The following is a 56,560-nucleotide window of genomic DNA, read 5'->3' on the forward strand; positions in this document are numbered from 1 at the left end:
GGTAGTGCCCCGCGGCGTGGTGTAAGAGGGCCGGCCTTCGGAGAGGCTCGAGTTGGTCAGGTCGCCACGGCGGGCAGTCTGACGTTGTGAGTATCGGTGATGCGGGCCAGCGACTCCAGCCCCATGTAACGGCGCGCGACGGCCCACTCGTCGTTGGTTTCGATCATCAGCGCGCCGACCAGACGGATGATGGCCGCGTCGTTCGGAAAGATCCCGACGACATTGGAACGGCGCTTGATCTCCTTGTTGACGCGCTCAAGCGGGTTGGTCGAGCTGATCTGCGCCCAGTGCTCCCTGGGGAAGTCCATGTAGGCGAGCACGTCGTCGCGGGAGGCGTCCATCATGGCGCCGAGCCGGTCATTCTTCTCACGGAGGGCGTCGGCGATGGCGTCCCACTGGGTCTCCGCCTCGGCCTTGGTCTCCTGGGCGAAGATCGTCTTGAGCATTGCGGCCACGGCGGTGCGGCTCTTGGCCGGGGCATGGGCGAGCGCGTTTCTGAGCCAGTGCACGCGACACCGTTGGTGGGTCGCATCGAACACTCGGCGGGCTGCGGCCCTGAGCCCCTTGTGATCGTCGGCCACGACGAGCTTCACGCCGCGCAGGCCGCGATCGGCGAGAGAGCGCAGGAAGCCAGTCCAGAACGTCTCCGCCTCGGAGGGGCCGGTGGCGACGCCGAGCACCTCGCGTCGGCCGTCCCCGTTGACCGCCACCGCGATTATTACGGCACGGCTGATGATCCGGCCGTTCTCGCGCACCCGGATGTAGGTTGCATCGAGCCAGAGATAGGGCCAGGCGCCCTCGAGAGGCCGGGTGAGGAATGCCAGCACGCGCTCGTCGATCTCGGCGCAGAGCCGACTCACCTGGCTCTTAGACACGCCACTCCCGCCCATGGCACGCACCAGATCGTCCACGGCGCGCGTCGAGACGCCGTGCACATAGGCTTCCTGGATGACGGCCACGAGGGCCTTCTCCGCCGTCCTGCGCGGTTCGAGAAAGCTCGGGAAGTAGCTGCCCTTGCGCAGCTTCGGGATCGCCAGGTCGATCCGGCCGGCGCGGGTCTCCCAGCCTCTCTCGCGGTATCCATTGCGCTGCGTGGTGCGCGCCGGTGTGCGCGTTCCTTTTGGCGCGCCCGTCGCAGCCTCGACCTCCATCTCCATCAGCCGCTCGGCGGCATAGGCGAGCATGTCGCGGACGAGATCCTCGTCGGCGGACTTCTCCACCAGCTCCATCAGGGTCATTCTATCGTCGGTCATCGTCGTCTCCGGTTCGGTTCCAGGTTTCGCAACCCGAACCTTCTCCGAAGACCGGCGATGGCCGCCAGCGTCACCGCCGGCCGCGCGCTGCGCTNCGCCGGAGGCTCCGCGCGCGGCCTCCTCCTACACCACGTCCGGGGGCACTGCTGGGTGCGCCGCTATTGCGAAACAGGCCATGAGGGCGGCATAAGCCAGTGCCACCATACGCCGGATCCCCAAGCAAACATGACCCTACGCGCCAAAGCGATTACATCGGCGCCTACGTTCGTTTGCAGTTTCTTCCGACGCAAGCAGTCCGGGCCCGGCTTCGATGCCTTTGTGTTCCACAGACCTGGAACCTTCCTGCGCACAGCGATGTGCCGGATCTTTGGCAAGGGGTCCTTGAGCGGTCAGATCGAGGCTTGGTTCACCCGCGCCGAAAGCTGCGCTGCCGTTTCCACCCGTTCGCTGTAGCGGTCGGTGAGATGGGGGGCGAGGTCGCGGGTAAGCAGGGTGAACTTCACCAGTTCCTCCATCACGTCCACCATCCGCATGTAGAGCGGCGAAGGTTTCATGCGCCCGCCCTCGTCGAATTCAAGGAACGCCTTGGGGACCGAGGACTGGTTGGGGATCGTCAGCATCCGCATCCAGCGGCCCAGCACGCGCATCTGGTTGACCGCGTTGAAACTTTGCGAGCCGCCCGAGACCTGCATCACCGCCAGCGTCTTGCCCTGCGTCGGGCGCACGCCGCCCAGCTCCAGCGGCATCCAGTCGACCTGCGCCTTCAAGATGCCGGTCATCGCCCCGTGCCGTTCGGGCGAACACCAGACCATCCCCTCGCACCAAGTCACGGCGGCACGCAGTTCGGCCACCTTTGGGTGCTCGGCGGGTTCGGCGTCGGGAAGCGGCAGGCCCGCGGGATCGAAGGCGCGCGGTTCGGCCCCCAGCGCGGTCAGTACGCGGGCGGCTTCTTCGTTCAGCAGGCGCGAATAGGAGCGCGCGCGAAGGCTGCCGTGGAGCAGCAGGATGCGCGGCGGATGGGTGCTGCGCGGCGGCGCAGCCAGCGCGTCGGGGTCCGACGGCCGGAAGGCGTCGGCTGAGATGTTAGGAAGGTCGGCAAGGCGGGGCTGGTCGGGCATGTCCGGCTGGTCAGGCAACGCGGTTTCCTTCGGTGTTCAGGATCATCTGCCCGTCCTCCTTGTGGAATGGGCCGGGAGGCCAGCGATCCATGAGGTCGAGCACGGTTTCGGACGGACGGCACAGGCGCGTGCCGCGCGGAGTGCAGACGATGGGCCGTTCAACGAGGATCGGATGGATCAGCATGGCGTCCAGCAAGGCGTCCTCGCCGATGGCGGGGTCCGTAAGGCCCAACGCCTCCGCTGGCGAGCGGCGGATGCGCAGGGCCGTGCGCGGGGTCAGTCCGGCTGCCGCGAACAGCCCAAGAAGCTGCGGGCGGGTCCAGCCGGTGTCGAGATAGCGGATCACCACCGGCGCCGCACCGCCCGCGCGAAGCAGCGCCAGCACGTTACGGGACGTCCCGCAGTCGGGATTATGGTGGATGACCGCAGTCAATTCGCGGGAAACCAGTGACGGGTGCGGTTGGCGAAAGCCACGAGCGACAGCATCACCGGCACTTCCACCAGCACGCCGACCACCGTTGCCAGCGCGGCACCGGAACCGAGACCGAACAGGCTGATCGCCACCGCTACGGCGAGTTCGAAGAAGTTGGACGTGCCGATCAGCGCGCAGGGGGCGGCCACCTCGAACGGCACTCGCCAAGCGCGCGCGGCGAGGTAGGCAAGGAAGAACATGCCATAGGATTGAAGAAGCAGCGGTACGGCGATCAGCCCGATTACCAGAGGCCGGTCGAGGATCACGTTGCCCTGGAACCCGAACAGCAGCACGACGGTCACCAGCAGGCCCGCAACGGTCAGCGGTTTGATCCGGGCGCGGAAGCGATCCACCGCCGCCTCGCCACCCCATTCAATCAACTTCTGGCGGACCGTCACACCGGCTGCAAGCGGGATCAGGATGTAAAGGATCACCGACATCACAAGCGTTTCGTAGGGCACGATGATGTTGCCCACGCCCAGCAGGAAAGCGACGATGGGCGCGAAGGCGAAGACCATCACCACGTCGTTCACGCTGACCTGCACAAGTGTGTAGGTGGGATCGCCCCGCGTGAGTTGCGACCATACGAAGACCATCGCCGTGCAGGGCGCCGCGCCCAGCAGGATCACGCCGGCAAGATAGGCCTGCGCGTCGTCCGGCGGGATCAGTCCGGCGAAGACATGTTCAAAGAACAGAACGCCGAGCGCGGCCATGGTGAAGGGCTTGATCAGCCAGTTCACCGCCAGCGTTATGATCAGCCCTTTGGACCGGTCACCGATCCGGCGCAGCGCGCCGAAATCCACGCCGACCATCATCGGGAACACCATCGCCCATATCAGCAGCGCGACCGGTAGGTTGACGCTGGCCGCCTCCAGCCCTGCGAGGGCGCTGAACAGGTCTGGCACCAGCGCGCCAAGCCCGAGACCGACCGCGATCGCCATTGCCACCCAGAGCGACAGCCAGCGTTCGAACGGTCCGAGGCCGGCGGCCCGGGCATCGGGGATTTCCGTCATGCTTCTTTGTCCTTGTCGCAAGGGGCTGCCTCCGCGGTGGTTCGGGCCGAGAACGGTGCGCAGAGGTCCGGATTGCCGCCGCAGCAATCCTCCATGAGGAAGGTCAGCAATTCGCGCATCTGGTCCGTTTCGGGAAAATACCGGATTGACCGTCCGTTCCGCCGTTTTCGCACAAGCCCGGCCGCCAGCAGCACCGACAGATTCGCCGATAGCGTGTTGGCACGGATGCCGAGCGCGGAGGAAATATCCCCCGCTGCCATCCCGGTGGCGGGTCCGGCCTGCATCAGCAGTCGAAACACGTCGAGTCGGGTGGGCTGCGCCAGTGCGGAGAGCGAATCGAGAGCCGCTGTCTTTTCCATAATTCAAGAAATATGGAAATGATGGTACCGGGTCAAGATGGCGGTGACCGTTGCGGGTGCGCCGCTGGCCGGGCCGGGCCCGGCCGTGCTGCACCTATGTGGTCGGAATCACCCAGTCCGGCACGATCCTTGACCGATCGATGAACGGCTGCACGTCATGCCCGGCGAACAGGCCCAGCCCGCCGACAAGCACGGTGCCGAGGCCGGCCGCCGCGCCGCCAAGGATATCGGTGTGCAGCGTGTCTCCCACCATCGCCGCGCGCGCCACGTCGATCCGCTGCGCCACGGCGCTGTAAGCGGTGCCGAAAGGCTTGCCGTGAAACACTGGGGCCTGCCCGGTCCGGTCCCACAGATCGTGCGCAAACCAGCCGGGTTCGATGCTCAGGCCGTCGATCTGCGGCGCCACAAGGTCGGGGTTGGCAATCAGAAGCGGCCGCGGTCTGCGTTCCAGCGCGGCGACCAGCCTGTCCTGCAACGCGCCTGTCCATCGATCCGAGGCGAGGAACACGAACGCTTCTGCCTCGTGCCAGAGCCGGTCATCGGCCAGCAGGTGTTCCACCCGCGCGGGCAGGTCGCTGAAATCGTCGCCGTCCACCGCGATGGCGGCCCAGAGGGCACCGGGGGCGATCGCCTCCATCTGTGCGCCTGCCACGTCGCGGCTGCTGACAACTTCGTGCGCTGCGAAGTCGAAGCCGAGGCCGCGATACTTTTCCAGCGCACGGGCGCGCGGATAGCTGGCGGCGTTGGTCAGAACGCACACTGCCTTGCCGCCCGCGCGCAGCTGTGCAATCCGCGCCACCGCGCCGGGCACTGGGGCTTCGCCGACCACCAGAACGCCGTAAGCATCCAGAACGTAGGCGTCATAGGTTTCCATCGTGTCGGCCAATGTCGCGCCGTGCCGGGACCGTTCCGGAAAGGCGGGGGGAGCGGGCAGGCGCGCGGCTATGGCATGGTAGCGGGCAAAGGCGGCGATGGCGGTGTGCGGCGGTGCGGTGCGGGTCAGGGTCATGGGTCCGCCCATAAGGCGCTGCGCACCGGCGCGCCAGTGCAGATGCGTCTACCAGACCACATGCAGCCCGTTCCAGCCCGCGAAGGCCGCGTCGCGGCTGACCAGCGGCAGGCCCAGCACGTTCGCGCTTGCCGCCAGAAGGCGGTCGAACGGGTCGCGATGCGCCCAGTCGCGCAGCGCCGCGCGCAGGCAGATGTCCGGGGTGAAGGGCGCCGCCACACCACCCTGTGCTGTAAGGATCTCGGCCAGCCCGGCGACATGGGCCTCCATTTCGGGCCATTTGCCAAGCCGCACCTTCTGGCCGATCTCGAAGAAGCTGATCGGGCTGACATAGACTGTATCGGCGCCGGTAATGGCTGCGCTTGCGCGGGCGGACAGAAGTGCGGGGCTGGCGAACGACCACACCCACGCATGGGTGTCGAGCAGCACAGCCCGCATCAGTCGCCTTCCCAGGCGGCCAGGTCGTCATCGGCCATCGGGGCGGTGAAGTCGGGCGGGGTGCCGAGTTGCCCGGCCAGAAGCCCCAGCCGGAACCCGGTCTGCGGGATCGCCACCAGCCGCACCACGGGGCGCGAGCCCTTGGCGATTACGACCTCCTCGCCGGCGAGGGCGGCTTCGATCAGCTTGGAAAGCTGGCTTTTCGCTGTGTGAACGGGAACCTGCATCGGGCGCCTCCTGATATGGCCAAGTTAGCCAAGCCAAGAGCGAAATTCAAGTCTGGCATGTCGCAGGCAATGGGCAGGCGCGGCATGCCGTGCGGCCCGGCCGCACCCGATCACGGGCGGGCCGGTGCGAGCGCCTTACTTGAAGCGGGCGCGGGCCTGTTCGAACGCGCTGGACATGCTGTCCCACGCTTTGCGCATGCCGTCTTGCATGTCGTCCCATGCGGCGTCACCGGCCTTCTTCGCCTCTTCCATCTTGGCCTGCGCTGTATCGCGCTGGTCGCGCATCTTCTTCAGTTCTTCATCGTATTTCGCCTGCTGGTCAGCCTGCGCGCCGCGCGCCTGCGCTTCCAGCTTGTCGATCTCGGCGTTCCACTCGTCGATCTGAGCCTTCATCTTTTGAACGAATGCGTCACGATCTGTCATGGTGTCTCCTTTTCTATTGCGAAGCGCACAACCCAACATGCCTGCTGCATGATTGCAACAGCGCGGCCCGGGATCGGCCGGATTGTGACGAAACCGTGATCGCGGCCGGGTGGGGGATCGAAAAGGGGCGTGTCACCGTTGCGTTACATCTATCGTGTTGAAGGCAGCCACCTGCCGCAGCGCAGCGAAACGATGAAGGGAAAGGAGACGTCATGAAGGTTATCGTTCTGGGAGGCGACGGATTTTGCGGCTGGCCCACGGCCCTGCACCTGTCGAACCGGGGGCATGACGTTATCATCGTGGACAACCTGTCGCGCCGGAAGATCGACGTGGAACTGGAAGTCACGTCGCTGACGCCGATCCGCCCGCTGGGCGAACGCATCCGCGCCTGGCACGAATTGACCAACCGCCGCATCCATGTGGAAAGTTTCACCGTGGGCGAGCATTACCACCGCCTGCTGACGCTCCTGCGCGAAGAACGGCCCGACGCCATCGTGCATTTCGCCGAACAGCGCGCCGCGCCCTATTCGATGAAATCGTCGGCGCACAAGCGCTACACGGTTTCCAACAACCTGAACGCGACGAACGACGTGCTGGCCGCGATTGTCGAAAGCGGTCAGGACATTCACCTTGTGCATCTGGGAACGATGGGCGTCTACGGCTACGGAACGGCGGGCATGAAGATCCCCGAAGGCTACCTTTCTGTGCAGGTCGCCACCGAGCACGGGCCCCACACGCAGGACATCCTTTACCCGGCCAATCCGGGGTCGATCTATCACATGACCAAGACGCAGGATCAGCTGTTCTTCTTTTTTTACAACAAGAACGACGGCGTGCGGATCACTGACCTGCACCAGGGCATCGTCTGGGGCACGCAGACCGAAGAGACGCAGATGGACGAGCGTCTGATCAACCGCTTCGACTATGACGGTGACTACGGCACCGTGCTTAATCGTTTCCTGATGCAGGCCGCCGTGGGCTACCCGCTGACGGTGCATGGCACGGGCGGTCAGACGCGGGCCTTCATCCACATTCAGGACACCTGCCGTTGTGTGGAACTCGCGCTGGAAAACCCGCCTGCGAAGGGCGACCGGGTGAACATCCTCAACCAGATGACCGAAACCCATCGCGTGCGCGACCTTGCCGCGATGATCGCCGAGCAGACCGGGGCCGAGGTCGCGATGGTGGACAACCCGCGCAACGAGGCGGCTGAGAACGATCTGCATGTCAGCAATGACACGTTCCTGAAACTGGGGTTGGAGCCGATCACGCTGGAACGGGGCCTGCTGTCCGAGGTGACCGAGATCGCCCGCAAGTACGCGGACAACTGCGACCGTGACAAGATTCCCTGCGTGTCCCTCTGGCGCTGAGGCGCGTGGCCATGTCCGATCTGTCCTTCGGCCATTTCGTGATCGCGCAGGAGGCGTGCTGGTCGGAGGTTCTGGCCGAACTGAGGGCGGGCCGGAAGACCAGCCACTGGATGTGGTTCGTCTTCCCTCAGCATGTCGAGCTTGGCCGGTCGGCCACCGCGCGGCGCTTCGGCCTGGCGGGCCGCGCCGAGGCGCGGGCCTATGCCGCCGATCCGGTTGTCGGTGTTCGGCTGCGCGCCGCGCTGGACGCGGCGATGCAGAGCGGCGAACGCGATCCGGTCCGAGTGTTCGGACACGTCGATGCGATGAAGCTGCGGTCCTGCCTGACGCTTTTCGCTGCCTGTGCGGACGACCCCGCGCCGTTCCGGGCGGGGCTGACGCATTTCTTTGGCGGAGAGGACGACCCCGCGACGCGCGACCTGCTGGCCCGCGCGCCTGGAGTTTCGGGCTAAAGGCCGGTGGACAGCGACGCCGCCTGGTTGAACAGGCTCGGCACGAATTGCGACACGACGCGGTTCCATTTCGTGATCGGCTGTTCCTCGATGAAGATGAAGTCGTTCGGGCGCAACTGCATCTGTGTGGCGAGGATCAGGTTGCCCGGATTGCGCGCATCGAGGTGATAGGCACGCACCCCGCCGGTCGTGCCGAAGCCGCGCAGCAGGTAGATCTGCGACGGGTTCCCGCGGGCGTTGTCGAAGCCGCCCTCGGCATAGATCGCATCGGCGAGGTTGGCCATGCGGCCGTAAGGCAGCGCGAGGCGGCTTTGGCGCACCAGTTCGCCCGCACGATAGACATAGTCGCGCTCCAGCGCGTCAAGCTCCGTCAGCGCGACAAAGTTCTGCCGCTCTTCCTCAAGCTGGGCACGGCGGATGGTGAACTCGGTCTCGAGCTGGTCCAGCACGTTGGCGCGCGCGGCTGTGTCGGCCTGCACCAGCGCCAGCTGGTCGGCGAAATACTGCTGCGCGCGGTCCAGTTCGTAGGACGTGTCGACATAGACCGCGTCGCCATCAGTCAGCGCGATGCGTTGCAGACGGGCGCTCGTGAAGAAGTCGGTCAGCGGGATCTGGTAGAGCGTGCCGTCCCGGAACAACCGGATCGAGGCGTAATCCTGGTCGGGCGCGACCACCCCGCCGGCCAGTTGCAGCGCCTCGCCCAGCCGCAGTGGCTGAAGCGTGATTGGAACCAGCGCGGGGCGGCCCACGGCGCCTCCGACCGACACGCGCTTCGAATTGAACTCGGCGATCTCGAGGCTGAAGGTCGGGTCCATCTCGGACGCGACCAGCGCCTGGAAGACCGCTGCTTCGGCATCTTCGACCGTAAGCCCGGCGACCCGCACGCGGCCGGTGTTCGGGATCGCGATGGTCCCATCATCCTGCACTGTATAGCCCTGACGGCGGTTCTGTGCGGCGAGGATGCCGCTCAGCGCCTCGGCCTCCGTTACCGGGGCCGTCGTCGCCAGCAGCAGCACATCGGCAATGCCGATGCGGTAGGGTCCGGGCGTGATTTCCGGCGGCACCCGCAATTCGACCGCGGCGGGGCGGTCCTCCGGGCGGCCGGGGGTTTGCGGCATATCCAGCATTCCGGCCTGATCGGGCGCGGTCGCAGTCTGCCCGAAGGCGCGCGGCACGCGGCGCGGCTGGTAGGGCGATGCATTGGCCGCCGAAATCGCTTGCGGGGTCATGGTCACGACGACGACGTCGACCGGTGCATCGGCGTTGCGCGAGGCCGGTTCGACGGAAGGGGCGATATAGGCCGCGCCGCAACCGGTCAGAAACAGCGCCAGGCACATGGTCAATCTGGTCATCGGTCCACTCTACTCAGGGCTATCGGTGTGGAAGGCGGTAGACCACATCCCCGCCTTCCCTTGCAACAGGTCAGCCATGCGGCGGGCGTATCGGGGTCAGGGGCGTGCGCAGGGGCCACACTTCCGCCACGACAGATGGTGCCCATGCCGCGCGTCCGCGCGCCAAACCGGGGCGCAGGGTGCGGTCATTCCCCGCGCCCCTGCGGCGTGCCGTGCTGTGGCCTTCGCCGCGATTGTGTACTATGGCATGCGAAAATTCTCCAAGGGTGGACCCATGACTGCGACCGACACTCCCGACATCATCTACACCGTGGTGGACGAAGCGCCCGAGCTTGCCTCGGCATCGCTGCTGCCGATCATCCAGAGCTTCGGCAAGGCCGCCGGTGTCAGCGTCGGCACACGCGACATTTCGCTGGCGGCGCGCATCCTCGCGGCGTTTTCGGACCACCTGACCGACGCGCAGCGCCAGTCGGACGATCTGGCCGAACTGGGTGCGTTGGTAAAGACGCCGCAGGCCAACGTCATCAAGCTGCCGAATATCTCGGCCTCGGTTCCCCAGCTTGTCGCCGCGATCCGCGAATTGCAGGGCCAAGGCTATGCGCTGCCCGACTATCCCGAAGCGCCGGCGACGGATGCCGAGAAGGATGCGCGCGCGCGCTACGACGCGATCAAGGGCTCGGCCGTCAACCCCGTCCTGCGTGAGGGCAATTCGGACCGCCGGGCAGCGGCCGCTGTGAAGAAATTCGCGCAGGCCAATCCGCACCGCATGGGCGCCTGGAGCGCCGACAGCAAGACCCGCGTCGCATCGATGTCGGGCGGCGATTTCCGCAGCAACGAGGTTTCCGCGACGCTGGACCGCGACGCCACGGCGAAGATCGTGCTGACCACCGCAGACGGGACGGAGCACGTGCTGAAGGACGGCGTGAGCTATCCCGCGGGCACCGTGGTGGATGCCACCTACATGAGCGCGGCCGCGCTGGATGCATTCCTCGAAAGCGAGATCGAGAAAACCAAGGCCGAGGGCACTCTTTTTTCGCTGCACATGAAGGCCACGATGATGAAGGTCAGCGACCCGATCATCTTCGGCCACGCGGTCAAGACGTATCTGAAGCCGGTGTTCGAGGCGCATGGCGACCAGATGGCCGCGCTGGGGGTCGATCCGAATTCCGGCCTCGGAGACCTTCTGGCCCGGGTCAAGGACGCCCCCGAGATCGTGGCGGCCATCGATTCCTGCATGGCAGACCGGCCGCCGATGTACATGGTCGACAGCGATCGCGGCATCACCAACCTGCATGTTCCGTCCGATGTGATCATCGATGCATCCATGCCCGCGCTGATCCGGGCGGGCGGCAAGGGCTGGGGCCCGGACGGCAAGGAACATGATGCCAACTGCGTGATCCCCGACGACAGCTATGCGCCGGTCTATGACGAGACGATCAAGTATTTCAAGGAAACCGGCGCACTTGATCCGGCGACCGCAGGCACGGTGCAGAACATCGGCCTGATGGCCCAGAAGGCTGAGGAATACGGTTCCCATCCCACCACTTTCGAGATCCCGGCGGCGGGCACCGTGCGCATGATTCTCGACGACGGCACCGTGCTGCATGTCCACAACGTCGAAGCTGGCGACATCTGGCGATCGGCTTCGGCGCGCAAGGCTCCGATCGAGGACTGGGTTATGCTGGCCATCGACCGGCAGAAGGCCGAGGGCTGCGAGGCGATCTTCTGGCTGGACGAGACCCGCGCGCATGATGCCGAACTGATCAAGTACGTCACACCGATCCTGCAGGCGCAGGGCGTGGCCGACAAGTTCCGCATCCTTGCCCCGCGCGAGGCGACCCGCGCCACGCTTGAGACGATCCGCGCGGGGAAGACTTCCATCGCGATCACCGGCAACGTGCTGCGCGACTACCTCACCGACCTGTTCCCGATCCTTGAACTGGCGACCTCGGCCAAGATGCTGTCCATCGTCAAGCTGATGCAGGGCGGCGGGCTGTTCGAGACCGGGGCCGGCGGCTCAGCGCCCAAGCACGTGCAACAACTGATGGCCGAAAACCACCTGCGCTGGGACAGCCTCGGAGAGTTCTGCGCGCTTGGTGAAAGCTTCAAGTTCCTCGCGGACGTGACCGACAACGCCTCGGCGCGCGTACTGGGCGAGGCGGTGGAGCTTGCCACGCAAGGCATCCTCGACAACGGCCGGTCGCCGGGTCGCAAGGTCGGCCAGCCCGACAACCGCGACAGCCACTACTGGTTCGCCCGCTACTGGGCCGATGCCCTGGCCGCGCAGACCGCCGACGCAGCGCTTGCGGCGCATTTCGCGCCGATCGCGCAGGCACTCGCGGAGAGCGAGGAAAAGATCATTGCCGAACTCCATGCCGGGCGCGGGCAGGCAGTTGATCTGGGCGGCTATTATCACGGCGACGCGGCCAAGACCGCGGCGGTGATGCGCCCTTCGGCGACGCTGAACGCCATCATCGGCTGATCGGGTTCCGGTCTCGGGCCGGTTTCGGTCCCGCGCGGCGCCGGTTCCCTTCGAGGACCGGCGCCGTTTTTGTGGCCGCATCGCGGGCGTCGCTGTCAGGCGGCGTCTTTCTCCTGGTCCTGCTGCACCTCTAGCGCCATTGCGGCGGTTTCCGGCGTGACCGGGCGGCCCGGCGTTGCGGCGACGAATCCCGACTTGTCCTTCTCGGCCACTGCGGCGCGCAGGGCGATGCGTGACAGCGTGAACAGGATCAGCAGGGCGTGGGCCACGACCGAGGTCAGGAACAGACCCTGTTCGCCCAGTTTCGACATCGCGATCCCCGCCGCCAGCGGACCGATGATCGATCCCAGCCCGAACACCATCAGCAGCCCGCCGCTGGTCTGGATGAAGCTGCCCTCGGCCGCGTGGTCGTTGGCATGGGCAAGGATGACCGGATACATCGCGAAAACGGATGCCCCGAACAGGGCCGCCAGTGCAAGGTTCATCGCGCGGCCCTCGGGGGCAAGCAGGATGAAGGCCGCATCGGCGACCATCGCCAGAAGGGCAAGCAGGATCAGCACCTTGCGCCGGTCCACCCGGTCCGACATCCAGCCGACAGGGATCTGGCTGGCCGCGCCGGCGAGGATCGGGATGCTGGTAAACAGCGCGATCGTGGTCAGTACCAGCCCGACCCGATCGGCATAGACCGCGGCCAGCGTGCCAAAGGCGCTGTTGGATATGCCGACGAGGAAAACCCCGACCACGGCGACGGGTGAATTGCGCCACAGACCGCGCAGGTCAAGCTTCACGCTGACCAGCGGGTTCGGCGCGGCGCTGGACGAGATCGCGGTCGGCACCAGAGCGAGGCAGTAGAACACCGCGCCGATCACGAAGAAAGTGTAGCCCGCCGTGCTGCCCAGCGTCAGCGCCATCTGTCCTGCCGTCGTCGCTGCGAGGTTGACCATCGTGTAGATCCCGAACACTCGCCCCCGCGAGCCTGGATCGGTCCGTTCGCTCAGCCAACTTTCGACGATCATCGCCGCCCCAGCGAAGCAGAAGCCCGAAATCGCGCGCAGCGGCAGCCACGCGGCGGGGTCGATCAGCACAAGAGACATCAGGATGGCCACCGCAGCCAGCGCGCACATCACGCTGAAGGACCTGATGTGGCCGACCCGACCCACAAGGCGCGGCGTCAGCAGGCAACCCGACACATAGCCGATCGCCCAGGCCGTGCCCAGAAGGCCCAGTGCGGTCGCGCTGAAGCCTTCGGCCGACCCTCGAACGGGCAGCAGAAGCGCATTGATGCCGCCAGCGAAGAGCAGCAACGCGGAGCCGAGCAGCAGGGCCGCGACGGGAAGGAAATGCCGTATCATGCTGCCATCCCTACACAAGCTCTGCGGGCATTGGAACCGCCGCCAAAGGGGGCGCAGCGCAATGCCTGCCGCAAGTCGCTGAAACGGGTGGCAGCGAAGGCAAAGCGACGGCCGGTGGCCGCCAGAAACTCGTTAAGAACACTCGGGCACTCGGCAAGGTACATGATCCGTTGCGCGGTGGCGGCCTGCCCGCGCGACGGAACCGGGACCGGCTGCGCGGCACTGGTGGCCGGCTTCCGGAGAAGGAGGCCCCGGCGCCAAATGGGCGCCGGGGGTGTCCGGCAGGACGACCATCGGGACAGGGGGTCGTCGTTCTGCCGTATGAGTTGCTTAACGGCGCGATGCGGCGCGATTTCATACCCGCAAAACGGGAATTGGCCGTCTCTTTCGTGTGGCCGGGGCGCCTTTGGTAGAGGTGTCTGTGCCCGTTCGACAGATGCGCTCGGACCGGGCCGCGACTTGCGTTTCGCAGCGCAGCGGGTAAGCCCGGGGGACTGGCCACGCGCGCCGCCGACAAGCGGGCCGGGGTGAGCGGCCAGGCGGATCGAGGAGACAGAGATGAGCACAGCTCGGGGCGGAACGATGCCGAATACCGTGACGGAGGCCGCGCTGGCCGACCGCATCGCGGCGCTGGATGACGGAAGCACGCGGCGCATCATCGCGATTGTCGGTGCGCCGGGATCCGGCAAATCGACCCTGGCCGAGGGGCTGGAGAAGGCACTGAACGCGCAGGCGCCGGGGCGTGCAACTGTGCTGCCGATGGACGGTTTCCATTTCGACGATGCAGTGCTGCGTCAGATGGACCGGCTGCCGTGGAAAGGTGCGCCGGACACGTATGACGTGGGCGGTCTGCGTTCCGCACTGCTCCGGCTCAGGGCCAATGAGGAAGACGCCATCGCCGTGCCGGTGTTCGACCGCGCGCTGGAAATCTCGCGCGGAAGCGCGCGGCTGGTCCCGCCCGAAGCGCGGCTGATCCTTGCCGAAGGCAATTGGTTGCTGCTGGACGAGGCACCCTGGTCCACGCTTGCAGGCCTGTTCGACCTGACCGTCATGCTCGACGTGCCCGAGGCCGAACTGCGCCGCCGGCTGACCGCCCGTTGGGAGCACTACGGCCTAGAACCGACGCAGATCGCGCACAAGCTGGATGGCAACGATCTTCCGAACGGCCGCCGGATGCGCGACAACAGCCGCCCCGCAGACTTGACCGTGCTTCAGGGCGACGCCCCGGCCTGACCGCGGTTCGACTGCCCGAAAACACCCTCAACCCGCCGCGCGCAGCGCTGGCGGGTCTTTTTCGGTGGGTGCTTGCCCCGGCTTGCCCCGCGCCATGGGCACAACCTTGCCGCGGCGCGGCGGAAGAATTCGTTGACAGTCCAGCGCTAACGGTGAAAGAAATTACGCAAGGTGTAAAAAACTACAAAATCGACGCCGGGGGAGGAAGGACCACATGCCGCGCAACGGTCTTGCGATCGACAGCGAAGACAGCCTCGCGATCCGTGCGGCCTGGCTTCACTATGCGGGCGGTCTGACCCAGGCGGCGGTCGCCAAGCGGCTGGGCATCGCCAACGTCAAGGCGCACAGGCTGATCACGCGGGCCACGCAGAATGGCGCGATAAAGGTCACCATCGACGGTGACATCGCCGAATGCGTCGCGCTGGAAACCGAACTCGCCGATCGCTTCGGGCTGGAATATTGCGAGGTCACGCCAGATCTCGGCGAGGAAGGGCTGCCGATCCGCACGCTGGGCGTCGCGGGGGCGGCTTTCCTTCGGCGCGAGATTTCGGGTGGGCAGAACCGCACCATCGGGTTGGGGCACGGGCGCACGCTGTCAGCCGCTGTCAACGAGATGCCACGCTTCGATGCGCGCGGCGTGCAGTTCGTGTCGCTGCTGGGCGGACTGACGCGGAACTACGCCGCCAACCCGCATGACGTGATGCACCGCATCGCCGAGAAGACCGGCGCGGCGGCTTATGTCATGCCGGTGCCGTTCTTCGCCAACACACTTGAAGACCGGTCGGTGCTGCTGTCGCAGCGCGGGGTCAGTGACGTGTTCGGCCTTGCGGCAAGCGCCGATCTCAAGGTCGTCGGTATCGGAACGTCGCGGCCAGAAGCCTCGCTGGTTTCGAGCGGCATGATCGAGGGGACCGAGATCCGCGACGTGCAGCAGAAGGGCGGCGTGGGCGAGATGCTGGGTCATTTCTTCGATGCGCAGGGCGCCCCGATCGAAACCATGCTGACCGAACGGACGCTGTCGATCGGCCTCGATGACATCCGCGATGCGCGGATCGTCGCGCTGGCCGGCGGCGACGAGAAGACCGGCGCGATCCGGTCTGTGCTGATGAGCGGCTGCCTGAGCGGGCTCATCACCGACGAGCGCACGGCAATGGCGCTGGTCAAGAACGAACCGTCCTGAAAGCAGGACATCACTGGGGAGGAGAACCCGATGTACGACAAGGAAAAGACGCTGGTCGACGCCTACATGAGCGGCTCGCTAAGCCGACGCGGCCTGATCAAGAGCCTCGGTGCGATGGGCGTGACCGCCGCCACCGCCGGCGTTCTGGTCAACGCGGCGGCGACGCGAGCGCTGGCACAGAACGGCTTCGACTGGAAGAAGCACGCCGGAACCACGGTGAAGCTGCTGCTGAACAAGCACCCCTATACCGACGCGATGATCGCCAACCTTGAGAACTTCAAGGAGCTGACAGGGATGGACGTGCAGTATGACGTCTTCCCCGAGGACGTGTATTTCGACAAGGTCACCGCCGCGCTGTCGTCGGGTTCGAGCGAATACGACGCCTTCATGACCGGCGCTTACATGACCTGGACCTATGGCCCGGCAGGCTGGGTCGAAGACCTGAACGAATGGATCACCGACGCGTCCAAGACGAACCCGGACTACAACTGGGACGACATGCTGGAAGGCGTGCGCGCCTCCTGCGCCTGGAACGGCCGTCCGGGCGGGCAGCTCGGGTCCGACGATGCCAAGCAGTGGTGCATCCCGTGGGGCTATGAGCAGAACAACCTGACCTACAATGCCGCGATGCTGGACAAGGCGGGCGTGGGCGTGCCCGGCAACCTCGACGAATTGATCGACGCCGCCGCGGCAGCGCAGGCCGCCAATGACGGCATCTATGGCGTCGGCGTGCGCGGCTCGCGCAGCTGGGCGACGATCCATCCCGGCTTCCTGTCCGGCTATGCCAACTTCGGCCAGAAGGACCTTAACGTCAGCGATGACGGGATGCTGTCGGCCGCCATGAACACCGATGTCTCGAAGGACTATCACGCCAAGTGGGTGAAGATGATCCAGGACAGCGGCGCGCCTGACTGGTCCACCCATACCTGGTACCAGGTCGGCACCGATCTGGGCGCGGGCAAGTCGGCGATGATCTTCGACGCCGACATCCTGGGCTACTTCATGAACGGGGCGGGCAACGCGATGGAAGGCCAGCTGGCCTATGCGCCCTTCGCGCCGAACCCGGCCGCCGACGCGCCGACGCCGAACATCTGGATCTGGTCGCTGGCCATGTCCACCTTTTCGCAGCAGAAGGACGCGGCGTGGTACTTCCTGCAGTGGGCGTCCGGCCCCGAGCACGCGCTGTTCGGTGCGACGCAGATGGACTTCGTCAACCCCGTCCGCAAGTCGGTCTGGGCCGACAGCGGGTTCCGCGACCGCCTGTCCGGCAGCTATCCGGGCTATGTGGACATGCACGACAAGTCGGCACCGGGCGCGAAGATTCACTTCACCGCACAGCCGCTGTTCTTCGATCTGACGACCGAATGGGCCGCCTCGCTGCAGAAGATGGTCGCCGGCGAGGTGCCGGTTGACGAGGGACTGGACCAACTGGCCGAAAGCGTGAACCGGCAGCTCAAGGAAGCCGGACTGGGCTGACCGCCCGCATTGGAAGGGGCGCCCGCACAGCCGGGCGTCCCGACCCCGATCGACCTACCCTGACCACCCGAGCACCGCATCCGGGGGCGCGCCGTCGCCCCCGGACCACGGGAGAGATGTGCCATGACCCAGACCGCCCCGGCCGCGCTGCCGCGCCGCCGCTTCCGCGTAGGCCGCCGTGCCTTGCCCTATCTGCTGAGCCTGCCGGCCCTGCTGACCTGCATCGGCATCCTGATCCCGTTCTTCACCGCGGTCGTCTATTCGCTGCAGCGCTACCGTTTGTCCCAGCCCTGGGCGCGCAAGTTCAACTGGGGGGAAAACTATCTCAACTTCATGTCCGACCCGGCGTTCTGGAACACCTTCAAGGTGTCGATGTCCTACGCCATCCTGACCGTCGGCATCGAATTGCTGCTGGGCCTCGGGATCGCGCTGCTTTTGCAGAAACGCACGCGGTTCAACAACTTCGTGTCGATCATGCTGCTGATGCCGCTGATGACCGCGCCCGCGCTGGCCTCTCTCATGTGGAAGCTGATGACCAATCCCGGCTTCGGCATCCTGAGCTATTTCGCCGAGCTTCTCGGGTTCGAGGATTTCCGCTGGGCTTCTGATCCGTCCACCGCGCTGCTGACAGTGGTGATCGTTGATGTGTGGGTCTACACGCCCTTCATCATGATCCTGCTGTTGGCCGGTCTGCGGTCGCTGCCGACCCAACCGTTCGAGGCCGCGTCGCTGGACGGGGTGCCGCGCCTGTTCGTGTTCTGGCGCATCACGCTGCCGATGCTGACGCCGTTCCTTCTGACCGCGACGCTGTTCCGCGTGATCGAAAGCATCCAGCAGTTCGACATCATCTATGCCATGACCCAGGGCGGCCCCGGCGACAAGCTGACCGTGTTCCAGGTCGAGGCGTATCTCAACTTCTTCCAGTTCACCAATGTGGGCCGGTCGGCGGCGCTGCTGATGATCCTTTGGGCGATCACCTACTTCCTGTCGAACGTCTTCATCAAGAACTGGCTGCGGCTGCGTGAAAAGCAGCGCGGCGAAGCGTAACGGAGCCTTCCATGGACACTGTCTCTCCCCTCGAACGGGTGTTGCGCGGCCTCGCCATCACGGTCGTCATCCTGTTCTTCATGTTCCCCATCGTCTGGATCTTTCTGATGAGCTTCCAGACCAACGAAACCATCCTGCGGGTGCCGCCTTCCGTCGTCTTCGAACCGACGCTGACCAACTACACCGCGCTGATCACCGGCAAGCTGGAAACCGCTGCGGGGACGCTGGAAATCGCCTTCATGCGGAATTTGTGGAATTCGCTTTTCCTGTCCACGGCGTCGGTCGCGGTCGGCCTGCTGCTGGGTGTACCCGCCGCCTATGCCTTCGGCCGACTGAAATTCCGCGGGTCCGAGGACATCGCCTTCACGCTGCTCAGTTTCCGCTTCGCGCCGCCGCTGCTGGTGCTGCTGCCGCTGACCATCTACTTCCAGAAGATCGGTCTGGCCGATACCTATGTCGGGCTGATCTGGGTGTACCAGCTGATCGTGCTGCCGCTGATCCTGTGGATCGTGCGTGGCTATTTCGAAGATATTCCCGCCGACATCGAGTACGCCTACCGGATCGCGGGTCACAGCTGGTTCTCCACGTTCCGCAAGATCGCGCTGCCGTTGGCCGGACCCGGCATCGCGGCGGCTGGGCTTCTCGCTTTCATCTTCGCCTGGAACAACTTTATCTTCGCGCTGGTGCTGGCATCGGCCGACAAGCAGCCGGTGACGGTGGGCGCGCTGGCTTTCGTGACGGCGTCGGGCATCCAGTACGGGCAGGTCGCGGCCGGCATCGTGCTGTCCATCGCGCCAACCTTCGCGCTCGCCCTTTATGCCCAGCGGTACCTTGTCGAAGGCCTGTCGCTCGGCGCGGTGAAAGGATAACGCATGTCACTGAAACTCACCGACATCGTCAAACGCTTCAAGACCGAGACCGTGCTCGACGGGGTGTCCCTGTCGGTCGGGCGCGGTGAGACGCTGGTCCTGTTCGGCCCATCCGGGGCGGGCAAGACGGTGCTGCTGCGGCTGATCGCGGGCGTGGTGGACCCCGACGGTGGCACCATCGAGATCGAGGGGCGCGACATGGACGGGGTCGAGCCGGAGGATCGCGGCATCGGGATGGCGTTTCAGAACTTCGCGCTGTTCCCGCACATGGACGCGATGGCCAACATCGCCAGCCCGCTGACCGCGCGGCGCACGGGCCGCGAGGCGATAGCCGAAACCGTGGGTAAAGTGGCGCGGATGCTCAAGATCGACCACGTGCTGCACCACAAACCCAAAGAGCTGTCGAACGGGCAGAAGCAGCGCACCGCGCTGGCCCGCGCGCTGGCGGGTGCGCCGCAGATCCTGCTGCTGGACGACCCGCTGCGCAACGTGGACGCCAAGCTGCGGTTCGAGATGCGGCTGGAACTGCCGCGCCTGTTGCGCAGCCAGGACGCCACCGTGATCTACGTCACGCAGGACTACAAGGAGGCGATGGCGCTTGGCGACCGGATCGCGGTGATGAACGGCCATGGCATCCAGCAGATCGGCACGCCCGAAGACATTTACCTGCGCCCCGCAAATATCGAGATCGCACGCCTGTTCGGCGATCCGGTGATCAACCTGCTGGACGTGGTGCCCGAGGCCGCCGACGGCAGTGGAGGCGTGCAGGTCCGCCTTTCGGACCAGCCGGTCGCGCTGGTCGGCGGCTATGCGGGCACGGTGGGCACCGACTGCGTGCTCGGCCTGCGACCCGAGGCGATGCGCTTCGTCGATCCCGGCACCCCCGGCGCCATCCCGGTGGAGGTAGAGGCTGAAACCCCGCTGAACGAGAAGACCGTGACGCTGACGCTGACCCAGCGAGGCCGCGAGATCATGGTCTCGCGCCCCAGCGGTATGCCGGGCCCGGATCAAGGCACCGCATATGTGGCGGTCGATGCCAAGGACGCGCTGCTGTTCGATCGCGCCACCGGCCAGCGCATCGCGCCGGGCGCGCACAGCCCCGCGCTGCAGGAGGACGTCGCATGACAGACATCATGCTGAACATCGAGAACGTGGACAAGTTCTATGGCCCGGTCGGCGTGGGCGTGCACGCGGTCAAGGGGATCGACATGCAGGTCGCCCGCGGCGAGATCATCGCGCTGCTGGGTTCGTCCGGCTGCGGAAAGACCTCGACCCTGCGCATGGTCGCCGGGTTCGAGGCCGTGAGCCGCGGCCGGATCCACCTTGCCGGGCGCGAGGTGCACATGCTGCCGCCGGTCAAGCGCAACGTGGCGATGGCGTTCGAGGGCTATTCGCTCTATCCCACGGTGACGGTACGCGACAACATCGCCTTCGCGCTGAAAGCCGCCCGCCTGCCGCAATCCGAGGTGGAGAGCCGCGTGCGCGACGTCGCGCAGATGCTCGAGATCACGGACATCCTCGATCGGTTCCCGACCTCGGTGTCGGGCGGCCAGCAGCAGCGCGCGTCGCTGGCGCGGGCGCTTATCCGCGATGCCGACCTGCATCTTCTGGACGAACCGATGGGTCAGCTCGAGCCGCAGTTGCGCACGCTGCTGCGCGGCCGGATCAAGCACTTCATCAAGGAACGCGGGCTGACCGCGATCCTCGTGACCCATGACCAGACCGAAGCGAACGCGCTGGCCGACCGGATCGCGGTGATGGAGGACGGCGTGCTCCAGCAATACGCGAGCCCGGCCGAGATCAAGGAACGCCCGGCGAACCTGTTCACCGGCACCTTCGTGGGCGAGCCGCCGATGAACGTCTTTCCCGCCAGTGCCAGCGTGAGCGCGGGCGAGATCCTGCTGAACCTCGCGGGTGGGCTCGTGCTGCGCTATCCCGAGGCGGAGTTCGCCCCGGAGGTGCGCCAGTCGATCCTGTCGCGTGGCGATGTGGTGATCGGTGTGCGGCCCTACGCGGTGCATCGCGGCGAGGGCGGTGCCGAGGCGCAGGTCGTGGCGAACCAGTGGCTTGGCGACCAGACACACATCGCGGCCGCCTTTGCAGAAAGCACCGTGGTGCTGGTGGAGCACGACCGCGCCCGCCTGTCGGAAGGCGACCGCATCCGCATCGCGCTGAAGCCGGACGACCTGCACGTCTTCGACCCGGACAGCGGCATGGCGATCAGCCACGGGCGGGGCCTGGCCTGATGACGGGTGCGGGGCGCGATCTTCTCGTCGGCATCGACGCGGGCACGTCGGTCATCAAGTCGGTGGCTTTCGATCTGGCGGGGCGGCAGATCGCCGTCGCCGCGCGCCCGAACCTTTACACCACGCGGCCCGACGGCGCGGCTGTGCAGCCGATGGACCGGACCTGGGCAGACACTGCTGCGACCTTGGCCGACCTTGCAGCGCAGGTGCCGGACCTGAAAAGCCGGGTGGCGGCCCTGGCGGTCACGGGGCAGGGTGACGGAACCTGGCTCGTGGACGCGGACAATCGGCCTGTGACCGACGGCTGGCTGTGGCTCGATGCCCGGGCGGCCCCCACGGTGGACCGGCTGCGCGTCGCGCCCGGCGATCGCGCCCGGTTCGAGACGACGGGTACCGGCCTCAATGCCTGCCAGATGGGTAGCCAGCTGGCGCATATGCAGGCCACCGCGCCCGAGCTTCTGACCGAAGCGGACTGCGCGCTGCATTGCAAGGACTGGCTCTATCTCAACCTGACCGGAATGCGCGCCACGGACCCGTCCGAGGCCAGCTTCACCTTCGGGGATTTCCGCACGCGGGCCTATGACGAAGCCGTTATCGATGCGCTTGGTCTGACCGCCCGACGCGGTCTGCTGCCGCCGGTCGTGGACGGCGCGCGCACCACGCACCCGCTGACAGCCGAGGCCGCTGCGCTTACCGGGCTGGCCGAAGGCACGCCGGTCACTCTGGGCTATGTCGACGTGGTCTGCACAGCGATGGGATCGGGCATCTACGCCCGCGGGGCGGCGGCCGGGTGCACGATCATCGGCTCGACCGGAATGCACATGCGCGCCACCCCGCTGGACGGGGTACATCTGAACGATGCCGCAACCGGTTATGTGATGGTGCTGCCGGTCCCCGGGCAGGTGGCCCAGATTCAGTCAAACATGGCGGCGACGCTGAACATCGACTGGATCCTGAAGGTGGCGGCCGACCTGATGGCGGACATGGGGCACCCGGTGCGCCATTCAGACCTGATCGGGCATCTGGACGGCTGGATCGGCGCCGCCGCGCCGGGCAAGATCCTGTATCATCCCTACATTTCCGAAGCGGGCGAACGCGGCCCGTTTGTCGATGCCTCCGCGCGGGCGGGCTTTGCCGGGCTCGGCTCCGCGCACCGCTTTCCCGATCTCGTGCGGGCGGTGGTCGAGGGGCTGGGGATGGCGGCGCGTGACTGCTACGGCGCGATGGGCGCGATGCCGGACGAGGTCCGTCTGACCGGCGGCGCGGCACGCTCCGCGGCGCTGCGCGCCATTCTCGCGGCCGCGCTCGGCACGCCGGTGCGCCCCTCGGGCCGCGACGAGGCTGGGGCGGCGGGGGCGGCGATGATGGCGGCGATGGCAGTGGGCGTCTACGGCGACTGGGACGCCTGTATCGCCGATTGGGTCTCCCCGCTGCTGGGCGGCGCCGAGCCGCCGGACCCGGCGCTGGCCGCGATCTACGACACGGCCTTCCCGGCCTACACGGCCCTGCGCGACGCGCTGCCGCCGGTCTGGGGCTGCCTGAAACAACTGCAGGAGACGTCACGTGCCTAGGGAAATCGCGATCATCGGGGACCGGTTCATGCTGCCCGAAGTGTTCGAGGCAAAGCTGTTCGAAGCCTGCGGCGACGCCGTAACCGCGCGCCTGCGCAAGGATGCCTGGCCGGACGTGCCGATGGAACACGGCTATGCCGTCGCGGGCATGGACGGGCTGAAGGAATATCTTGGCACCGCGGACGATGTGGTGGAGTTCGTCGGCGAGGCCGAGATCCTTGTCACGCAGCTTGCGCCGATGTCGCGGGCGATGCTGGAACGGCTGCCGAGCCTGCGTATGATCGCCGTTTCGCGCGGCGGGCCCGTCAATATCGACATGGCGGCGGCGCGCGAGCATGGCGTGCTCGTGGTCAACACTCCCGGGCGCAACGCCAGCGCTGTGGCCGAGTTCACCATCGGCGCGATCCTCGCCGAGACGCGCAAGATCCGCGAGGGACACGAGGCGCTTCGCGCGGGCACCTGGCGCGGCGACCTCTACCGCGCTGACGTGACCGGGCGAGAGTTGTGCGAAATGACGGTCGGTGTCATCGGCTACGGCAATATCGGCACGAAGGTCGTGCGCCTGCTGCGCGCCTTCGGCTGCCGTGTGCTTGTGCATGACCCCTATGTGCAACTCGATCCCGACGATGACGCCGCAGGCGTCGCGTTGGTCCCGCTCGACACGCTGCTGGAAGGCGCCGATGTGGTCACGCTGCACCCGCGCGTGACTGACGAGACGCGGCACATGATGAATGCGGACAGCTTCGCGAAGATGAAACCCGGCAGCCTTTTCGTGAACACCGCGCGTGGCCCGCTGTGCGACTACGACGCGCTGCTGACCGCCCTGACCGAAGGACCGCTGGGCAGTGCGATGCTGGAGACCTTCGCGGTGGAACCGGTGCCTCCGGAATGGCCGCTGCTGCAGTTGCCGAACGTGACCCTGACGCCACATATCGCGGGCGCTTCCGTTCGCACGGTTACCTATGCTGCCGAGCAGGCGGCCGAGGAAGTCCGCCGCTATCTCGCCGGGGAGCCGCCCCGCAACCCTTGCTGAGGCCAGAGCCATGACCGACATCCACACAGACCATCGCTCCGCCATCGTGGCGGCCTGCCGACAGCTGGAACGCGACGGGCTCAACCGCGGCGCGTCCGGAAATGTCTCGGTGCGGGCGGGTCAGGACATGCTGATCACCCCGTCCGCTGTGGGCTATGACGCGCTTCTGCCCGAGATGATCGCGCGGATGCCGCTGGCTGACCCGAACGGAGCGTGGCACGGGCCGCGCAAGCCGTCGTCTGAATGGCGTTTTCACCGCGACATTCTGCGCGCCAGACCAGATATCGGTGCGGTGGTCCACACCCACGCGCCTTTCAGCACGATCCTTGCCGTGGCGCGGCGGCCGATCCCGGCGATCCACTACATGATCGCGGCCTTTGGCGGACCCGAGATCCGCGTTGCCGGCTACGCCCGCTATGGCACCGCCGCGCTGTCCGAGAACGTGGTCGCCGCGATGGACGGGCGCAACGGCTGCCTGATGGCCAATCACGGCATGGTTGTGGGTGGCCCGGACCTTACCCGAGCGCTGTGGCTGGCGGGCGAGCTGGAGGCGCTGGCGCACCAATACTACCACGCGCTCGCGATCGGCGGCGGCCATGTGCTGACCGATGCCGAGATCGCCGAGACTGCGGAAGGCTTCGCCAGCTACGGGGTCCAGTCCGCGGATGCGGAATCGCAGGAGGAACAGGCATGACCGACCCTGTGGACCTGTTCGTGATCGGCGGCGGCGTGAACGGCGCCGGCATCGCCCGCGACGCCGCGGGGCGCGGCCTGTCCGTGATCCTGTGCGAAAAGGACGATCTGGCGCAAGGCACGTCCTCGCGGTCGGGCAAGCTGGTGCATGGCGGGCTGCGTTATCTTGAGTACTACGAATTCCGACTGGTGCGCGAGGCGCTGATCGAACGCGAGGTGCTCCTGAACGCGGCGCCGCACATCATCTGGCCGATGCGCTTCGTGCTGCCGCACAGCCCCGATGATCGCCCGGCCTGGCTGGTGCGGCTGGGGCTGTTCTTCTACGACCATCTCGGGGGGCGAAGGAAGCTGCCCGGAACCCGCACGCTGGATTTGCGGCGTGATCCGGAAGGCGCGCCGATCAAGGACGCCTATTCCAAGGGCTTCGAATACTCCGACTGCTGGGTGGATGATGCCCGGCTGGTGGTGCTGAACGCCGTCGATGCCGCCGCGCGCGGTGCCGAGGTGCTGACCCGGACCGCGTGCGTGTCGGCCCGGCGCGACGGGGGGCTTTGGCGGATCGAAATGCGTGACGGCGCGACCGGGGCCATGCGCACCGTGACGGCGCGCGCACTGGTTAATGCGGCGGGGCCGTGGGTGACCGACATCATCGGGCGCGTGACAGGCACCAACAGCGCGCGCAATGTGCGCCTGGTGAAGGGCAGCCACCTGATCGTGCAGAAATTCTGGGACGGCCCGCAGGCTTATCTCGTGCAGAACACCGACAAGCGCGTGATCTTCATCAACCCCTACGAGGACGACAAGGCGTTGATCGGAACCACCGACATTCCCTATGACGGCGCGCCCGAGAAGGTGGTCGCCGACGAGGACGAGATCGCCTACCTGCTGGCCGCGGTGAACCGCTACTTCAAGGTGCAGTTGCGGAGCGACGACGTGCTGGAAAGCTTCTCGGGGGTGCGTCCGCTCTACGATGACGGGCAGGGCAACCCGTCGGCGGTGACGCGCGACTACGTGTTCGATCTCGATACCGGGGGCGGCGGCGAGGGCGGCGACGGAGCGCCTTTGCTGAACGTGTTCGGCGGCAAGATCACGACGTTCCGCAAGCTTGCCGAACACGCGCTGGACCGGCTGGGCGGGCGGTTCCCGGCAATGGGCAATGCCTGGACATCGGGCGCGCCGCTGCCGGGCGGCGATCTGCCGGGCGCGGACGTGCCGGCCTTTCTCAATACGCTGCGGACGGAATACCCTTGGCTGCCGCGCAAACTGGCCGGGCACTACACCCGCCTTTACGGCACGCGCACCCGCGAGATTCTGGGCAATGCTGCGGACCTCGGCGATCTGGGCCGACAGTTCGGCCCGCTGCTGTTCGAGGCGGAGGCGAAGTTTCTGCGCCGGACCGAATGGGCCACCTGCGCCGAGGACGTGCTGCGCCGCCGCACCAAACATGCGCTGCACATGACAAAGGCAGAGCGCGCTGCCTTCGCCGACTGGTTCGACAACGCCGCAGCGTCACATCGCCGGGAGGCCGCGTCGTGACCGCTCCGTCCGCGAATACACCGCCGCAGCCGCCAAAGGCGCTGTCCGATCTTGCCACCCTGTCGGCGCGGGTCGGGGCCGACCCGCTGCTGATCCAGGCGGCGGGGGGCAACACGTCGGTAAAGGACGGTGCCGTGATGTGGATCAAGGCGTCCGGCACACGGCTGTCCGACGCGCTGTCGCGCGACGTGTTCGTGCCGACGGACCTGCCAGCGATGCGCGAGGCGCTGGTGCGCGCTCTGCCCGAGGCCGACCAGCCCGCCCATTTCGCGCTGGGGGACAGCGGCCTGCGACCGTCGATCGAAACCAGCCTCCATGCGGTGTTTCCGCAGGCGGTCGTGGTTCATGTGCATTGCGTGAACACGATCGCGCTTGCGATCCGCGCTGATGCAGAAGCGGCGCTGTCCGCCCGTTTGGGGGCGTTCGACTGGGCCTTCGTGCCCTACGTCAAGCCCGGCGCGCGGCTTGCTCTGTCGGTGCGCGACCGCATCGGGCCGCGTACCGATGTGATCGTGCTCGGCAATCATGGGCTGATCGTCGCCGCCGAAACGGTGGACGATGCCGAACGGCTGCTGGACCGCGTCACCGGGGCGCTGGCCGAACCGCCCGGCGCGGCGCCCGCGCCGGACCTGGCCGCGCTGGCCGGGCTGGCCGAGGGCAGCGCCTATGCTGTTCCGCCCGCGCAGTCCCCGCTGCACCGGCTGGCCGGGCCACCCGAACGGCTCGATCAGGCGGTTGGCGGATCGCTCTATCCCGACCACGTGATCTTCTGCGGCGTCGGTGCGACCGCGCTCGATGCGGTTGCCCCCCGCGTGCCCGGACCTGACGGGCCGGTCTTCGTGATCGCTCCCGGCCGGGGCGCGCTGATCCGCAAGGATGCGAGCAGCGGGGCGCAGGCGCTGGCCGACTGCCTTGGAAACGTGCTGTGCCGTGTGCCGCCGGGGGCCGAGTTGACCTACCTGAGTGCGGCCCAGAACGCCGAATTGCTAGACTGGGATGCGGAGAAATACCGTAAGGCGCTCGATGCAGGATGAGGCGCTGTTCCTCGGGCTCGACCTCGGCACATCGGGGGCACGCGCGGTCGTGATCGATGCTGAAGGCCTGGCCGTGGCCTCGGGCAGCGCGGCGATGGCGGATTTCGGTCCAGACCCGCGATCTCCGGCCGTTTGGTGGGCCGCGGCCGACCATGCGCTGCGCGCCGCGCTGGCGGGCTGCGACGCGAAGCGCGTCGCCGCGTTCGCAGTGGACGGAACCTCGGGCACGATGCTGCCGGTGGATGACGCAGGCGCACCGCTGTCTGGCGGATTGATGTACAACGACGCCTGCGGCGACGCCGGCGTGCTGGCCTGCATCGCCGAGACCGCGCCGCCGACGAGCGCGGCGCATGGCAGCAGCAGCGGACTGGCCCGGGCTGTGTTGCTGGCGCGCGCGGTGCGTCCGCATCTCGTGCTGCACCAGGCCGATTGGATCGCATTTCACCTGTCGAGCCGCTTTGTTACCGACGCGAACAACGCGCTCAAGACCGGCTATGATCCCGTGGCGGGGCAGTGGCCGGACTGGATCGGCGATGCCGGATTGGAGGTGAGGCTGCTGCCGCGCGTGGTCGCCCCCGGAACGCCGGTCGGGCCGGTCACTGCAAAGGCTGCTGCGGAATACGGTCTGCGCCCCGACGCGCTGGTCGTCGCCGGCACGACCGATGGGTGCGCGTCCTTCCTTGCCACCGGCGCGTCCGAGGCGGGCGACGGCGTCACCGCGCTCGGCACCACGCTGACACTGAAGATCCTGTCGGACCGCCCCATCTTCGCCCCGCAAAGCGGGATCTACTCGCACCGCATCCTGGGAAAGTGGCTGGCCGGGGGCGCATCGAACACCGGCGGCAACGTGCTGCTGGCCCATTTCACACCGGAGCGGATCGCAGAGCTGTCGGCGCGGATCGACCCGGCGAAGGACAGCGGGCTGGATTACTACCCGCTGCTGCGTCCGGGCGAACGGTTTCCGGTGGCGGACCCGGACCTTGCGCCGCGCCTGACGCCGCGCCCGGACGACGACGCAGCCTTCCTTCATGGACTGCTGGACGGGATCGCCGGGATCGAGGCGATGGGCTATGCCCGACTGACCGAGCTGGGCGCGCCGCCGCTGGCACGACTGCGCAGCGTTGGCGGCGGGGCAGGGAACACGGTCTGGTCGGCGCTGCGGCAGCGACGGCTGGGCGTGCCCTTCGCTGCGCCCGACAGCATGCAGGCCGCCTACGGCACCGCGCGGCTGGCCCGCGCGGGCGCGGCACGGGCATGAGCGGGCCCGGTCCGGCAGACCCGCGCGAAGTGCCCGGGCTGGAGGGGCTGGCGGAGCGGTTCGATGCGTTCCTCGTGGATCAATTCGGCGTCCTGATCGGCGGGAACGGTGCCTACCCTTGGGCGCCCGAAGCGCTGTCGCGGCTGTCTGCGGGGGGCGCGCCGGTTGTGTTGCTGTCGAACTCGGGTCGCCGCGCAGGGCCGAATGTGGAGCGGCTCCTTCGACTCGGTTTCGCGCGAGACAGTTTCATCACCGTGCTGAGTTCGGGCGAGGCCGCCCATGCCGACCTGTCCCGCCGGATCGGGCCGCAGATCGCGCCGGGCGCGCCTGTGCTGGTGCTTGCGCGCGAGAACGACGTGTCGGCGGTGGAGGGGCTGGATCTGCGCGTCACGACCGACCCGGACCGCGCGGCGCTGGTCGTGCTGGCCGGCAGCGAAGGCGACCGGCACAGCCTCGATCACTACCGCGCGCTGCTTGAAGGACCTGCCGCGCGCGGCGTGCCTTGCCTTTGCACGAACCCCGATGTCACCATGCTGACCCCTGAGGGGACAAGTTTCGGCGCTGGACGGATCGCGCAGCTTTACGCGCATATGGGCGGGCCGGTGGACTGGGTCGGCAAGCCCCACCCGCTGATCTACGACGTGGCGCGCCGGATGCTGCCCGCGATCGCTTCGGAACGCGTGCTGTGCATCGGTGACAGCCCGGCGCATGACGTGCGTGGCGGGCAGGCGGCCGGTCACGCCACCGCGCTGGTGCGCAGCGGCATTCACGCCGATCTCGACAAGCCCGCCCTGCGCGCCCTTTGCGTCGCAGAGGGTGCCGTGCCCGACTACCTTCTGGACCGTTTCGCCTTTTCATCCTGATCGGAGGCCGGATGCCGTTTTCGCTGTCGCTCAACACAAACCCGCTGGTCAACCGCTTCGCAGACCCGGAGGACCTGATCGAAACCGTCGCGCGGGACATCCGCATCCGCGACCTGCAACTCACCCATGAATTCATCAACCCGTCCTGGCCTGTGCCCGTACAACGCCGCCTCGTACGGCAGATGCGCGCCGTGCTGGAGCGCACCGGGGTGCGCGTGACCAGCGGAATGACCGGGCCCTACGGGCGGTTGAACCATTTCGGCCATCCCGATCGCGACGTGCGGCGCTACTACGTGAACTGGTTCAAGGCGTTCGCGGACATCACCGCGGATCTGGGCGGGCGCGCGGTCGGCACGCAGTTCGCGATCTTCACCTATCGTGACTTCGACGACCCGATGCGGCGCGAGGCGCTGATCGACATTGCGATCGATTGCTGGGCCGAGGTGGCCGAACATGCGCGCACTGCCGGGCTGGACCATGTGTTCTGGGAGCCGATGAGCGTGGACCGCGAATTCGGTGCGACGATCGCGTCGGCGCTGGCGCTGCAGGAGAGGATCGCGGAGGCAGGGCTGACGCTACCGATGTGGATGATGGCCGATATCGACCACGGCGACGTCACGAGCGCGGACCCGGACGACCATGACCCGTTCGCCTGGGCAAGGGCGGTGCCGCGCGTGTCGCCGATCATTCACATCAAGCAGTCGCTGGCAGACAAGGGCGGGCACCGCCCATTCACGGCGGACTTCAATGCGGTCGGCCGCATCCAGCCTGAACCTCTGCTGGCTGCGTTCCGCGATGGCGGCGGGAGCGACAACGAGATCTGCCTGGAGTTGTCCTTCAAGGAGCGCGAACCGGACGATCGCGCCGTGGTCGCGCAGATCGCCGAATCCGTGGCTTTCTGGGCACCGCATATCGACACCGGCGCCACGGACCTTGCGGTGTGATTGCCGCGCCCGGCCGGTTCGGTGCCCACTGCGGCCGGGCGAGTCGGCGGGGCAGGCCTACGGCGCGGCGCGCCCGACCCTGCCGCCGCTTGATCTCCCACCAGAGATCAAAGGATCGACTGGCCGGTCGCTGCCCAGTCGGCGGTGAACTGTTCCAGTCCGCGGTCTGTCAGCGGGTGGCGGGCAAGCCCCTTGATCACCGCGGCTGGCAGCGTTGCTACGTCGGCGCCGGCCAGCGCCGCATCCTTCACGTGATTGGGGCTGCGGATCGACGCCGCGAGGATCTGGGTGTCGAAAGCGTAGTTGTCGAAAATCTGGCGGATCTCGCGGATCAGTTCCATCCCGTCGAGATGAATGTCGTCCATCCGTCCAACGAACGGCGACACATAGGTCGCCCCGGCCTTTGCCGCCAGCAGCGCCTGGTTCGGCGAGAAGCACAGCGTCACGTTCGTGGCGATGCCCTGAGCGCTGAAATGGCGGCACGCCTTCAGCCCGTCCAGCGTGAGCGGCAGCTTGATCACCACGTTGTCCGCGATCTGCGCGAGGCGCTCGCCCTCGGCCATCATCGTATCGTGCGCGCTGGAGGCGACTTCGGCCGACACAGGCCCGTCCACCAGTGTGCAGATCTCTGCGATGACTTCCTTGAAATCGCGGCCCGACTTGGCGATCAGCGACGGGTTCGTCGTCACGCCGTCCAGCAGGCCGAACTCGTGCAGGTCACGGATTTCGTCGATTACAGCGGTATCTGCGAAGAATTTCATGCGGACTCTCCCTTTTTTGCAGGCGCGGCGCGGCGCGTCGTGCGGCGGCGGCCCTGCGGTCCGGGGACGGACGCGCAGACCGGCTCAGCGGTCCGGCATCCTTTGCCCCGCGCCGGTGATACCGCAAACATGGCGAATGAAACAATCCAAAATCACAAAATCACAAAAATGATGTTGTTTACGCTACAATTGCTGTTACAAGCGGGCGGGGGAGGCCGTGATGAAACGCGATACGCGCAGGCAGCAGATCATCGATCTTCTGGTCGACCGGGGCGCGGTCGACGTGGAGGATCTTGCGCGCCGCTTTGCGGTCTCGAAGATGACGGTGCATCGCGACCTTGATGAGCTGGAGGGCATGGGCCTTCTGCGCAAGGTGCGCGGCGGCGCCTCGATGGAAGCCAGCGCGCAGTTCGAAAGTGACTTTCGCTATCGCGAACGCCAGGGGCTGGACACCAAGCAGCGCTTGGCCCGTGCGGCGATGGAGCTTGTTGCGCCGGGCATGAGCGTGATCGTCAACGACGGATCCACCGCCGCCGTGCTGGGTGCAATGCTGGCCGAGATTCGTCCCCTGACCGTCATCACCAACAATCAGGCGGTGATAGACGCGCTGCGCAACGCGCCTGGCATCACGCTGGTCGCGCTTGGCGGCGTCTATTCGGCCAAGTTCAACGGCTATTTCGGGCTGATGACGGAAGACAGCCTTGCGCGGCTGCGCGCCGACATCGCCTTTGTGTCGAGCCCGGCGCTGGACCTCGCAGGCGTTCATCACATGGACGCGCAGGTGATCCGGTCCAAGCGCGGGATGATGGCAGCGGCGACGCGCCGCTGCCTGATGGTCAACCACGGCCGCTTCGGGCACGGCGCGCTTTACCGGCTGTCGGGGCTCGATGCGTTCGACACACTGATCACCGATGCCGCGCCGCCGCCGGACCTGCGCGCGGCGCTGGACGGTGCGGGGGTCGCGCTGACCGTCGCCCCGCCCCTTGCGCCATCCGCCCCCACCGAGGAGAACACCCCATGACCGACCCCATGCCGCAAGCCTGGATCGGCACCAGCTGGAAGATGAACAAGACGCTGGACGAGGCGCTGGCCTTCGCCGGGGCGCTCGCTGCCACGGACGGCGACCGCGACCCGCGGATCCAGCGCTTCGTGATCCCGCCCTTCACGGCGGTGCGCGAGGTCGCGGCGGCGCTGGCAGACAGTTCCGTAAGGGTCGGCGCACAGAACATGCACTGGGACGATGCCGGGGCCTGGACCGGGGAGGTGTCACCGCTCATGCTGCGCGACTGCGGCCTCGACCTTGTGGAACTGGGTCATTCCGAACGCCGCGCCCATTTCGGCGAGACGGACGAGACCGTGGGCCGCAAGGTCGCCGCGGCGGTGCGGCACGGGTTGGTTCCGCTGATCTGCATCGGCGAGACGCTGGCGGAGCGCGAGGCCGGGCAGGCGGCCGACGTTCTGGCGGCGCAGACACGCGCGGCGCTGGCAAGGCTGGATGCAGCGAGCCGCGCGGCGCCGCTTCTGTTCGCCTATGAGCCTGTCTGGGCGATCGGCGATGCCGGTATCCCGGCCACGGCCGACTACGCCGATGCCCGTCAGGCCGAGATCGCCGAGGTCGCCTTCGCGGTCACAGGACGGCAGGTGCCCTGCCTTTATGGCGGGTCGGTCAATGCGGACAACTGCGCGGAACTTGTGTCATCGGCCCATATCGACGGGCTGTTCATCGGGCGCGCCGCCTGGACGGTCGAGGGGTATCTCGACATCCTCGCGCGCTGCGCCGCAACACTGGAAGGGAAAACGGCATGAAACTGGCCATTGCAGGCGACAGCGCGGGCGAAGGTCTGGCGCGGATCCTCGCCGAACATTTCAGCGGCCGCTTCGAGGTGTCGGAAGTGAGCCGCACCGACGCCGGGCCTGACGCGTTCTATGCCGATCTTGCCGACCGGGTCGCCTCGGGCGTGCTGGACGGCACCTATGACCGGGCGATCCTGGTCTGCGGCACCGGGATCGGCGTGTGCATCTCGGCGAACAAGGTGCCGGGCATCCGCGCCGCGCTGACGCACGACACATATTCCGCCGAACGTGCGGCGCTGTCGAACAATGCGCAGATCATCACGTTTGGCGCGCGGGTGATCGGTGCCGAACTGGCCAAGACTGTCGCATCGGCGTTTCTTGCGCACAGCTTCGATCCGGAGGGGCGGTCGGCCGGCAACGTGCGCGCGATCGATGCCGTGGACGCGAAATACAACAAGGTGTGACCGGTCGGGCGCCCGGCCCGGTGGCCGGTCAGCGGGCTTGCTGTCCCACGTCCCAGCGCGCTACGGACATCGACTTGATCAGCGCGTGGCAATGCATCCCCGGCGCCAGTGCCAGCGCGTCCGCCGAGCGGCGGGTGATCCGCGCCAGAAGCCGGTCCGTGCCCGACCCCAGTTGCACGACCACGCCCGGCCCGCCGCCGCCGCGCAGCGCCAGCACCTCCACCGGCAGGATGTTGAGTGCCGAGATCTGATTTGGCACTTCGCGCGCAAGCATCACGTCCTGCGCGGCGATCCGCACCCGGATCGCGCTGCCGATCGGCGCATCGACCCGCGGAAGAATCACCTGTCCGGCGCTGACGGTGATACTGGTCAGCCCGTCGTCGTGATGTTCGGCGACGCGGCCGGTCAGGATCGCGCCCGCCTCGCGCACGCCAAGCGCTCGCACCGCCGACGGGTCCGACAGCACGTCTGCCACCGGGCCGCATCGAACAAGCCGCCCGTCGCTTAGCACCGCCACGCTGGTGGCCAGGCGCGCGACCTCGGCCACGGAATGGCTGACATAGATGACAGGAATGTCGGCGGCGTCGCGCAGCCGCTCGAGATAGGGCAGGATCTCGGCCTTGCGGGCGTCGTCCAGCGCCGCGAGCGGTTCATCCATCAGCAGCAGGCGGGGGGCCGACAGCAGGGCCCGCCCGATGGCGACGCGCTGCTTCTCGCCGCCCGACAGCGTCGCGGGGCGCCGTGCAAGAAGCCCGCCAAGGCCGAGCATCCCGACCACGCGGTCAAACTCGCCCCCGGCGGCGCCCTTGCCCGTCACACGCCGCGCATATAGCAGGTTGCCGCGCACGCTGAGATGCGGAAACAACCGCCCCTCTTGGAAGACGTAGCCAAGTCGGCGGCGATGCGGCGGCACGAACACGCGCCGGGCGGTGTCGGTCAGAACCTCGCCGTTCACGGCGATGCGTCCGGCGTCGGGTCGCAGAAGGCCTGCCACGGCGTGCACAACCGTGGTCTTTCCTGCGCCGGAGCGCCCGAAGAGCGCGGTCACCCCGCGCGGGGCGGTCATGTCCACCGCGAGGCGAAAATCGCCGTGGGTATGGCGCAGGGCGATTTCCACGCCGTCGTTCATGCGCCCGCCGCCCGCCGGGCCATACGCGCCGCCAGCAGTTCCGAGGCCAACAGCGCACCCATCGCGATGCCGACCGAAACCGCCACGAGGCGCAATGCCGCGTCCTCGCCGCCGGGCACCTGCAGGAAGGTATAGATCGCCGAGGGCAGAGTGCGTGTCTCGCCCGGAATGTTGGACACGAAGGTGATCGTCGCCCCGAATTCGCCCATTGCCTTTGCGAAAGACAGCACCGCCCCGGCCAGGACGCCGGGCAGGATCAACGGCAGCGTGACCGTGACGAAGACCACCGGTCGGGAGGCCCCGAGCGTGCCGGCCGCCTGTTCCAGCTTCGGGTCTACCGCCTCGATCGACAGGCGGATCGCGCGGACCATCAGCGGAAAGGCCATGATCGCTGCGGCCAGCACTGCGCCGGTCCAGCGGAAGGCCAGCACCACGCCGAACCAGTCGCGCAGCAGCGCGCCCGCCGGACCATGTGTGCCGAAGGTCAGCAGCAGCAGGTAGCCCGTCACCACCGGCGGCAGGATCAGCGGCAGGTGCACCAGCCCGTTCAGCAGGTGCCGGCCCGGAAACCGGCCGCGTGCCAGCAGGTAGGCTACCGCGATACCGGGCGGCAGGCTCAGCAGGGTGGCCCAGAACGCGACACGCAGCGACAGCGCGACTGCCTGCCATTCCTCGGGGCCAAGCCAGTCCTCCATCGCACTCAGCGCTCCGGTGCGGGCAGGAAGCCGTGGGCGCGCAGCACTCCCGCCGCGCCGGGACTGCGCAGGAAGGCGAGAAACGCGCCCGCGGCGGCGTCGTGCCCGCCAGCCACTGCCGCAACCGGGTAGCGGATTGGCGGGTGCGTGCCCGGCGGGAAGCTGGCGATCACACGCACGCGCGGTTCGGCCAGCGCGTCGGTGGCATAGACGATGCCCAGCGGTGCCTCGCCCGACGCGACCAGCGCCAGCGCGGCGCGCACGTTGTCGGCCTGCGCGATGCGTGGGGCAAGACCTGGCCATGCGCCAAGCGTTTCCAGCGCTGCCTTGCCATAGATGCCGGCGGGCACCGCGTCCACCAGCGCCATCGCCAGCCGTCCGTTCCCGAGCCGTTTGTCGATCTGCGCGGCAAGGTCCTGGCCGGGCGCGATCGGGGCTGCCTTTGGGTCACGGGCGATCAGCACCAGCGTGTTGGCGGCAAGGTCCGACCTGGTGTCGGGCAGAATGACCCCGTCGCGCTCCAGCAGGTCCATCCACGCGGCATTGGCCGAGATGAAGACGTCGGCCGGCGCGCCCTGCTGGATCTGCCGGGCCAGCACCGAACTGCCCGCCAGCGACGTGCGAAACGCGTCGCCGCCCTGCGCCTTCCACAGCGGGGCCAGGTCGCGCATCACGTCGCCCATGCTGGCCGCCGCGAAGACTGTCAGCTGAGCGGCGTCGGCAGATTGTGCCACGGCGGATGAGGATAACACACCCGCCCACACGGCCAGTGCGCCCAGAAAGGCGCGAAGGCTGGCACATCCGGGGATGCGGGGCAGGCGGCGGGGGCGGCGCATGGCGGGGTTCACGGGTTGCGGCAGGTCCGCGCCGAGGTATCGCAAGGCGGCCCGCGCCTTGGCAAGCGTTATCTCCGGCCGGACATAACGTCCGGGCCGCCGGGACCTGGATCTGCTGCCGGAGCAAGCAGCCCGAGGTCCGGCGTGTCCGTTTCGCGGATAAGCTTGCGTTCCATGGCGCGCTGGAAGTCGTCGAAGTCGCGGGCGGTTTCCACGAAGGCGAAGGGGCCGCGGATCACCTCGGTGAGATAGTAGGCGGTCAGCCCGTCCATACTGCCACCGATCGCCAGCCCGTTCACGGTGACATCGTTGAAGGGGAAGTGACGGTAGGCGGTCTGTGGTCCGAACCCCGCGTTGTTGCGCCCGTCGCCGGACACGTCCACCGTCTTCCGTTCGCAGCGCGGGGCGCGTTCCAGCACCGCCGACGCATGGCCAAGCGCGTATCCCAGCGCGGTAGGGAAATTGGCGTGGCGCCGGGTGCTTTCGGCGATCGCGGCGGCGGCATCGGCGATGTCTTCGGGACTGCGCAGCAGGCGCCAGTCGATCAGCGTGGATTGCTGATAGCGGCCTGACCATTCGAAGACGTGCAGCGCCACGTGATAGCCCGGATCCGACAGGATCGCCGCCTGCACCTCGGGCGCGATCAGCGCCGCGGCCAGCCCGCTCCGCTGCAGCCGGTCCTCATGCCCGTCGACGGAAGACGACACGTCAAGGGCAAGAACCAGCGCCAGCCGACATTCTGCTGCCGCCGAAAGCGGCAGGCAGGTCAGCAAGGCCAACGCGGTGGCGGTCACAACGGGACGGAACATGACAGGCAGGTTCCGCGAAAGCGCCGGGCGGGTCAATACGGCGAGCAACGCCCGGCCGTGGCTCCGGATGCGACGCGCTCCGGCGTCATGCCCGAGCCTCACCCGCGGCTCGCGCTTCCGCCGTCGGCCGGTCGCCGGGGATCAGCACCCGGTAGAACACCGGCGCCGCAATCAGCGTGAGCACCGATGCGAAGGCCAGACCGCCCATGATCGTCACCGCCATTGAGGCGAAGAACGCGTCGCCCAGCAGCGGGATCATGCCGAGGATCGTGGTCGCCGCCGCCAGCACGACGGGCCGCAGGCGCGAGACCGAGGCGGTCACGATTGCCTCGTCCGGGTCGCCGCCCTCGGCGCGGCGCAGGTCGATCTCTTCCACCAAGACGATGCCGTTCTTGATCAGCATCCCCGACAGGCTGAGCAGGCCCAGCAGCGCGGTGAACGAGAATGGCAGACCGGTACCCAGCAGCCCCAGCGCGACACCGTTGACCGACATCGGCACCAACAGCCATATCACCAGCGGTTGGCGCAACTTACCGAACAGCAGCACTGATATCAGCACCATCACGATCAGCGAGAGCGGTAACTGCTGTCCGAGGCTCTGCTGCGCCTCGGTGGAGTTCTCGTATTCGCCGCCCCATTCCAGCGCATAGCCCAGGGGCAGATCGATCGCCTCGATCTCGGCCCGCACGACTGCCAGCGCCTCGGCCGGGGTGACGCCCTGTACCGCGTTCGCCTGGACCGTGATTGTTGTGCTGCGGTCGCGGCGGTGGATCAGCGTGTCGCGCACCTGCACGTCGAAACCGTCCACCACCTGGCTGAGAGGAACATAGGTCTGCGCCGGGTCGGACCACACGATCTGATCCAGCAGCGCGCCGGCCTGTCGCCGTTCGAATTCGGGCGCGCGGGTGTAGATCGGGATCAGTCGTTCGCCCTCGCGGTAAGTGCCGGCGCGCACGCCGTCGGTGGACAGCAGCATCGCTGCCGCGACGTCCTCGCGGGTCACGCCAAGCGCCTGGGCGCGGTCGCTGGCGTATCGTGGCTGTACGGTCAGTTCGCGCTCGTGCCAGTTGCTGCGTACGTGGTTCAACTGGTCCGGATGCGCGCGCAGAACCGCCTCGGCCTCTTCGGACAACCGGCGCAGCACGTCAGCGTCCTTGCCGCTGAACCGCGCCTCCACATCGGCGCCGCCGCCCGGGCCGAACACGATCCGCGAGATGCGCACCTCGGCCTCGGTGATCTCGGCATCGAGGAACGCCTGAAGGTCGGCGCGCAGCGGTGGAATGTCCTCGCGCGTGGCGGTACGGATCACGAACTGCCCGTAGGACGGGTTGGGCTGTTCGGGATTGTAAGGCAGCATGTAGCGCGCCAGCCCCTGCCCGATGCTGGCGGTGACGGCCTTTACGTCGTCGCGGTCCAGCAACCAAGCCTCGATCTCGGCCATCCCTTCGGCGGTGGCGCGGATGTCGGTGCCCTGCGCCGCCTTGTAATCAAGGTAGAAGATCGGCGTGTTCGAGTTCGGGAAGAACTGCTGCTTGACCATGCCGAAGGCGGCATAGCACGCGACGGTGATGCCCAGCAGCACAGGGATTACCAGAAGCCGCAGTCGCAATGCGCCGCGCAGCAGCCCCGCGTAGCCGCGGAACACGACGCCGCCATAGGCATCGTCGGTGTTGCCCTGCGCGCCGACCCGGAACAGGTAATGCGATAGAAGCGGCGTCACCGTCACGGCCAGCACCCATGACAGAAGCAGAGACAGGCCGATCACCGCGAACAGCGAGAACAGGAATTCTCCCGTCGCATCGGGCGACAGGCCAATGCCCGCGAAAGCCATGATCCCGATGATCGTTGCGCCCAGCAGCGGCACCTGCGTCTTGCCGGCCACGTCATCCGCCGCCTCGGCCCCCGGCGTGCCGCGCTGCATTTCCACCTGCATGCCCTCGGCCACGACGATGGCGTTGTCCACCAGCATCCCCATCGCGATGATCAGCGCGCCAAGGCTGATGCGCTCCATCTCGATGCCGAAGACGGCCATGAAGAAGAAGGTCGCGACCACGGTCAGCAGCAGCGTCACGCCGACAACGACGGCCGCGCGCCAGCCCATCGCCAGCGCCAGCACGACGATCACGATGCCCACAGACATGGCAAGCGACACGAGGAACGCGTTGGATGCCTCCTCCACCACGACGTGCTGTTCGTAGATCGGCGAAAGTTCGACCCCAAGCGGGATCTGTGCTTCCAGTTCGGCCAGCTTCGCGTCGACCCGCTTGCCGACATCGACGATGTTTTCCGAACTCAGGCCGGACACACCCAGCGTGAACGCCTCGCGCCCGTCATGGCGCAGGATGTGGTCCGGGTCGGGAACGCGAGTGCGGTGCACCTCGGCGAAGTCGGACAGGTTCAGGATCTCGCCGCCGACGCCGATGGTAAGACCGGCGATCCGGTCTACCGTGTTGTAGCCCTGCGGTGCCACGATCTGCGCCGACCGTGGGCCAAGCGTCACCGTGCCTGCATCGGACAGGCTGTCGGCGTTGGAAATCGCCTCGATGATCGCGCCGGGCGGGATGCCGGTGTTCAGAAGCTGGCGGCGCACGGGTTCGACGAAGATCGCCTCTTCCGGCAGCCCGTTCACGGCCACGGCGGCGACGCCGTCCACCGTCAGCAATTCGCGGCGCAGGAAGGTGGCGATCTCGTGGGTTTCGGCGTCGCTGTAGCCCGGTGTCGCCACCGCGTAGAGGATGCCGTAGACATCGCCGAAATCGTCGTTGACCATCGACGTGCGGGCGCCGGGGGGCAGATCGCCCTGTGCGTCGCTCACACGGTTGCGCAATTCGTCCCAGATCTGCGGCAGCTCGCTGCCGTCGAAGGTGGTCTTGATGTCGACCGTGATCTGGCTCACGCCCGGGCGGTTGCGGGAAGAAATTGTGTCGATCTGCCCCATTTGCTGGATCGCGGATTCCAGCGGCTCGCTGATCTCGGTCGCGACCTCTTCGGCGGTCGCGCCTGGATAGGGCGTGATGACCAGCGCCGTCTTGATGGTGAAGGCCGGATCTTCGAGGCGGCCCACCGACGAAAAGCCCCACAGCCCGCCAAGGACGCAGAACAGGATCAACAGCCAAGTGTAGAGCGGCTGGCGGATCGAGAAACTTGCAATGCCACCCATGTCAGTCGCTTTCCCGGAAGCCGGTGAAGCGGCGAACCTGCATTCCGTCCGTCAGGAGATGCGCGCCGGTGGACACGATTTCCATGCCCGGCTGCAACGCCTCGCCCGGCTTGATGCCAAGGTCGGCCCCTTCGCGGCTGACCACCGTGACGGGCAAAGCGCGCACCGTTCCGGTGTCGGCCCCGACGGGTTCGTAGATCATCACCTCGGTGCTTCGGTCGGCGGTGTGTACCAGCGCGGTGACCGGGATCACCAGCGCGTCGCTGCTGCCAGAGGGCAGGGTCGCTGTCACAGTCGCGGTGCGCCCCGGCAGCGGCGTGTAGCCCTCCACCGGCGGAAGCGCGAGGTCCACGGCATAACTTTGCGACACGCCCCGCGTCTCGGCGGTGTATTCGGCCACACGCAGCGGAATGCCCGCCATGCCGTCGCCCAGATCGGCGGTGAATTCCAGCCCTTCAAGCCGCCCCGCGCTGCGGAACAGCCGTTCCGGCACGTCGATCTCGATCCGGGGTTGGGACATATCGTGCAGGCGCAACACCGGGGTGCCTTGCGCGACTGTCGAGTAGTTCGCCACCAGCCGTTGTGCGACCAGCCCGTCGAAGGCCGCGCTCAGGGTTGCGTCATCGCGCGCGTCGCGCGCTTCGCGCAGGCCCAGCTTGGCAAGATCCAGCGCGGTCTGTGCCTCGTCGAAGCGCGCTTCCGAGGCGACATTGGACTGCGCGAGCTGCTGTACGCGGTCGAAGTCGCGCTGCGCCTGGGTCAGATTCAGTTCCGCCCGGCTGACGGCGCGGTCGAAGGGTTCCAGGTCAAGTTGCGCCAGAAGGTCGCCTTCGGACACGGTCTGCCCGTTCATCACCGGCAGCGCGTTCAATTGCCCGCCGACCTGGAAAGCAAGATCCACCGTCTGGCGCGCTACGACCTGGCCATAGAACTGTCGTTGCAGTGTGTTGTGCGGCGGGTCGACCACCAACAGGCGGACCGGGCGCAGGGTCTCTTCAGGCGCAGCTTCCTGCGCGGGCAGGGCGCCGCCCAGCCCCAACGTCAGCGCTGCAATGGCGATCACGAGCGCGGTTGCGCCGACGCGCAGCGGGCCGACGGGTTTGACTGTCTCGGGCATGGTGATCCTCGGGCTGCGGTCGGTGTTGCGCGTCGATATGTGGCGGGCAGGGGCACGGGTCAACCCAAAACTGAACCGAGCGGTTCATTTTGGCCCAATTGCAAGGTGCAGGTTGAGCCTGCGGCCAAGCCCTGCCAAAACTCTATGACCCGGATGAACCGAGGAAGTGTCATGTCCGTCACCACCCGAACGCTGAGCCCCGACGAGATCACTCACCTGCTGCCGGACCTGGCAAAGTTGCGGATCCGCGTCTTCCGCGATTGGCCGTATCTCTACGACGGGTCGATGGAATACGAGATGAGCTATCTTGCGCCGTATGCGCAAAGTCCTTCGGCTCTGGTCGCCGGCGCTTGGCATGGCGACCAATTGGTTGGCGCGGCGACGGCGGCCCCGATGGAGGATCACGCCGACGATTTCGGCCGCCCGTTGACAGAGGCCGGCTACAGGCTGGAAGACATCCTCTATTTCGGGGAGTCCGTGCTGCTGCCAACATATCGCGGGCAGGGCGTCGGCCATGCCTTCTTTGATCACCGTGAGGCGAAGGCCCGCGCGTTGGGGCGGCGCTTCGCCTGCTTCTGCTCTGTCGTCCGGCCGACCTGGCACCCGATGCGGCCGACCTCGTATCGTCCGCTCGACGCGTTCTGGCGCAAACGCGGCTACAAACCGATGCCGGGGATTGAGGCGGAGTTCGGGTGGCGCGATGTCGGTGACGGGACCGAGACGACAAAGCCGATGCAGGTGTGGATGCGCGCGTTGGACGGCTGAGCCGACGCGCCGCCGCGCGCGTCCTGAACTACCACGACGCCTAGCGGTATTCGCCCTTCTGGGTCGAGTACATGCCGTGATACAGTCCGCCAAGCGCCAACAGTTCCTCGTGCGTGCCGCTTTCCACCGCGCGCCCCTGGTCCAGAACATAGATCTTGTCGGCATCCGAAATCGCCGACAGGCGGTGTGCCACGATGATCGTCGTCTTGCCTTCGGCAAGGCGCGCCAGCGACCGCTTCACCCGTTCCTCGGTGCGCTGGTCAAGCGCCGATGTCGCTTCGTCCAGCAGGAGGATCGGCGCGTTCCGCAGGAACGCGCGCGCGATGGCGATGCGTTGCTTCTGGCCGCCCGACAACTGTGCGCCCTTGGGGCCCAGCGGCAGGTCGCCGCGCGCGCGGATCAGGTCCGCGATTTCGGCTGATTCAGCGGCTTCCCAGATTTCTTCGTCCGTCGATTCCGGGCGCACGTATTTGATGTTCTCCCAAAGCGAGGCGTTGAAGATCACGATGTCCTGTGCCACGACCGAAAAAGCCTGACGCAGGCTGGAGATACGAATATCGCGGATGTTCGTGCCGCCGATGGTGATCTCGCCGCCCTCGATTTCGTAAAGTCGGCTGATCAGGCTGAGGATCGTGGTTTTGCCGGACCCGGTCGCGCCGACGATCGCGGTACGTTGGCCCGCCGGGAAGTCCAGCGACAGCCGGTCGAACAGCGGCGACTCCGGAGAATAGGCGAAGGTCACGTCGCGCAGCAGGATCTCGCCCCGGGTGTCGAAACTGTCCTTCGGGTCGTCCCTGTCGCGGATCGTGGGCTTGATCGCGTTCATCGAATTGACCCCGTCCAGCAGGATCAGTGCAGCCTGCAGCTGTGTGAAGAACTTGGCGAGATTCCGCATCGGGTCGAACACCATCACCAGACCGATCAGGAAGGTGATGATCGCGGCTCCGTCGATGTCGTAGGCCGGGCTGATCGCCATGTACCCGCCGAAGCCGATCACCAGCGCGTAGGCGAAGGCCGACGCGATGTCGATTGCGGGCATGACCACGGCTTGGGCTGCTTGCAGGCGGATCTGCAGGTCGCGGATGCCCTCGGTGGACTGCAGAAGGCGGGCTTCCTCGAACTTCTCCTGGTTGGAGATCTTGACCGTGCGCATCCCGTTGACGGTTTCTTCCAGCGCATTCATGTACGCGCCCAGCACGTTTTCCGCCTCGCGCTGGACCATCTTGATCTTGTGCGACACGTACTGGAGGATCAAAATGATGACCGGTGCGATCACTATGGCCGTTCCGAACAGCACCGGCGCCTTGTAGATCAGGTAGCCCGAAACGATGACCACCGTCACGAAGTCGCGCACCGCGTTCACGGTCGCCTGGCCGACGAACTGGCTCAGGCCGTCAGCCTGACTGACCAGCCGCAGGATCGTCTCTCCGGGGCTGGTGCGGTCGAAATAGGAAAGATCGAACGTCATCATGTGTTCGATCAGGTCGCGCCGCAGTTCCATGACCGCGCTTGACGCCAGCCATGTGGACAGGCGCGGAACGATGTACGATGTGAGCCCCCGTACCGCGAACAGTCCGAACACCACGGCACAGACCTGCACGAGGTCGGAGATGACCCCCGCGTCGAAGATCACGCGAAGCCCGCTTTCGGTCAGCGACAGGAACTGCTGGTAGGCCACACCCTGCACCAGGATCAGACCGAGGACGGCAAAGAGCCACGGGGTGCGCTGGATCAGGTAGTTGTCCCAGAACCACTTGATGTTCTCGATGTCCTGCTTCGTGAAGAATGGCAGTTTCGAGTTGTTCTTGGATCTGGCGAGGGGGTTCAGTTTCATGACCGCTATGTCCCACTTGCCGCTGGTCTTGTCGAGAGCCGAGGATCGCACGCCGTGCCCGTCGGCGCCAGTGACGCGGCAATGCCACAGCGCCCCTCGACCGCATCGCGCACTGGCCCTACCTGAACGGCGCCATTACAGGAGTGTCCCATGATCGAACCCCTCGCCCTTCTTGTCTGCGCCACGCTGTTCGGCGGCATGATACTGTATTCCTTCGGTTTCGCGCCCTTCGTGTTCAGCACGCAGGAGGCCGCGCAAGCCGGACGCATGTTGCGGGCGGCCTTCCCGCGCTACTACCTTTTCGTGCTTCTCTGCGCGGCCGCGGCCGCGCTGCTGCTGGTTCCGCTTGCACCGCTTCGGGCGGCGGCGCTGGGGCTGGTCGCGCTCAGCACGATTTATACGCGGCAGGTGCTCATGGTGCAGATCAACGCCGCCCGCGATGCGCAACTGTCTGGAAATGAGGCGGCCCGGCGTCGTTTCGGGCTGCTGCACGGGGCATCCGTGGTGCTTAATATCGTGCAGATTGTGGTCGCGGGCTGGGTGATCGTCGGCTTCCTCTAGGCGCCAAGCCGCCGCTTTCGGCTATCCGGTTGAGGCTTTCGTGCCACACCGTTACCCTCGATGCATCTTGAATAGACATGGAGGCGCCAGCGCATGTGCGGCATTTGCGGAGAGATCACCTTTGACGGCAGCCAGGCGCGGGCCGCCAGGATCGAGGCAATGACCGACTGCATGGCCCCGCGTGGCCCCGATGGGGCGGGCATGATACTGCGCGGCAGGGTCGGCTTTGGCCACCGCCGCCTGAAGATCATCGATCTTTCCGAAGCCGCGGCGCAACCCTTCACCGACACCGCGCTGGGGCTGACCATCGCGTTCAACGGCTGCATCTACAATTATCCCGAACTGCGGAAGATCTTGGAAGAGAAGGGCCATACCTTCGCCTCCACCGGCGACACGGAGGTCATACTGAAAGCGTGGAAGGAATGGGGCCCGGACGCCGTGCCGAAGCTGCATGGCATGTTCGCCTTCGCCATCCATGACCGCGACACCGGGCGTGTGGCGCTGGTGCGTGATCGTTTCGGGATCAAGCCGCTTTATTTCGCGGAAACAGCGGGGCGGTTGGCATTTGCGTCCAGCTTGCCGGCATTGGTGAAATCCGGAGGGGTGGACACGTCCATCGACCGGGTGGCGCTGCACCATTACATGACGTGGCACGCCGTCGTGCCCGCGCCGCGCACGATCCTGAACGGAGTGCGCAAGCTGCCGGCCGCCACGATCCGCATGATCGAACCCGATGGGCGGCACAGTGACACGACCTACTGGGAGCCGGACTTCACCCGCACGCCCGAGGACGCGAACCGCAGCGGGGACGAATGGGCCGAAATGGTGCTCGAAAGCCTGCGCGTGTCTGTGCGCCGCCGCATGGTCGCGGACGTGCCGGTCGGCGTGCTGCTGTCCGGCGGGGTGGACAGTTCGCTCATTGTCGGGCTGCTTGCCGAGGAGGGGCAGAAGGACCTGGCCACCTATTCCATCGGGTTCGAGGCCGCCAACGGCGAGCGGGGCGACGAGTTCAGCTTCTCCGACATGATCGCGGAGCATTACGGCACCAACCACCACCAGATCTTCATTCCCAGCGACGAGATGCGCACGAACCTGCCGCATGCCATCGCCGCACAGTCCGAACCGATGGTCAGCTACGACAACATCGGCTTCTTCCTGCTGTCTCGCGAAGTCAGCAAGACGATCAAGGTGGTGCAATCCGGGCAGGGCGCGGACGAGGTGTTCGGCGGCTACCACTGGTATCCGAAGATGGCCTCCAGCAACGATGCCGTCACCGACTACGCCGCCGGGTTCTTCGACCGCACGCACGCGACGCTGGCCGAACACCTGTCGCCGACCTATCACGCCGACCGGGACGAGAGCCTGGACTTCGTGACCGCGCATTTCGCCCGCGCCGGGGCGTCGGATCCGGTTGACAAGGCGCTGCGGCTCGACACCAACGTGATGCTTGTGGACGACCCGGTAAAGCGGGTGGACAACATGACTATGGCCTGGGGGCTTGAGGCGCGGGTGCCGTTCCTCGACCACGAACTGGTCGAATTGGCGGGGCGTATCCCGGCAGAGCACAAGCTGGCGCAGGGGGGCAAGGGCGTTCTGAAGGACGCCGCGCGCCGGGTGATCCCGCACGAGGTGATCGACCGCAAGAAAGGCTATTTCCCCGTGCCGGCGCTCAAATATATCGACGGTCCGTATCTTGATATGGTGCGCGACGCGCTGACCAACGATGCCGCGCGGGAGCGGGGCTTGTTCCGCGACGCGTATCTTGACACCCTGTTCGCGGCACCATCCGAGCACATCACGCCGCTGCGCGGGTCCGAGCTGTGGCAGATCGCGGTGTTGGAGATGTGGCTGCAGGCCCAAGGCATCTGAGGGGACACGGCGATGACCACGGATCACCGTCCGCGCGGAGCGAACGAATACCGCCTGCAACGCCTGCGGCAGGGCAGCCTGCACGGCGTCGGTCCGGCGCAGAAGCCGCCGCGGCCCGACGCCGTGGTGAATTGCGGCTGGGGCCGGGTGCTGTTCGGGCAGACCTTCGCCACTTCCCAGGCACTGGCCGACGCGATCCGTGCCGAAGGTCCGGATCGGCGCGACGTTGCCTTTTACGTGCGCGACCCGCATCTCGTGCTGGCCAACGCCCCGCAGGAGCTGTTTCTCGATCCGTCCAACACCTACCGGCTCGACCTTGCTACCTACCGGCCTGCGCGGTCGCGCAAGAAGTCGTTCTTCATCCGGCGCCTGACCAACCGCGCCGATGCCGAGGCGGTGAATACCATCTACCGTGCGCGGGGCATGGTGCCGGTGCCGCCAGAATTCTTCTGGTCCTCGCGCGACGCGCGGATGACGACCGTTTATGTCGCGGAATGTTCCGAAACCGGCAAGATCCTCGGTACGGTGATGGGGCTGGATCACGCGTTGATCTTCGACGACCCGGAACGCGGCTCGTCGCTCTGGGCGCTGGCGGTGGCGCCTGACGCGGTGCAACCGGGCATCGGGCAAAGCCTGGTACGGCGGCTGGCCGAACAGTTCAAGGGGCGCGGGCTGGCCTACATGGACCTGTCGGTGATGCATGACAACACGCAGGCAATTTCACTGTACGAGAAGCTGGGCTTCAAGCGGGTGCAGGTCTTCGCGGTCAAGCGCAAGAACCCGATAAACGAGCCTCTCTTCACTGGCGGGCAGGGCGATGACGACGCGCTCAACCCCTATGCCAAGATCATTGTGGACGAGGCCCGCCGCAGGGGCATCGCGGTGGACGTGATCGATGCCGGGGCGGGGCTGTTTCGGCTGATCTATGGCGGTCGGTCCGTCGCATGCCGCGAAAGCCTGTCGGAATTCACCACCGCCGTCGCCATGTCGATCTGCGATGACAAGCGTCTGACCCGGCGGATCGTGGAACGCGCGGGCGTCGTCGTGCCCGCGCAGATGACTGGCGGTACGCCGGAAACGCGGGCCCGCTTCGTGCAGGACGAAGGCGCTGTCGTGGTAAAGCCCGCCAGGGGAGAACAGGGCAGCGGCATCGCCGTGGACCTGCGCAGCCCCGACGCCGTGGAAACCGCCGTCAGCGCCGCCAAGGCGATCTGCCCGGACGTGCTTCTGGAAACCTATTTCGAAGGTGAGGATCTGCGCCTCGTCGTGATCGACTATGTCGTCGTGGCCGCAGCGCTGCGCCGCCCGGCGGCCATCATCGGTGATGGCCAGACCGCGATCCGAGACCTGATCGAGGCGCAGAGCCGCCGTCGCGAGGCTGCGACCGGCGGGGAAAGCCGCATCCCGATGGATGCCGAAACCGAACGGTGCCTTGCCGAACAGGATCTGGCTTTCGACGACGTGCTGCCCGAGGGGCGCCGCATCGCGGTACGAAAGACCGCGAACCTGCACACGGGTGGCACGATCCACGACGTAACCGGCGAAACCCATCCCGCGCTGATCAACGCGGCCATCGCCGCGGCGAAAGCGATCGAGATCCCGGTCACGGGGATCGATCTGATGGTGAAATCGCCGCGCGAACCCGACTATATCTTTATCGAGGCCAACGAACGCCCCGGCCTTGCAAATCACGAACCGCAGCCGACGGCGGAACGCTTTGTCGACCTGCTGTTCCCGCTGAGCCTGCCCGCGGCCGTGCGGCAGGCACAAACCCGGAGCGCCGGGAAAGGACATTCATGAGCCGACTGGAAATCGACATCGACTATCTGCGGGACCAGTTGCACGATCTTCTGACGATCCCCAGCCCGACCGGGTTCACCGACACGATCGTACGGCACGTCTGCGCCGAACTGGACAAGCTTGGTCTGGATTACGACCTGACGCGGCGTGGCGCGATCCGGGCGCTGCTGCCGGGGCGACAATCGGCCGGCGCGCGGGCGGTGGTCAGCCATGTCGACACGCTGGGCGCGCAGGTCAAGGCGATCAAGCCCAACGGTCGCCTTGAACTGGTGCCCATAGGGACATGGTCGGCGCGTTTCGCCGAAGGTGCCCGCACCACGATCTTCACCGATCGCGGCACCTATCGCGGGACCATCCTGCCGATGCGTGCCTCGGGCCACACCTATGGCGATGGGGTGGACGATCTGCCGGTCGGCTGGGAGCATGTGGAAATGCGCATCGACGCCTATACCAACCACGCCGAGATGACCTATCGGCTGGGCATCGAGGTGGGCGACATCATCGCCATCGACCCGCAGCCCGAATTTCTTGACAACGGATTCATCGTCTCGCGGCACCTCGACAACAAGGCCGGCGTTGCGGTGATGCTGGCGGCTTTGAAGGCCATGAAGGCCACGGAAAAGCCGCCCGTGGACATCTTCTGGCTATTCACCATCGCGGAGGAGGTCGGGCATGGCGCGGCCGCCGTGGTGCTGCCTGACATCGCGAGCATGGTCGCGGTGGACAACGGCACCAGCGCGCCGGGCCAGAATTCGGCCGAGTTCGGAGTAACCATCGCGATGGCGGACCAAACCGGGCCGTTCGACTATCACCTGACGCGCAAGCTGGTGCAGCTTTGCCGCGACAACGATATCCGCGTGCAGAAGGACGTGTTTCGTTACTATCGGTCCGACAGCGCGTCGGCGGTGGAAGCGGGCGCCGACGTGCGCACCGCGCTGGCCACATTCGGGGTCGATGCCAGCCACGGCTATGAACGCATCCATATGCACGCGCTGCGCAGCCTGTCCGAGATGCTGACCTGCTACGGCCTGAGCGAAGTCGAAATCCCGCGTGACCGCGACCTGCTGGGGTCGCTGGAAGGCTTCACGCGCCAGCCGGACGAGGACGTTCTGGCCGAACAGGCCCTGACGCCCGAAACCGAACTGGCGCAGAACGCACGGGGCCGCTAGGTCAGGCGGCTTTTCGCCGGGCGGTGCGGCGCAGGCCGGCCAGCGCGGTCACGCCCGCCATCAACAGGGCGACGCTGGCGGGCAGCGGCACCGCGCTTGGCGGCGGGGCGTTGACCGGTACGCTCAGCCCGATCCCGGCGTCATCGATGCCGAAGCCGTCGTTCAGCTTGGCGTGGCGGAAGGTCAGCGTCAGCTCGTCGATCGCCGACGCGAAACTCAGCATCACCATCTCGGTCGCGCCGTTGCTGCGTTTTGCGGTCACGTCAGCCAGAGTCACGGAGCCGACAGCGAGCTGGAAGTCGGCGCCGGTGTCGGCGATGTCGCTCAACGTGAAGAACACACGGTCGAAGAACCCGACACCTGAGATCGCCCAGTCGACGCCGCTCGTGTCGTTGCTGTCAAGGAACTGTGTGCCGCCGATCGTCGTGTTGCTGCGCCCGTAGACCCCACTGTCGCGCAGGAACAGGCCCGTCCCTGTGTTGCCGGACGTGCCACTGACCGTGCCGCCCGACCCGGTGCCGCCAATGGTGGCGAACCGGCCGACGCTGGTGGCCAGCGGGCCGCTGATCTCACCGGCGGTGAAGCTTTCGAAATCCTCCACGAGGCTGCTGTTCAGCGCCCCAATGCGGTCGTTGAATACGGTGGCGTCGAAGGTTTCGATTGTTGCCGAGGACAAGGTCGCGCCGACTGCTGGCAGGGCTGCGGCACCGGCCAGGGTGGCGGCAAGAACAAGGCGGGACAGGCGGGACATGGCGCAACTCCTTACAAATCACTCATCTTCGGGTAGAGCAATCGGTGTCGAACGGCAAATGGACGTTCGTAAGATGGTTATCGCTCCGCCAAAGGTCGGCTCTTGAAAGTCCAAACGACAGCGGCTCCCGCCGATTTAGTAGCGCTGCCTCGCGAACGTGGCTTTTTTTCGGCATGCGCGCTGGCCGCTTGCCAAGGGCGCGCGCATTTGCGTAAGCCGGGCGCAACCTGAAAGGGGGGCCGCGATGTTCCGTTTCCTGTTTCGCCTTGTTCTGTTGGTCTGCCTTGTCGGGCCCTTCGCCTTCGCCTGGGGCGCGCTGCAACCGGATCCCGCGCTGCCGGCGTCGGCCACGATGAATCCGCGCATGGCGGTGCAGGCGCGGGGACTCGCGGTTCGGATGCGGACCGCGATGGAGGCCCCGCCTTCGGCAGACGGGCTGGTACGGGTCGTGGCAAGCCAGACCGAATTGAACAGTGCGATCGCGGCGATGTCGCGGCTGGTGCGCCCGCTGCGCGGCCAGAGTATCGTGGACGATGGCGGGGTGCGTGTTGCGATCTCGGGCCAGGTGCCGCATCTACCCGATCTCGGCTGGATCAACTTCAGCGCGCAGGCCGCGCCGTCGGTCGAAGGGCTGGACATCACCCGGATCACGCTGGGGCGGATGTCGCTGCCGCCCGGCCCGACTGTCGCGGCGCTGCGCGGTCTGCTGGACCTCGCCACGCCAGACGACATGGGCACGCTGATCTTCGGCAGCATCTCGGGGCTGGTCACGGAACCTGGTAAGGCCACACTGGTGCTGGATGCGGGGTCCGGCGACGAGGGGCAGCTTTTCGCGCGGATCAAGACCGGCCTGCGCCAGCTTGCCGGTGTCGGTGACGCCGGAGCCGCCGCAGAGCATTACACGGCCATGTCGGATGCGGCGCGTGCCGGCGAACTGCCTGCCCGTGGCTCTGCCCTACCGTGGATCCGTTTCGCGCTGGTGCGGGTGTCCGAAGCCGGGCATGACACGCGGGCCGCGCTGCGCGCGGATCTGCAGGCCGCGTTCGCCGCGCTCGGGGCCCATTGCGGCAGCCGCAGCGCCACCGAGACGGTCATCGGCCCGTTGCCGGTGCCCGATGTCGACTCGCCCTGCGCAGGCACGCAGCTGGGCGGCCGGAGCGATCTGCGCCAGCACTTCACCTTGTCTGCCGCGCTTACCGCGGCGGGCGGCGCGGGCGTGTCCTTCGGGTTCGGCGAGGTGAAGGAACTGCTGGATGCGGGCCGATCCGGCGGGTCAGGTTTCTCGTTCGATGACATCGCGATGGACCGGGCTGGTATCGCGCTGGCTGAACGCGCACTGGCGGGCGATGCTGCCGATCTCGCTTCGTTGGTTGGCCGCATCGCGGTGGAAGCCGATGTCGCTCCGGATGTGAGCGGCCTGCCGTCACTGATGTCCGAAGCGGAATTCGCGGCACGCTACGGCGCGGTGGACAGCCCCCGCTACGACGCGCAGATCGCCGAGATCGACGCCCGCATCGCGGCGCTCCCGGTGCACGCCGACTGACCTGCCGCGCCATCGGCTGCGGCACCGAACAGGGGCATCCCGGCTGCGCGATCAGCGCCGCAGGTGTTCCAACACGCAGCGGGTGATCGCATCGGCCGCGTCTTCGATCTTTTCTAAGTTCTCTGCAATCTCGTCATGGAAGTTGTCGAGTCGCTCCACGATGGTTTCCAGCCCGTCGGCCTTGCCCTGCAGGATCCCGCTTTCCACCCGGCAGGTGATCCGGATGGACGAAAGCCCGACCACGAGCCGCCGCAGGAAATCGGCATCGCGGCGCACCCGCACGGCCCCTTCGATCGCTTCTTTCAGAGCGGTTTCCGATCCGGCAAGGTATTGCAGGCACAGTTTGTCCAGCCTTTCCGCCTCGGTCTCGCGGTCCACGCCGGGGTAGTTGTGACCGTCCGCGAGGAAAGCGTCGCGCACTTCGTGCATGATCCGCTCCGCGCATAGCAGGAACAGGCTGCGCTCGTCCTTGGTGCTGGCAAAGATTCCCTCGGCGCTGCGCGGGATCGACAGATCGCGCAGGTGCTGGCGAATGTCCTTCAGCATCAGGTCGTAACCCTTTGCGATCTCGTTGATCGTGCCGCGCCCGACTGTCAGCCGTACCGCGTTGATCCGCATGTTCGCGGTCAGCAGCTCCGCCGTGCCGAACTTGCGCGTCAGGTCGGCCTTTTCCTCGGCGATCCTTTGCGAAAAACGCATGATCGCCTCGATATCGGTGACTTCAGGGTCGGGGCTGCGGCCCATCGCGGCCAGACGCGCGGTGTACTCGGCATACAGTGCGGTTGTCTGGAAGCTGTAGTAGCTGGGAAACCCGAGCGCCGAAATGCGGTCCAGCAGCAGTTGCGCGCTGTCCTCGGGTTTGAGCTTCTCTTCGATCTCGCGGCGGCGCAGGGCGGCGTATTCGGCTTCCACAACGGCAAGCATCTTGCTGGTGGGCTTGATCCGCACGGACAGGAACCCGCCGGGAATTGGCGTGACCAGCGCGAAAACCCAGTAGTAGAGTCCGTCACTGGCCTTGTTCTTGACATAGGCCCCGACCGGCTTGCCGGCCTGGATGCCTTTCCACAGCAGCCAGAACGCCGCGCGGGGCATGTCCGGGTGTCGGATGATCTTGTGCGGGGCGTTCAGCAACTTGTCGGACGTGAAACCGGCGATGCGCACGAAGACGGTGTTGAACGCCTTGATGATGCCCCTCTCATCGGTCCGCGAGAAGAAGATCTCATCGACCTCGAAGGGCGCGGCCCCGCTGGTCGGTCGGGCGACAGTGCTGCGCACATCCTGAGGTGCGAAGCCGGGGTCGGGCGTGAAGGGCTTGTTCATGGTGTTCCTTTTCCGGCGAGCGGGACGTGTCGGCACAGGTCGGCAAAACTCCCTAACGGCTGGCGATTGCGGAGGGTTAGGTGAAAACGCCAGAAACCTGCCGCGCGCGGCCCTGTCGGGATTGGCGGGTTCCGTGGGCTTGCACGCCGCGTGCCACCCAGCACGGTCCGCGGCATCAGGGGCGCCGCGGCCCGTTGCCGGCAAGCTCCTTCAGCGCGGCAAGCATCACCTCCGCGCCGGGCAGGATGTCGGCCCAGTCAGTGTGCTCTTGCGGGGCGTGGCTGATCCCGCCCCGGCTGGGTACGAAGATCAGCGCGGCCGGACACAGGGTCTGCATGGTCTGAGCATCGTGCCCCGCGCCTGATGGCATGTGCTGCGCGGCATGTCCGCAGGTCGCCGCTGCGCGGGTCAGAACGTCGCGCAGCGGCCCGTCCAGTGCAGTGGGCGCGATCCAGCTGCGTTCGGCGACCTTGGTCCGCAAGCGGTGGGCCGCGGCGGCATCGGCCAGCGCGTCCTCAAGCGCGGCGCGCAGCCGCCGCATTACCCCTTCGTCGGTATCGCGCAGCACAACCGAGAATTCCGCGCGCCCCGGGATCGTGTGCACCTCGTCCGGGTGCAGCGCGACCTTGCCTATGGTGATGCGCGACTGGTCTGTGCCCACCGCGTCAGCGATCGCGGGAATGGCGGCTGCCATCCGCGCCAGCCCGGCGAAGGCGTCGGCGCGCACCGGCATGGGCGTAGTGCCGGAATGGTTCGCGGTCCCCTCCAGCGTGATCTGAAGCACGCAGCATCCCGACACCCCTGTCACGATTCCGACGGGCATTCCCGCTGCTTCCAGCACCGGGCCTTGTTCGATGTGCAGTTCGAGGAACGCCGCCGCGTGGCCGGGAGGTAACGCCGCCGTGTCCGCCGCCGCCGGATCAAGCCCGCATGCGCGCATGGCATCGGTCAGCCGCACGCCGTTCGCGTCGCGCGCGCCAGAGACCCATTCCGCCCCGGCGATGCCCGCCAGCGCCTGGCTGCCCAGCATCCCGCCGAAGCGGCCCTCTTCCTCGGCGGTGGCGGTGACCTCGATCGCGCAGACGGGGGCCACATCGGCGTCGCGCAGCGCGCGAACGCATTCCAGCGCCACAGCCACGCCAAGCGCCCCGTCGAACGCCCCGCCCTGCGGCACGGTATCGAGATGAGATCCGGCCAGGATCGCAGGCCCCTCCGACGGCCCGAAGCGCCCGAACAGGTTGCCCACCGCGTCGCGCCGCACCGCCAGCCCGTCGCGGCGCATCTCGTCCGCGACCCAGTCGCGAGCGGCCATGTCGGCGGCGCTGTAGCCGATCCGGTCGAACCCGCCGGTCAGCGGGTCACGGCCGAAGGCGTTGATCCCGTCGAGGAGGCGGCGCAGGCGGTCGGGGTCGATACGGGGCATGGCGTCTGTCCTTTCCTGGGCGCGCCGAAGCCGTTCGCTCGCGCGCGGGCTGCGCAAAATCGGTGCATCCGCCGTGTTTTTCGGCCCCCGGGGGTTGTGCTGCACCCGGGGGCAGGGGCTAGGCTGACCCAAAGCATAACAGGGAGAGATCGATGAAACACCTTCTGAGGGGCGTTTTCCTGGCCGCTGTTTTTGCGGCTGCCCCGGCGGCGCAGGCCCAGACCCCACCGGGCGTGCTGGTCGTCGGGCAGATTGCCGAGCCGAAATCGCTTGATCCGCACGCGGTCACCGCAGTCAACGATTTCCGGATCCTGATGAACGTCTATGACGGGCTGGTCCGCTATGCGCCCGGCACGCTCGAGGTGGAACCGGCGCTGGCGACCAATTGGGACGTGTCCGCGGACGGCACTGTCTATACCTTCTACCTTGCCGAGGACGTGACCTTCCACGACGGATCCGCGCTGACCGCCGAGGTGGTGAAGTTCAATTTCGAGCGGATGCTGAACGAGGATCATCCATTCGCCGATACCGGCCCGTTCCCACTGTCGTTTTTCTTCGGTGCGGTCGAAAGCGTGGAGGCGGTGGACGATCTTACCGTGCGCTTCACGCTGAACGAACCTTATGCGCCTTTCCTGTCCAATCTCGCCTACCCGACCGGGCTGATCGTCAGCCAGGCGGCCGTCGAGGAATACGGTCAGGATTTCGGGCGCAACCCGTCCGGCACCGGCGCTTATCGGGTGGTGGACTGGACCCCGAACCAGCGTGTCGTCGCGGAGGCGAACCCGGACTACTGGGACGGTGCGCCGACGCTCGATGCGGTGATCTTCCGTCCGATCACCGACGCCAACACCCGCATCGCCGAGATGCTGTCCGGCGGGCTCGACGTGATGGTGGAGGTGCCGCCGGACGCGCTGGCGCAGTTCCGCGAGGATGCTGCCTTCGAAGTGCTTGAACAGGCCGGCCCGCATCTGTGGTTCCTGATCCTGAACGCGAAGGAAGGCCCGTTCGCCGACAAGCGCGTTCGGCAGGCCGCCAACTACGCCATCGACAAGGCGGCACTGGTGGATGACATCCTGCAGGGCACCGCCGAGGTCGCGGCGGGCCCGACCCCGCCCGCCTTCGCCTGGGCCTACAACGAGGAACTGGAACCCTATCCGTACGATCCGGACCGCGCGCGCGCCCTGCTGGACGAGGCCGGCTATGGCGGCGAGACGGTGACCTTCTTCGTGACCGAAGGCGGATCGGGGATGCTTGATCCGGTGGCGATGGGCACCGCGATCCAGGCCGATCTCGAGGCCGTCGGCATGGACGTCGTGATCGAGACATACGAATGGAACACCTTCCTGGGCGAGGTGAACCCCGGTCTTGAGGGCAAGGCGGATATGGCCGAAATGGCGTGGATGACGAACGATCCGGACACACTGCCCTACCTTGCGCTGCGCACCGACGCCTGGCCCGACAAGGGCGGCTTCAACTCGGGCTACTATTCCAACCCCGAGGTGGACGCGTTGCTGAACGAGGCGCGCACGGCCGTCGACCAGGACCGCCGGGCAGAGCTTTACAAGCAGATGCAGGTGATCGTGCAAGAGGAGGCGCCTTGGGTCTTCGTGGCGAACTGGAAACAGAACGCTGTGGTGAGTGACCGGGTCGGCGATTTTGCGCTGGAGCCGTCCTTCTTCCTGCTGCTGCAGGACGTGAGCAAGCCCTGACCCGGGCCGCGCGGCGCATCGCCAGCCCGCTCGCCCGGGCCGGTCCTTGCGATGCGCCGCAATTGCGGGAGTGATGCATGGGTGCCTATATCCTGAAACGCCTTCTGGCCGTCATCCCTGTCATGTTCGGCCTGACGCTGATCGTGTTTCTGATCATGGCGATGATCCCCGGCGATCCGGCGACCGCGATACTCGGCTCCTACGCGACGCCCGAGAATGTCGAACGGCTGAACCGGCAACTCGGGCTCGATCGCAGCCTGCCGGAGCAATACCTGATCTGGTTGGGCAACCTGCTGCAAGGCGATCTCGGGCGGTCCTATTCGCTCAACCGCCCCGTGCTTGACGAGGTGACGGAACGCTTCGGCGCGACGCTGATCCTTGCGGGCACATCGCTGGTATTGTGTTCGATCCTCGGGCTGCTGGCGGGGGTCGTGTCGGCCGTGCGGCAATACGGCTGGACCGACAAGGTGGTAACGTTCGTGGTGCTGATCGGCATTTCCACCCCGTCCTTCTGGCTGGGCCTGCTGCTTATCCTTCTGTTCGCGGTGCAGTGGCGGCTGTTTCCTGCCTCGGGCATGTACGCGATCTATGGCGGTGGCGATCTGCCGGACCTTCTGCACCATCTCGTGCTGCCCGCAGCCACGCTGTCTGTCGTCGCGACCGGGGTCATCGCGCGGCTGACCCGGACCGCCATGCTGGAAGTACTGCGGCAGGACTACATCCGCACCGCCCGCGCCAAGGGCCTGCG

General features: G+C 66.8%; 51 protein-coding genes (1 of these 51 cut by a window edge). 29 read left to right on the forward strand and 22 right to left on the reverse strand.

The window, feature by feature from the left end; genetic code table 11:
- Window positions 1–56: 56 nt before the first annotated feature.
- The 9 genes from DKT77_RS11120 to DKT77_RS11160 all read right to left on the reverse strand — a co-directional run bounded on the left by DKT77_RS11120 (window position 57) and on the right by DKT77_RS11160 (window position 6,312).
- The gene (locus DKT77_RS11120; RefSeq protein WP_109809696.1) at window positions 57–1,253 is read right to left on the reverse strand and encodes an IS256 family transposase; all 1,197 of its coding nucleotides are present in this window, start codon (window positions 1,251–1,253) and stop codon (window positions 57–59) included.
- A gap of 389 nt (window positions 1,254–1,642) precedes the next feature.
- On the reverse strand, window positions 1,643–2,371 hold the full coding sequence (gene arsH / locus DKT77_RS11125) for an arsenical resistance protein ArsH (protein ID WP_109811858.1): 729 nt from the start codon (window positions 2,369–2,371) through the stop codon (window positions 1,643–1,645).
- Between the two features lie 10 nt (window positions 2,372–2,381).
- Entirely contained in the window at window positions 2,382–2,804 is a 423-nt protein-coding gene (arsC, locus tag DKT77_RS11130; protein WP_109811788.1) for an arsenate reductase (glutaredoxin), read from the reverse strand.
- Window positions 2,801–3,856: an ACR3 family arsenite efflux transporter gene (arsB, locus tag DKT77_RS11135; RefSeq protein WP_109811789.1), complete on the reverse strand. Its 1,056-nt coding sequence runs from the start codon at window positions 3,854–3,856 to the stop codon at window positions 2,801–2,803. The genes arsC and arsB overlap by 4 nt, the downstream gene beginning before the upstream one ends.
- Window positions 3,853–4,215, reverse strand: a complete 363-nt coding sequence (locus tag DKT77_RS11140) for an ArsR/SmtB family transcription factor (protein WP_109811790.1) — start codon at window positions 4,213–4,215, stop codon at window positions 3,853–3,855. Before DKT77_RS11140 ends, arsB begins: the two co-directional genes overlap by 4 nt.
- 94 nt (window positions 4,216–4,309) lie before the next feature.
- Entirely contained in the window at window positions 4,310–5,224 is a 915-nt protein-coding gene (locus tag DKT77_RS11145; RefSeq protein WP_109811791.1) for an HAD-IIA family hydrolase, read from the reverse strand.
- Window positions 5,225–5,272: 48 nt separating this feature from the next.
- Window positions 5,273–5,662, reverse strand: a complete 390-nt coding sequence (locus tag DKT77_RS11150; RefSeq protein WP_109811792.1) for a type II toxin-antitoxin system VapC family toxin — start codon at window positions 5,660–5,662, stop codon at window positions 5,273–5,275.
- Window positions 5,662–5,889 carry a type II toxin-antitoxin system Phd/YefM family antitoxin gene (locus tag DKT77_RS11155; protein ID WP_109811793.1) on the reverse strand — a complete coding sequence of 76 codons (228 nt, stop codon included), beginning with the start codon at window positions 5,887–5,889 and terminating at the stop codon, window positions 5,662–5,664. The genes DKT77_RS11150 and DKT77_RS11155 overlap by 1 nt, the downstream gene beginning before the upstream one ends.
- Before the next feature lie 135 nt (window positions 5,890–6,024).
- Window positions 6,025–6,312 (reverse strand): sll1863 family stress response protein, encoded by a 288-nt coding sequence (locus DKT77_RS11160; RefSeq protein ID WP_109811794.1) that lies wholly within the window; start codon window positions 6,310–6,312, stop codon window positions 6,025–6,027.
- Window positions 6,313–6,524: 212 nt separating this feature from the next.
- On the opposite strand from DKT77_RS11160, the gene DKT77_RS11165 reads away from it, so the two are divergent.
- Window positions 6,525–7,682: an NAD-dependent epimerase/dehydratase family protein gene (locus tag DKT77_RS11165; protein ID WP_109811795.1), complete on the forward strand. Its 1,158-nt coding sequence runs from the start codon at window positions 6,525–6,527 to the stop codon at window positions 7,680–7,682.
- An 11-nt stretch (window positions 7,683–7,693) separates the two neighbouring features.
- Complete coding sequence (locus DKT77_RS11170) at window positions 7,694–8,134, forward strand: DUF1810 domain-containing protein (protein ID WP_109811859.1); 441 nt, start codon at window positions 7,694–7,696, stop codon at window positions 8,132–8,134.
- On the opposite strand, the gene DKT77_RS11175 is transcribed toward DKT77_RS11170, so the two are convergent.
- Complete coding sequence (locus DKT77_RS11175; RefSeq protein ID WP_238547821.1) at window positions 8,131–9,486, reverse strand: polysaccharide biosynthesis/export family protein; 1,356 nt, start codon at window positions 9,484–9,486, stop codon at window positions 8,131–8,133. The two genes, DKT77_RS11170 and DKT77_RS11175, sit on opposite strands and share 4 nt — an antisense overlap.
- Window positions 9,487–9,760: 274 nt before the next feature.
- On the opposite strand from DKT77_RS11175, the gene DKT77_RS11180 reads away from it, so the two are divergent.
- Window positions 9,761–11,968: an NADP-dependent isocitrate dehydrogenase gene (locus tag DKT77_RS11180; RefSeq protein WP_109811796.1), complete on the forward strand. Its 2,208-nt coding sequence runs from the start codon at window positions 9,761–9,763 to the stop codon at window positions 11,966–11,968.
- 95 nt (window positions 11,969–12,063) lie between these two features.
- On the opposite strand, the gene DKT77_RS11185 is transcribed toward DKT77_RS11180, so the two are convergent.
- On the reverse strand, window positions 12,064–13,320 hold the full coding sequence (locus DKT77_RS11185) for an MFS transporter (RefSeq protein ID WP_109811797.1): 1,257 nt from the start codon (window positions 13,318–13,320) through the stop codon (window positions 12,064–12,066).
- A gap of 558 nt (window positions 13,321–13,878) precedes the next feature.
- On the opposite strand from DKT77_RS11185, the gene DKT77_RS11190 reads away from it, so the two are divergent.
- The 15 genes from DKT77_RS11190 (at window position 13,879) to DKT77_RS11260 (ending at window position 30,303) form a co-directional block, all read left to right on the forward strand.
- Window positions 13,879–14,553, forward strand: a complete 675-nt coding sequence (locus DKT77_RS11190; RefSeq protein ID WP_238547822.1) for a nucleoside triphosphate hydrolase — start codon at window positions 13,879–13,881, stop codon at window positions 14,551–14,553.
- A 214-nt stretch (window positions 14,554–14,767) separates the two neighbouring features.
- A complete protein-coding gene (locus tag DKT77_RS11195) occupies window positions 14,768–15,733 on the forward strand; it encodes a sugar-binding transcriptional regulator (protein WP_109811799.1) in 966 nt (321 codons plus the stop codon).
- A 30-nt stretch (window positions 15,734–15,763) separates the two neighbouring features.
- A complete protein-coding gene (locus DKT77_RS11200; RefSeq protein ID WP_109811800.1) occupies window positions 15,764–17,209 on the forward strand; it encodes an extracellular solute-binding protein in 1,446 nt (481 codons plus the stop codon).
- Between the two features lie 123 nt (window positions 17,210–17,332).
- A complete protein-coding gene (locus DKT77_RS11205; protein WP_109811801.1) occupies window positions 17,333–18,256 on the forward strand; it encodes a carbohydrate ABC transporter permease in 924 nt (307 codons plus the stop codon).
- 11 nt (window positions 18,257–18,267) lie between these two features.
- The gene (locus tag DKT77_RS11210; RefSeq protein WP_109811802.1) at window positions 18,268–19,125 is read left to right on the forward strand and encodes a carbohydrate ABC transporter permease; all 858 of its coding nucleotides are present in this window, start codon (window positions 18,268–18,270) and stop codon (window positions 19,123–19,125) included.
- A 3-nt stretch (window positions 19,126–19,128) separates the two neighbouring features.
- Window positions 19,129–20,250, forward strand: coding sequence for an ABC transporter ATP-binding protein (locus tag DKT77_RS11215; RefSeq protein WP_109811803.1), 1,122 nt, complete (start codon window positions 19,129–19,131; stop codon window positions 20,248–20,250).
- Window positions 20,247–21,371, forward strand: coding sequence for an ABC transporter ATP-binding protein (locus DKT77_RS11220; RefSeq protein ID WP_109811804.1), 1,125 nt, complete (start codon window positions 20,247–20,249; stop codon window positions 21,369–21,371). Before DKT77_RS11215 ends, DKT77_RS11220 begins: the two co-directional genes overlap by 4 nt.
- Entirely contained in the window at window positions 21,371–22,942 is a 1,572-nt protein-coding gene (locus DKT77_RS11225) for an FGGY-family carbohydrate kinase (RefSeq protein ID WP_109811805.1), read from the forward strand. Before DKT77_RS11220 ends, DKT77_RS11225 begins: the two co-directional genes overlap by 1 nt.
- Window positions 22,935–23,975: a 2-hydroxyacid dehydrogenase gene (locus DKT77_RS11230; RefSeq protein ID WP_238547823.1), complete on the forward strand. Its 1,041-nt coding sequence runs from the start codon at window positions 22,935–22,937 to the stop codon at window positions 23,973–23,975. The genes DKT77_RS11225 and DKT77_RS11230 overlap by 8 nt, the downstream gene beginning before the upstream one ends.
- A gap of 10 nt (window positions 23,976–23,985) precedes the next feature.
- Window positions 23,986–24,669 (forward strand): class II aldolase/adducin family protein, encoded by a 684-nt coding sequence (locus tag DKT77_RS11235; RefSeq protein ID WP_109811806.1) that lies wholly within the window; start codon window positions 23,986–23,988, stop codon window positions 24,667–24,669.
- The gene (locus tag DKT77_RS11240) at window positions 24,666–26,204 is read left to right on the forward strand and encodes a glycerol-3-phosphate dehydrogenase (protein ID WP_109811807.1); all 1,539 of its coding nucleotides are present in this window, start codon (window positions 24,666–24,668) and stop codon (window positions 26,202–26,204) included. Before DKT77_RS11235 ends, DKT77_RS11240 begins: the two co-directional genes overlap by 4 nt.
- Window positions 26,201–27,238, forward strand: coding sequence for a class II aldolase/adducin family protein (locus DKT77_RS11245; RefSeq protein WP_109811808.1), 1,038 nt, complete (start codon window positions 26,201–26,203; stop codon window positions 27,236–27,238). Before DKT77_RS11240 ends, DKT77_RS11245 begins: the two co-directional genes overlap by 4 nt.
- Entirely contained in the window at window positions 27,228–28,496 is a 1,269-nt protein-coding gene (locus DKT77_RS11250) for an FGGY-family carbohydrate kinase (protein ID WP_109811809.1), read from the forward strand. The genes DKT77_RS11245 and DKT77_RS11250 overlap by 11 nt, the downstream gene beginning before the upstream one ends.
- A complete protein-coding gene (locus tag DKT77_RS11255; RefSeq protein ID WP_109811810.1) occupies window positions 28,493–29,359 on the forward strand; it encodes a TIGR01459 family HAD-type hydrolase in 867 nt (288 codons plus the stop codon). Before DKT77_RS11250 ends, DKT77_RS11255 begins: the two co-directional genes overlap by 4 nt.
- A gap of 11 nt (window positions 29,360–29,370) precedes the next feature.
- Complete coding sequence (locus DKT77_RS11260; RefSeq protein WP_109811811.1) at window positions 29,371–30,303, forward strand: sugar phosphate isomerase/epimerase family protein; 933 nt, start codon at window positions 29,371–29,373, stop codon at window positions 30,301–30,303.
- 107 nt (window positions 30,304–30,410) lie between these two features.
- Here DKT77_RS11260 and fsa read toward each other — a convergent pair whose 3' ends face one another.
- The gene (fsa, locus tag DKT77_RS11265) at window positions 30,411–31,064 is read right to left on the reverse strand and encodes a fructose-6-phosphate aldolase (protein ID WP_109811812.1); all 654 of its coding nucleotides are present in this window, start codon (window positions 31,062–31,064) and stop codon (window positions 30,411–30,413) included.
- Between the two features lie 220 nt (window positions 31,065–31,284).
- Here fsa and DKT77_RS11270 point away from each other — a divergent pair, with 220 nt between their 5' ends.
- The 3 genes from DKT77_RS11270 to derI are packed head-to-tail and all read left to right on the forward strand — an operon-like array spanning window position 31,285 to window position 33,322.
- A complete protein-coding gene (locus DKT77_RS11270) occupies window positions 31,285–32,085 on the forward strand; it encodes a DeoR/GlpR family DNA-binding transcription regulator (protein ID WP_109811813.1) in 801 nt (266 codons plus the stop codon).
- Window positions 32,082–32,870 carry a triose-phosphate isomerase gene (locus DKT77_RS11275; RefSeq protein WP_109811814.1) on the forward strand — a complete coding sequence of 263 codons (789 nt, stop codon included), beginning with the start codon at window positions 32,082–32,084 and terminating at the stop codon, window positions 32,868–32,870. The genes DKT77_RS11270 and DKT77_RS11275 overlap by 4 nt, the downstream gene beginning before the upstream one ends.
- Window positions 32,867–33,322, forward strand: a complete 456-nt coding sequence (gene derI / locus DKT77_RS11280; protein ID WP_109811815.1) for a D-erythrulose-4-phosphate isomerase — start codon at window positions 32,867–32,869, stop codon at window positions 33,320–33,322. Before DKT77_RS11275 ends, derI begins: the two co-directional genes overlap by 4 nt.
- A 28-nt stretch (window positions 33,323–33,350) precedes the next feature.
- On the opposite strand, the gene modC is transcribed toward derI, so the two are convergent.
- The 6 genes from modC to DKT77_RS11310 form a co-directional block, all read right to left on the reverse strand.
- Window positions 33,351–34,451 (reverse strand): molybdenum ABC transporter ATP-binding protein, encoded by a 1,101-nt coding sequence (gene modC / locus DKT77_RS11285; protein WP_109811816.1) that lies wholly within the window; start codon window positions 34,449–34,451, stop codon window positions 33,351–33,353.
- Window positions 34,448–35,146 carry a molybdate ABC transporter permease subunit gene (gene modB, locus DKT77_RS11290; protein WP_109811817.1) on the reverse strand — a complete coding sequence of 233 codons (699 nt, stop codon included), beginning with the start codon at window positions 35,144–35,146 and terminating at the stop codon, window positions 34,448–34,450. Before modB ends, modC begins: the two co-directional genes overlap by 4 nt.
- Window positions 35,147–35,151: 5 nt before the next feature.
- Window positions 35,152–36,027: a molybdate ABC transporter substrate-binding protein gene (gene modA, locus DKT77_RS11295; RefSeq protein ID WP_274520079.1), complete on the reverse strand. Its 876-nt coding sequence runs from the start codon at window positions 36,025–36,027 to the stop codon at window positions 35,152–35,154.
- A gap of 23 nt (window positions 36,028–36,050) precedes the next feature.
- On the reverse strand, window positions 36,051–36,791 hold the full coding sequence (locus DKT77_RS11300; protein WP_109811818.1) for a DUF1194 domain-containing protein: 741 nt from the start codon (window positions 36,789–36,791) through the stop codon (window positions 36,051–36,053).
- An 85-nt stretch (window positions 36,792–36,876) separates the two neighbouring features.
- Window positions 36,877–39,951: an efflux RND transporter permease subunit gene (locus DKT77_RS11305; RefSeq protein ID WP_109811819.1), complete on the reverse strand. Its 3,075-nt coding sequence runs from the start codon at window positions 39,949–39,951 to the stop codon at window positions 36,877–36,879.
- Window position 39,952: 1 nt separating this feature from the next.
- Window positions 39,953–41,068 (reverse strand): efflux RND transporter periplasmic adaptor subunit, encoded by a 1,116-nt coding sequence (locus DKT77_RS11310; RefSeq protein WP_109811820.1) that lies wholly within the window; start codon window positions 41,066–41,068, stop codon window positions 39,953–39,955.
- Between the two features lie 171 nt (window positions 41,069–41,239).
- Here DKT77_RS11310 and DKT77_RS11315 point away from each other — a divergent pair, with 171 nt between their 5' ends.
- The gene (locus tag DKT77_RS11315; RefSeq protein ID WP_109811821.1) at window positions 41,240–41,833 is read left to right on the forward strand and encodes a GNAT family N-acetyltransferase; all 594 of its coding nucleotides are present in this window, start codon (window positions 41,240–41,242) and stop codon (window positions 41,831–41,833) included.
- 40 nt (window positions 41,834–41,873) lie between these two features.
- On the opposite strand, the gene DKT77_RS11320 is transcribed toward DKT77_RS11315, so the two are convergent.
- Complete coding sequence (locus DKT77_RS11320; protein ID WP_109811822.1) at window positions 41,874–43,667, reverse strand: ABC transporter ATP-binding protein; 1,794 nt, start codon at window positions 43,665–43,667, stop codon at window positions 41,874–41,876.
- A 150-nt stretch (window positions 43,668–43,817) separates the two neighbouring features.
- On the opposite strand from DKT77_RS11320, the gene DKT77_RS11325 reads away from it, so the two are divergent.
- The 4 genes from DKT77_RS11325 to DKT77_RS11340 all read left to right on the forward strand — a co-directional run bounded on the left by DKT77_RS11325 (window position 43,818) and on the right by DKT77_RS11340 (window position 49,066).
- Window positions 43,818–44,228, forward strand: a complete 411-nt coding sequence (locus tag DKT77_RS11325; protein WP_109811823.1) for a DUF4149 domain-containing protein — start codon at window positions 43,818–43,820, stop codon at window positions 44,226–44,228.
- Window positions 44,229–44,321: 93 nt separating this feature from the next.
- Window positions 44,322–46,097 (forward strand): N-acetylglutaminylglutamine amidotransferase, encoded by a 1,776-nt coding sequence (locus DKT77_RS11330; RefSeq protein ID WP_109811824.1) that lies wholly within the window; start codon window positions 44,322–44,324, stop codon window positions 46,095–46,097.
- 12 nt (window positions 46,098–46,109) lie between these two features.
- A complete protein-coding gene (ngg, locus tag DKT77_RS11335) occupies window positions 46,110–47,897 on the forward strand; it encodes an N-acetylglutaminylglutamine synthetase (protein WP_109811825.1) in 1,788 nt (595 codons plus the stop codon).
- Entirely contained in the window at window positions 47,894–49,066 is a 1,173-nt protein-coding gene (locus tag DKT77_RS11340) for an osmoprotectant NAGGN system M42 family peptidase (RefSeq protein ID WP_109811826.1), read from the forward strand. Before ngg ends, DKT77_RS11340 begins: the two co-directional genes overlap by 4 nt.
- Window position 49,067: 1 nt before the next feature.
- Here the strand turns inward: DKT77_RS11340 and DKT77_RS11345 are convergent, their stop codons facing one another.
- Window positions 49,068–49,817, reverse strand: a complete 750-nt coding sequence (locus DKT77_RS11345; protein WP_109811827.1) for a VPLPA-CTERM sorting domain-containing protein — start codon at window positions 49,815–49,817, stop codon at window positions 49,068–49,070.
- A gap of 244 nt (window positions 49,818–50,061) precedes the next feature.
- On the opposite strand from DKT77_RS11345, the gene DKT77_RS11350 reads away from it, so the two are divergent.
- Window positions 50,062–51,360, forward strand: coding sequence for a hypothetical protein (locus DKT77_RS11350; RefSeq protein ID WP_109811828.1), 1,299 nt, complete (start codon window positions 50,062–50,064; stop codon window positions 51,358–51,360).
- 51 nt (window positions 51,361–51,411) lie between these two features.
- On the opposite strand, the gene DKT77_RS11355 is transcribed toward DKT77_RS11350, so the two are convergent.
- Complete coding sequence (locus DKT77_RS11355) at window positions 51,412–52,680, reverse strand: PAS domain-containing protein (protein ID WP_109811829.1); 1,269 nt, start codon at window positions 52,678–52,680, stop codon at window positions 51,412–51,414.
- Between the two features lie 175 nt (window positions 52,681–52,855).
- On the reverse strand, window positions 52,856–54,103 hold the full coding sequence (locus DKT77_RS11360; RefSeq protein WP_109811830.1) for a Zn-dependent hydrolase: 1,248 nt from the start codon (window positions 54,101–54,103) through the stop codon (window positions 52,856–52,858).
- Between the two features lie 152 nt (window positions 54,104–54,255).
- Here DKT77_RS11360 and DKT77_RS11365 point away from each other — a divergent pair, with 152 nt between their 5' ends.
- Window positions 54,256–55,812: an ABC transporter substrate-binding protein gene (locus tag DKT77_RS11365; protein ID WP_109811831.1), complete on the forward strand. Its 1,557-nt coding sequence runs from the start codon at window positions 54,256–54,258 to the stop codon at window positions 55,810–55,812.
- 77 nt (window positions 55,813–55,889) lie between these two features.
- A protein-coding gene (locus DKT77_RS11370) for an ABC transporter permease (RefSeq protein WP_109811832.1) crosses the window boundary here: on the forward strand, window positions 55,890–56,560 show its 5' portion. It continues 274 nt past the right edge of the window; only the first 671 of its 945 coding nucleotides appear in the window; it begins with the start codon at window positions 55,890–55,892; its stop codon lies beyond the right edge, outside the window.

Source organism: Meridianimarinicoccus roseus, from assembly GCF_003172915.1.
Classification (GTDB): domain Bacteria; phylum Pseudomonadota; class Alphaproteobacteria; order Rhodobacterales; family Rhodobacteraceae; genus Meridianimarinicoccus; species Meridianimarinicoccus roseus.

Bases quoted from the DNA above. Each gene is read 5' to 3' on its own strand.
- DKT77_RS11365 (WP_109811831.1), top strand. From the start codon at position 54,256: ATGAAACACCTTCTGAGGGGCGTTTTCCTGGCCGCTGTTTTTGCGGCT.
- DKT77_RS11300 (WP_109811818.1), bottom strand. From the start codon at position 36,791: ATGTTCCGTCCCGTTGTGACCGCCACCGCGTTGGCCTTGCTGACCTGC.
- DKT77_RS11215 (WP_109811803.1), top strand. From the start codon at position 19,129: ATGTCACTGAAACTCACCGACATCGTCAAACGCTTCAAGACCGAGACC.
- DKT77_RS11260 (WP_109811811.1), top strand. From the start codon at position 29,371: ATGCCGTTTTCGCTGTCGCTCAACACAAACCCGCTGGTCAACCGCTTC.
- DKT77_RS11170 (WP_109811859.1), top strand. From the start codon at position 7,694: ATGTCCGATCTGTCCTTCGGCCATTTCGTGATCGCGCAGGAGGCGTGC.
- DKT77_RS11195 (WP_109811799.1), top strand. From the start codon at position 14,768: ATGCCGCGCAACGGTCTTGCGATCGACAGCGAAGACAGCCTCGCGATC.
- DKT77_RS11200 (WP_109811800.1), top strand. From the start codon at position 15,764: ATGTACGACAAGGAAAAGACGCTGGTCGACGCCTACATGAGCGGCTCG.
- DKT77_RS11250 (WP_109811809.1), top strand. From the start codon at position 27,228: ATGCAGGATGAGGCGCTGTTCCTCGGGCTCGACCTCGGCACATCGGGG.
- DKT77_RS11150 (WP_109811792.1), bottom strand. From the start codon at position 5,662: ATGCGGGCTGTGCTGCTCGACACCCATGCGTGGGTGTGGTCGTTCGCC.
- DKT77_RS11275 (WP_109811814.1), top strand. From the start codon at position 32,082: ATGACCGACCCCATGCCGCAAGCCTGGATCGGCACCAGCTGGAAGATG.
- DKT77_RS11155 (WP_109811793.1), bottom strand. From the start codon at position 5,889: ATGCAGGTTCCCGTTCACACAGCGAAAAGCCAGCTTTCCAAGCTGATC.
- DKT77_RS11270 (WP_109811813.1), top strand. From the start codon at position 31,285: ATGAAACGCGATACGCGCAGGCAGCAGATCATCGATCTTCTGGTCGAC.
- ngg (WP_109811825.1), top strand. From the start codon at position 46,110: ATGACCACGGATCACCGTCCGCGCGGAGCGAACGAATACCGCCTGCAA.
- DKT77_RS11310 (WP_109811820.1), bottom strand. From the start codon at position 41,068: ATGCCCGAGACAGTCAAACCCGTCGGCCCGCTGCGCGTCGGCGCAACC.
- DKT77_RS11330 (WP_109811824.1), top strand. From the start codon at position 44,322: ATGTGCGGCATTTGCGGAGAGATCACCTTTGACGGCAGCCAGGCGCGG.
- DKT77_RS11325 (WP_109811823.1), top strand. From the start codon at position 43,818: ATGATCGAACCCCTCGCCCTTCTTGTCTGCGCCACGCTGTTCGGCGGC.
- modB (WP_109811817.1), bottom strand. From the start codon at position 35,146: ATGGAGGACTGGCTTGGCCCCGAGGAATGGCAGGCAGTCGCGCTGTCG.
- DKT77_RS11190 (WP_238547822.1), top strand. From the start codon at position 13,879: ATGAGCACAGCTCGGGGCGGAACGATGCCGAATACCGTGACGGAGGCC.
- DKT77_RS11355 (WP_109811829.1), bottom strand. From the start codon at position 52,680: ATGAACAAGCCCTTCACGCCCGACCCCGGCTTCGCACCTCAGGATGTG.
- DKT77_RS11220 (WP_109811804.1), top strand. From the start codon at position 20,247: ATGACAGACATCATGCTGAACATCGAGAACGTGGACAAGTTCTATGGC.
- DKT77_RS11175 (WP_238547821.1), bottom strand. From the start codon at position 9,486: ATGACCAGATTGACCATGTGCCTGGCGCTGTTTCTGACCGGTTGCGGC.
- DKT77_RS11140 (WP_109811790.1), bottom strand. From the start codon at position 4,215: ATGGAAAAGACAGCGGCTCTCGATTCGCTCTCCGCACTGGCGCAGCCC.
- DKT77_RS11120 (WP_109809696.1), bottom strand. From the start codon at position 1,253: ATGACCGACGATAGAATGACCCTGATGGAGCTGGTGGAGAAGTCCGCC.
- DKT77_RS11240 (WP_109811807.1), top strand. From the start codon at position 24,666: ATGACCGACCCTGTGGACCTGTTCGTGATCGGCGGCGGCGTGAACGGC.
- DKT77_RS11145 (WP_109811791.1), bottom strand. From the start codon at position 5,224: ATGACCCTGACCCGCACCGCACCGCCGCACACCGCCATCGCCGCCTTT.
- DKT77_RS11160 (WP_109811794.1), bottom strand. From the start codon at position 6,312: ATGACAGATCGTGACGCATTCGTTCAAAAGATGAAGGCTCAGATCGAC.
- DKT77_RS11350 (WP_109811828.1), top strand. From the start codon at position 50,062: ATGTTCCGTTTCCTGTTTCGCCTTGTTCTGTTGGTCTGCCTTGTCGGG.
- DKT77_RS11225 (WP_109811805.1), top strand. From the start codon at position 21,371: ATGACGGGTGCGGGGCGCGATCTTCTCGTCGGCATCGACGCGGGCACG.
- DKT77_RS11210 (WP_109811802.1), top strand. From the start codon at position 18,268: ATGGACACTGTCTCTCCCCTCGAACGGGTGTTGCGCGGCCTCGCCATC.
- DKT77_RS11320 (WP_109811822.1), bottom strand. From the start codon at position 43,667: ATGAAACTGAACCCCCTCGCCAGATCCAAGAACAACTCGAAACTGCCA.
- DKT77_RS11185 (WP_109811797.1), bottom strand. From the start codon at position 13,320: ATGATACGGCATTTCCTTCCCGTCGCGGCCCTGCTGCTCGGCTCCGCG.
- arsH (WP_109811858.1), bottom strand. From the start codon at position 2,371: ATGCCCGACCAGCCCCGCCTTGCCGACCTTCCTAACATCTCAGCCGAC.
- fsa (WP_109811812.1), bottom strand. From the start codon at position 31,064: ATGAAATTCTTCGCAGATACCGCTGTAATCGACGAAATCCGTGACCTG.
- DKT77_RS11165 (WP_109811795.1), top strand. From the start codon at position 6,525: ATGAAGGTTATCGTTCTGGGAGGCGACGGATTTTGCGGCTGGCCCACG.
- DKT77_RS11255 (WP_109811810.1), top strand. From the start codon at position 28,493: ATGAGCGGGCCCGGTCCGGCAGACCCGCGCGAAGTGCCCGGGCTGGAG.
- DKT77_RS11235 (WP_109811806.1), top strand. From the start codon at position 23,986: ATGACCGACATCCACACAGACCATCGCTCCGCCATCGTGGCGGCCTGC.
- DKT77_RS11360 (WP_109811830.1), bottom strand. From the start codon at position 54,103: ATGCCCCGTATCGACCCCGACCGCCTGCGCCGCCTCCTCGACGGGATC.
- DKT77_RS11340 (WP_109811826.1), top strand. From the start codon at position 47,894: ATGAGCCGACTGGAAATCGACATCGACTATCTGCGGGACCAGTTGCAC.
- DKT77_RS11305 (WP_109811819.1), bottom strand. From the start codon at position 39,951: ATGGGTGGCATTGCAAGTTTCTCGATCCGCCAGCCGCTCTACACTTGG.
- modC (WP_109811816.1), bottom strand. From the start codon at position 34,451: ATGAACGACGGCGTGGAAATCGCCCTGCGCCATACCCACGGCGATTTT.
- arsB (WP_109811789.1), bottom strand. From the start codon at position 3,856: ATGACGGAAATCCCCGATGCCCGGGCCGCCGGCCTCGGACCGTTCGAA.
- DKT77_RS11205 (WP_109811801.1), top strand. From the start codon at position 17,333: ATGACCCAGACCGCCCCGGCCGCGCTGCCGCGCCGCCGCTTCCGCGTA.
- DKT77_RS11315 (WP_109811821.1), top strand. From the start codon at position 41,240: ATGTCCGTCACCACCCGAACGCTGAGCCCCGACGAGATCACTCACCTG.
- DKT77_RS11180 (WP_109811796.1), top strand. From the start codon at position 9,761: ATGACTGCGACCGACACTCCCGACATCATCTACACCGTGGTGGACGAA.
- derI (WP_109811815.1), top strand. From the start codon at position 32,867: ATGAAACTGGCCATTGCAGGCGACAGCGCGGGCGAAGGTCTGGCGCGG.
- DKT77_RS11345 (WP_109811827.1), bottom strand. From the start codon at position 49,817: ATGTCCCGCCTGTCCCGCCTTGTTCTTGCCGCCACCCTGGCCGGTGCC.